The following is a 57,671-nucleotide window of genomic DNA, read 5'->3' on the forward strand; positions in this document are numbered from 1 at the left end:
GTCCATTGCCGATTCGTACTGCTGCACGTCATCCGACGATACTTGGATATCCCCTGTCAGGGCTTGCTCCAATCGATCAGCGCTTCCGGCCGCGACGATCACGTTCGGCGAACCGATTGACATCGCTTGATCGAAGGCCCGGATTCCGGCATTGGTGGACATCGGAATCAATCCGATCGCCTTTGCGAGCTCACGCTCCGCATGTTCGCCTGCCCGCATGCCGCCTTCTTGCCATAACGGCCAGTTAATGGAACAAGTATGGCCTTTTCTTTGGCCCTCCGCGGCAAGTCTGCTGCGGAAAGCGGCATATGCGTCCATAAACGCGTTCGCCGTGCTATAGTCCGCCTGCCCGGGATTGCCGAGCCAAGCAACCACAGATGAAAACAAGACGAATACATCCAAAGGGATATGCTTCGTTGCTTGATCCAGGTGGACGAGCCCCGAAACCTTAGGAGCCAATACCGCATTCCATTCGTCCTTGCTTTTGTGAAGTAAATAATTATCCGCATGCACGCCGGCGCTGTGAAGGACCCCGTTCAATCCGCCGTATTCCGTCTCAATAGCGTGAACCAGCCGCTTTACTTCCTCCATCCGTGTCATATCGGCTTGCTTGTATACAATGTCGACGTTTCCCGAAACTGAATTTTTGATCTCGTACAGCTTATATGGATCGTACTGTGCTCGGCCGGTCAGAATGATCGTCGCTCCGCGTACGGCTCGGGCGATTTCCTTCGCAAAAATGATACCCAAGCCACCTGCTCCGCCCGTAATGAGATAAACGCCATCGTCCTTCCATAACCGGGAGTTCGTTCCCTCTCCAGGAGCCCGCCTCTTGAGTGTCATCACCATACGACGGGAACCTTGATAGCCGATATGCGTATCCTCGGGATGATCGAGATTATCGCGAAGCTTTTGCACGATTGCGCACTCTGTATCGTCTTGCGATATTTCGATCAGTTGCCCTGACATATGCGGGTTTTCCAGACGCATCGTTTTTAGCAGCCCGCGCAGTCCCGCTAGCAGCTCGCGTCCGCTACCGGGGGTATAAACGATCTGTATGACGCCTCTCCCTGTTACTTGGCGCAGTAAGCGCTGGGTCTCTTCGAAGATCCGCTGCGCGAAGCGGCTGAATCTCTGCTCCATGACAGCCTCTTCAGCCGTCAGCACCAAGCAACGGACGCCGGGAAACGCGCTTTCCACCGATGCTTGCAGCATGGGAGCGGGCTCGCACAGGATCACGGTATGCTCGGTTACCGGCGAATTCGCAATTCCAGGCTGCGGAGCTTTGTCACTCCATTCCGGAACCATAAAGAGGACATCCTCTTGCCTGGTACCCGCCTCCATCGCTCTGGCGCAATATCCCTTCATTCGCACGCAAATATTCCCTTGCTCGTCCAGCAGATCGATGTCAAGACTTGGAAGCTGATTGTGCCGACCGCTGCCACTGCTGAAGCGGGCGAAAGCCCACATAACAGGCAGACATTCATTCAGCAGCTCCATCTCCTGCAGCGCAAAAGGAAGCGGCGGAGAGGTACCTGGTTGGTAGCCGGCTTCCGTATCGAGTCCGAGCAGCAGGCATGAAGCGGCCTGCAGCGCGCCGTCCAGCAAGCTCGGGTGCAGCGCAAAACTCTGCACAGACGCAGCTAAGGATTCGGGAAGCACCAGCTTCGCAAGCGCCTTGCCTTGTCCGGTGAGCAGAATGTCCATGACCTGATGAGCAGGACCATAATTGACACCGATCCTATTAAATGTCTCGTAGCATTCCATCCGGCTGATCGAACGTGCAGCACATTCCTTCAGCAGCCGATCGATCGGAATGCGCGGCTGCTCACCCGGCTCCTCCAGGCATACGGATCCTTCACTGCATAAGACGGTTTCGGCTTCTGCCGGACCGTATACCCGAAAAGCAATATCGCCGTCGGGTGACGGTGTCAGCGTAATTTCGGCCGAAACGGCTTCAGCCCCTGCCGTGATGGGCTTAGCCCATATCACATTTTTGAGCCGGATCTTCTTCCCGCTGTATTCCCCATCGCTTACGGCCGACTGAATGGCCGCCCTTGCCATCTCTAAATATGCAGCTCCCGGCAGCACCCGCTGCCCGTGCACCACATGGTCTTCCAAGAAAAACTCTTTGCCGGTAAAGATCGACTTAAACCGTTGTTCGGCAAACGTAGAGACATTCCGATGCAGCAACGGATGAAAAGCCTCCGAAGATTGCAAAGCTTCCTGTGCCCCTGCACGCGGACTGCTCTCGCCCTCGTTTACCCAATACCGCTCATCGGCAAAGGGGTAGGTCGGAAGAGACACTCTGTTATAACTGCACCCCTCGAACAATTGTTCATAGTTCAAGGAATAGCCTTGGCTGTATAAGTCTGCCACGGCAGTCAGACTCTCGATAAACTTGGCATCTTGGTCGGCCGCTGCGCAAATGGCTATACATTCATTGCCATATTGTTTCAGGCCTGGCTTCTCCCGTTGCTCTTTCGTAAGGGCATCAGATCCATAGATACCCGGACCTTCCCCATTCATCAGCCAAGTTTCAAGCCGGAGAAGAAGCTCCTCCGTATCCCTGACCAAGAAGGCGAGCCGGTCGGCAAAATGTCTCCGTCCGAGAAGAAGCGTTAAGCTCATATCCCCGATGAATATACTGCCGTTCTCCCTCCTGCAAAACGCAGCGAGCCGTTCCGCTTGCCTGCGCAGCTGCTCACCTGTCCGGGCGGACAGTACAATCAAGTAGAGAGGACGACGACGCTTACCTCGTCCGATATGCGGCGGCGCCTCCTCAATGACCGCATGGGCGTTCGTGCCGCTGAAGCCAAACGAGCTGACAGCAGCGCGGCGCGGCGTGCCGGACTCCGTCTCCCAAGCCCGAATGGACTTGTTGATGAAAAACGGACTGCCTTCCAGGCGGATATTCGAATTGATGCGCTCTGCGTGCAGCGACGGCGGTAGCTGCTTATGCTTCAAAGCAAGCAATATTTTCATAACGCCGGCTACTCCGGCAGCGCCGACCGAATGGCCGATATTCGTTTTGATTGAACCAAGAGCGCAATAATGCTCCTTATCCGTATAATGCCGGAACGCACGCGTTAAGGCCTGGAACTCGATCGGATCGCCCAGTCTTGTTCCCGTTCCATGCGCCTCCATCATTTGGATCCCCTGCGGATCGAGCTGGAAGCGGTCATACACTTGGCGCTCCAGTCGTTCCTGGGATTTGGCGCTTGGCGCTGTAATGCCGTTGGTCGTCCCATCCTGATTAATTCCGGAGCCCCGGATGACACCATAAATATGGTCGCCGTCTGCCAATGCGTCCTTAAGCCGCTTCAGCATCACGACACCAACCCCTTCGCCGGGTACAAAGCCGTCCGCCCGTTCATCGAACGTATAGCAGCGGCCGCTCGGCGAGAGCATGCCGGCTCGAATGGCGTTTTCATAAAATCGAGTCGTCGCTTGCACGAAAACACCGCCTGCCAATGCCATTTCGACCTCATTGGACATAAGCGCTTGGCAAGCCAAATGAATAGCCGTCAGCGAGCTGGAGCAGGCCGTGTCAATCGTAACCGCTGGCCCCTGCAAATTAAGAAAGTACGCGATACGGGATGGGATTACGGATAGGGCGTTCCCCCAAAACGATTGAGCCGGTGGATGATTGCCGAATAATTCATTGTAATCGCTTCCGCAGCATCCGACATAGACCCCGCATTGCCGGCTTGAAGCTGCCGATCCCGCGTAGCCCGCATCCTCAAGCGTCTTCCACGCTTCTTCGAGAAACAGCCTTTGCTGGGGATCCATATACGATGCTTCGAGTCCCGAAATATTGAAGAACATCGGATCAAACCGGTCGATCTGGTCCAAAAAGCTGCCGTCGCGGCAAGCATCCGAACCGCTCCAGGCCAAATGGGAAGAAATATCCCAGCGGGTGATCGGGCCCACCAAATCATGGCCGCTTGCGATATGCTGCCACAGCTCGTCCGTCGTTTCCGAGCCGGCAAACCGTCCGCTCATCCCGATAATCGCAATGCCCTCCGCCGTCATCGGGTCACGAGCAATCTCCTTTTCTTGCTCCGCAGTATCGATTACGACGCTGCCGGCTGCAGCAGTAGCTGCTTCTGCTTTTGGTTCAAGCACATCTTTTTGTATAAAAACGTCCATATAAGTCGACTGGATATATGCAGTCAATTCGTTCACGGAGGAGTAGTCGAACAGACTCGTTGTTTCCAGCTCCACCTTTAGCGCCTCGTTCAATATACGCACCAGATGAATGCCAAGGATGGAGTCAACGCCGTAATCGGCAAACGATTCATCGTCTTGGATAATCTCGGCACTCACCTTCAACGATTCGGCCAGCTTCTCTCGAATAACCGCTCGAATCGTTTCCGATATCGCGTGTCGGTCGATGTCCTGAACGTTCGCCGCTTCTACCTTGGCAGGCGGCGCTGGGTAACCATGCTGCGTTTCGATCCGATCCAAGCGTTCCGAAGACGAAGCCCGGGATCTCGCAGGCTCTGCAACACCGGCAGAGGCCGGACGTTTTTCAAGCTGTCGAACGATGCCGTCGCTCTCTGCAATGACAATTTGCTGCCCCCATTCATGTCTGCCTTCAGCAGGGAAAAATACGTGCCGAAAGCCCTCCTCCTCCAGCACCCGCTTCCATGTCTCGGGGTACAAGCCGGGACAGCCGGGTATTCGGAGCTCTGCATCCTCATACCTCCACCAGCCATCCAGAAATCCGAAGGTAAGATGGGAGAACAGGAAGTTGTCATTTAATTCATTGAGAAGAAGCAGCCCATTCTTTTTAAGCGCGGCCTTGGCATTGCGCAGCGTTTGCCTGATCTGCTTTGTAGCATGAAGAACATTCGTCGCAATCACCAGCTCATAAGCTCCCGGCTCTATGCGCTGCTCCGCTAGAGGTTTCTCCAGATCGAATATTTGACAGGCCAAATACGGATTGTCAGACCGGTATTCTTTCTCGGCGTGCATAAAAAAAGCACGGGACAGATCCGTGTAGCAGTACTCCTCAATATTCGCCTGGTGCGGTTTCAGCTTGCGAAAAACCATCGCGCTCGTTCCGCCCGTGCCGGCGCCGATCTCTAAAATCCGGATGCGTACCGATGCGTCCTGACGCTTTCGTTCTTGTACATAATCGACCACGAGGTCAGCGATCACTTCATTGAAGTAATCCGCAGCCAGATTGTTCTTGTAAATCCCCTCCGTCAGCGCCATGGAGGCTTGAGGGAATATAACGTCGGTTGCAGGAATTTTGCCCGTAATGATCTCCGGCAGCGCCTTAAGCGCGGCTTCGACCAAGATGACCTGCGATTTAAGATTCGGGTCGGCGAGCCACTCCATTTTCTGTCGGTCCCATTCTGCCCAGATGGGCTCGATATGGACAAGCGATGGATCGTAAACATCGATATTGCCGCCGTTAACCTCGAGATAACCGTGCCGCGTAAGTGCGGCGACACTTTCTTCCAGCCATCTATCGTATATCCCGCGCAAGCCGGCAGCTGCTTTTAGCGCATCCAGTGTCGTATTTCGTTCCCTAAACATGCCAATAGATTGCAGTTGACCCCAGAGCAACCGGCAAAGAAGCGGATCGTTCCACTTCATTTGCAGACTTCCAACCTTAAATCCGGACATTAGCAGGCCATCCTTTCTTTTATTATGCATCGCCTTCTGATATTGGGTATCAGCACTTGTCAGCGCCGATTCCGATTGCCTCGCGCACACATGAACCGATCTGACGCAGCGATGCTTGAGCAGACAGCTCTGACGGCTGCAAATCGATATGATACTGCTGGTTTACGGACACGAGCATTTCGTTGAGAACGACCGCATCGATCCCGTATTCCTCCAGCCGAGTATCCACACAAATTTCACCGAAATCCACTTGAAGCCATTCAGCGGCTAAACTGGATATATACGTCAGCACAGGATCGGCTGTCTCATCGGCCGATACTGAAGAAGCTGCGACAGGATACTGCTGCTCCGATGCACTGCGCCTCTTTCGCTCTATTATCAGCCGTTGGATATTGGACGAGAGCTGTTCCGGATAGTTTGCAATCCATTCATCATGCTTCATATCAATTAGCGGATAAGGCTTTGTTGTTTTGATTAGCATCATTTGGTCAAACGGCCCGGCAAGGAGCGTCTCCAGTGCGTCCATCGCTTCTTCCGGCTCGATGGAGCCAACCCCTGCTTGTGCCATGCGCTTTCGGTAATGTTCCGAGGAAACGATGCCTGTGCCTCCCCAGTAGCCCCAGTTTATGACCTTCACTTTGCATGGCCATTCCATCGCCAGACGCTGTGCGAATGCATCTTTGAAGGTGCACCCTGCCGCGTAATTGCTCTGACCTCCGGGTTTTGCAAAAGAGTTCATGGAAGAGAAGAACAGGACGAAATCCAATTGTTCCCTTCCAAATACCTGTACGATCCTTACGCTCACGTCCACCTTTGCCGTCAATCCCGCTGCGAACCGTTCCTCCGACATATTCGCCAAACTTTGATCCAAAAGCACAATTGCCGAGTGTATGACGCCATGGATCCGTCCGTAGCTGGATTTTATACTCTCGTACGCCAGTTCCAGCGCCTTCCCGTCCTTTGCGTCTGCTTGGATGTAGCACGGAGACGGCCCCAGTTTTGACAACCGATCGATCTTCTCCTGAATACCGGCGTCAATCTCCCGTCGGCCAATCCAGACGATATTCGCCTGATACCGGCGAATCATATATTCGCTCCATGCTTCTCCGATTCCGCCGGTTCCACCGATTACCGCATAGACCCCTCCCATCCGGTATGCTGTACCTTCAGGTTTGGGGATCCGCGCCGGGATCATTTTCTGCCGGTACCACTTCCTGGACCGGTATGCCCATACGTCGCCCCGCTCATCAGGCGGCAATGCGATCAACTCTTCGATCGGCCAAGCATCTTCCCGCTCCAAATCGGCAAAGCTAACCGACCAGTTCGGATATTCCTTGGCCATCGAGCCGATTAGCCCATGCAGGCTTGCATGGGCCGGCCGAATCGTTTCCTGCTGGAATACCTGCACCGTTTGGAATGTGATGACGCTCCACTTTAACGGCTTTGCGCCATATCCAAGCATAAGCAGCACTTTGATGATCCGAAACAGGAAAAGCACGCCTTCATGCTGCGCCGCAAGCATCGCATCCGATTCCGCTGACTCTATCGAATCGTCAGGCGCAATCCAAACAAAATGGCCGATCTCGCCGTACTGCTCCAGCTTTCGTGCCAATACTTCCAGGTCATCCTCCACCTGTAGCTGTACATCCTGCGCATTCGGAATAACCCGCCATATCTTGTCACGGCTCGCTGCCGAACCTCCGGCTATTACGGTTCGTATGTTCGGAGCATCCGTTTTACGTGCAGCCGGTGTGATCGGGTCCCATAGCGGCACCATTAATCCCGCATATACCTTTGACGCCGCCGGTTTTGCAGGATCTGAGACGCCGCCGGCGAACCCGCCCTCCAGCGGCCTTAGGACGAAGCCCTTGATGCTCACACAGACGCTGCCGTCCTCATCGCATACATCAATACGGAGACGTTTAGCCATTTTGCTGTCTCCCGCTTCTTCCTGGCTTACAATCGCCCAAGCAGCAGAAGCGCACGGACGTATAATTTCGAGCTCCCGCAGCGTAAAAGGCAGCAAAGGCTTGCCGCTTTCACCAACGGTCGTTTCTCCGGCATTTGAATAACTGTAAACCGCCGTCTGCAGAGCGGCGTCCATCAAGCTCGGATGAAGAACAAAGTGATTTCGTGTATCGAAAATGGGTTCCGGCAGCAACAGCTTAGCGGCAATAAAGCCGTCCATTTGATATAGTTGCTCAATTCCTTGATGAGCCGGACCATAATGAAGACCCATCCCCCCCATACGTTCATAACAGACGAGCGATGGGACGGGGGTTCGCCCGGAGTTTAAGAAATCTGGAATTTGCAGTTTCCTGGAAGCCGGATCAGCCGAACGAAACGAGACATGACCTTCGCAATGAAGAACACGATCTTGCTCTGATTCACCAGATACGCTGTACACTTGAAAGCTGCAGCTATCGTCATTTTGAACCGAAAGCGACACATGAACCTCAACGGAGCTATCCGTCACAATAACAGGCTGCGACCACACCACCCGATTTAGCACGATACGCTTACGCTCGCCTAACCATTTCCTGCCGGCCTGTTCAGCCGCCTCGCGGACCATTTCCAAGTAAACGACACCCGGCAATACACGCTTCCCGGCGACGATATGATGAGCGAGAAAAAATTCCTCTCCTGTGAAAACCGAACTGTAGCGAACCCCGGCAAAGTCTGATGTGTTCCGATGCAGTACAGGATGAAGCTCACCTACACCTCCGCTGCCTGACGTCGGCACAAAGGCGGATTCCGGAGTACTGCCTGTAATCCAGTATCGGTCTTTGGTAAAAGCATAGGCAGGCAGTCGAAGTCTGTTCAGGTCCATTCCTTCAAAGAGTGCCAATGCATCGAAGTCATAGCCCTTTACGTACAGCTCTGCCAAAGCCGATATTTTCTCCCGATACTTTTGCGTATCATTCACACATTCGCGGAGCTCCCGGATCAGTAGGCCAGCCAGCTCTTGAAAAAGCGCAGTTTTGGTCTTTTCTATTTTTGAAGCTTCCTGCTTCAAAAATTGCTGTGCTTCTTCCCGGTCGGACAACAGCTCCTTTAAACGACCTTTAAGCTCTTCCACGCTTTGAGCCGCGATAGCGGTACGAATGCCAAAATGCTGCTTGCGCAGTAGCAAGGCGGCACTTAGGTCCGCGGCTTCACACTCGCTTCCTTCGCTGTCCAACCATGCGACTAACGTCTCTAGCGATAGAAGAAGCGATTTTTCAGACTTTGCGGAAAAACAAAATAGATGGCACGGCAATCCATGCTGCGCCATCTCGCGAGACGGCCTCTGCGGCGCTTCCTCGATCAGCACATGCCCATTCGTCCCTCCGAAGCCAAACGAGCTTACGCCGGCTCTTCTCGGAAGCGACTGTTGATTATGATCCAGAAGCGGCTCCCATTCCCGCGGTTGGTCCACCATATAGAAAGGAGTCCCGGCTAATTCAACCCGATGGTTCAACGTTTTGAAATTTTGTAATCCGGGGAGTGTTCGGTGCTTCATGGAAAGCAGCACTTTAATCACGCCCGCGATGCCTGCGGCGGATTCGGCATGCCCGATATTTGTTTTGGCTGAACCGATGCCGCAATAACGATGACTAAGCGGCTTATCCATCTCTGCTTCGAGTTTTTGAAACGCAAGCGTAAGGCCCTGAAACTCAATCGGATCGCCTTTAGGCGTTCCGGTGCCGTGTGCCTCCATATAATTCACCTGATCCGGCGTTAGACCCGCTTTGCTGAACGCCTCCTCGATGACTTCAGCCTGCGCCTGTGCATTCGGATAAGTTAAGGTGTGTGTCTTGCCGACATGATTCACAGCGCTTCCTTTAATGACGCCATAGATTAAATCGCCGTCCTTTTCCGCCTGTGCCAAGGGCTTAAGCAAAATAAGACCGGCGCCTTCACTGCGGACATAGCCATCCGCGTTATCATCAAACGTTTTACAGGAGCCCGTAGGTGACAGCATGCCTGTTCTGGAAAATGAAATATGGCGGGTCGGAGTCAGGATCAGACTGACGCCACCCGCCAAAGCCATGCTGCATTCACCGGTCTGCAGCGATTGGACCGCTAAATGAATCGCTTGCAGCGAACTTGAGCATGAGCTGTCCAATGAAAGGCTGGGCCCTCTCAGATTCATAAAATGAGATATTCGATTCGCGATAACAGCAGCTGCGGTTCCCGTCGAATAATGAGCTTCAATAAGGCTGGAGGGCCTTTCCTGCAGTTCCTTGTAATCCAAGTTGAACACGCCGATATAGACCCCTGTCTTGCTACCCGATAACGCTGACGGGACGATCCCGGCATCTTCAAGACATGACCAGGAAAGCTCAAGCATCATCCGCTGCTGCGGGTCCATCACCTCCGCCTCTCTGGCCGATATGCCGAAGAACGCGGCATCAAAAGCGTCTACATCGTCAATAAAGCCGCCCCATTTGCTGTTGGTCTTCGCATATTCAACTTTCGGATCTCCCCAATAGTCTCTCCAGTCCCACCGCTCCTTGGGAATTTCCCGGATGGATGAACGGCCCTCTATCAGATTGGACCAGTATTCATGATAATTCCGCGCCCCAGGTAGTCTGCAGGACATCCCGATGATTGCTATATCAACCATAACGTTCTCCTTCTCAGTTAATTGCCAACCAATTCGGAAATTCGGCGGTTCAACAGGGCTGCCGTTTCATTCAGCAGCATCTCTCCAATCTGATCGATATGACGGTTTCTCCAATGCTCCTGCTCCGTGCCCAGCACCCACTGGTTGAATGCTCCGAGCGCAGGACCGCAATGAATTTGGTAATCTACCTTATGTTCCTTGCTGCCCGTCATCGCCAACCGCGTCGAATAGGAGAAATACCACTTGAATATAAGGGCCATTTTATGCTTCGGATTACGTTCCGCCTTCTCGATTTCGGCAGGAGCTTTGTGTGCTATGACTTCCTGATAGATTTCTTCAAAGGAGCGATGGAAATACTTATCCTGAAGACGCTCCCTTGTCGGCTCGTCTAATTCTTCCAAGGCGTTGAAATGCCGGTACAGATCATACAATTTATTCGCTCTTGCGGGGAAAAACAGGCCCTTCTTTAAAACCTGTATCTTGGCGCCAATTTCAAACATATCGCCCGCCGGCGCATAATCGGTATCCTGCACATTCGCCTGCTGCAGAAGGTCTTTAGCGGCATCACTAGTCGCAGCCTCCACCGTGCATTGGTTAATAGAACCGGTCACAAGGAAATCCGCACCTAGCAATATCGCGGCAGCCGCAGCCTCAGGAGTTCCGATCCCCCCGGCAGCACCTACGGAAATCTCGCTCGTATAACCATGTTCGCGTACCATATCGTCACGCAGCCTGATCATTGTCGGCATGAGCACATACGCGCTGCCTTGATCGGTATGTCCGCCCGAATCCGCTTCGACGCACAGATCGTCGGCAACCGGCACCATTTGCAGCAAGCGGCCTTCTTCTTGCGTGATTTTACCTTCTTGAACAAGCCTCTCGATGATCCGATCCGGTGCCGGCCTTAGGAAGTTGGATGCGACCTCGGGTCTGGAAACCTTGGCGATAATTTTGTTTCGAATCTCCACCGTTCCGTCCGCTCTTCTTGTCAGTCCCTTCGCCCGATATTTAATTAGCGCGGGAGTCATCGTAATGAAGGAAGAAGCCTCTATTACGGTTATGCCGTACTTCAAGTAAAGATCGGCAACCGCTTCTTCGAGAGCCTGGTTATCCGGATGGTGAAGAAAATTCATTCCATAGGGCTCGCCGCCGCGTAATTGGCGCTGAATGTCCCGAATCGCTTCCTCAATTTGCGTAATCCTTAGTCCTCCGGAGCCAAAGAAACAGAGCATGCCGGCCTTTCCGGCTTTCACAACCATTTCGGCCGAGGAAATCCCCTTGTACATGGCGCCCAAAACATAGGCATATTTCAGACCATACCGTTCCTTGAACGCCGGGCTGCCAAGCAAAGCTGCAGTGATCGTCTTCCGGGCGCTGGGCATGGAGGCCGATTCCCTGTCAACGAACGGCAGGTCGTTCATTTGTTCGTTTGTGCTCGGCTCCTCCGGCGTTTCTTCCTCTACGAATAACGGAGAGCTCGACTGCCGGATCTTCTCCGTCAGTTTTGTAAGCACGTCCTTCGGCCCAACCTCCTCGAACAGCTCTACCTCTTTTCCCATTAAATAACGAATGGTGTCCGTCCAATTGACGGAGCTTGTGATTTGCTCAGTCAAGTTGCGTTTGATTTCGTTGAACGGATAGGGACGGGCAGACACGTTTGCGATGACAGGGATAACAGGCTCGTTGAAGATAAAGTTATTCAGAAATTGCTCGAATTCTTTCTTCGCTTCATTCATATACCGGGAATGGAATGCGCCGCTGACATTAAGCGGAATGTACATCCCTGCCCCGGCCTGTTCAAAAATGCGCTGCGCCTCCATTATATGGTCTTTACGCCCCGACAAGACGGTTTGCACGGGCGAATTATAATTGGCAACGTCGATTTCCAAGTGTCCATTCCGACGAATAATGTCTTCAACCTCTTGCGCTTGCATGCCGATGACTGCCGCCATTCCTCCGCCTGTAGCCAGGGCCATCAGCTCGCCCCGCTTCTTAACGAGACGCAGTCCGGTTTCGAAATCGAAAACCTCTGCCGCAAACAGGGCGTTATACTCGCCCAAGCTATGACCGGCTACAAAGTCGGGACGTCTGCCTGTTTCCTTTCTTTCCTTCATATACATTAGAGCATTGACCGTGTATAAAAGCGGTTGGGTAAAAGCGGTGTTGCCCAGCTGATGCTTCGGATCGTTCAGGCATAGCTCCTTTACCGAATAACCAAGAATGGCATCCGCCTTTGCAGTCAAATCCGGAAATTCATCAAAAAGTCCCTCCCCCATACCAACGTGCTGCGAGCCTTGTCCTGGAAAAAGATATGCGATCATGCTTTCATCGTTCCCTCCCGTAATCGAGTCAATTGGTCGTGCGATCGTTCGCTTGAGCTCATTCATTTTCTCAAAGTCAAAACCGTATACCGTCAGAAGCCCGGCGCTTTCAGAGCTTGAATCGTCCTTAAAGAGCCGTTTCGTGAAATTTGCGAGCACCCCTGAAGGGCTCAAATCCAAATAAACGGCCGGCTGTTCCCGCTCCATAGCAGTTACTGCTTCCCGAAACCTCATCGGCTGCCTGACCACATCCCAGAAGTATTCGTGCCTCAAAGCTTCAATCATTTCTCCATACATGCCGGACAAAAAAGGAACGGCCGGTTTCTGAAGCGATAAAGTACGAAGATGACTGATAAACGCGTTTTCGGCAGGTTCAATTTCCCTAGAATGGAACGCGTAGGAGACAGGAAGCCGAATGGAAGCAATACCTTTATCCCTCAAATGAGTATGAATGCCGTCCAAGCCCACATTACCGCCTGCGATTACGAAATGCCCATCGTAGTTAACTCCTGCCAGCTCGGTGTTGTTATATAAGAACGTGTTCTCCCGAAAGGTGCGCGGATCATCCAATACGGCCAGCATCCCCCCGCTTTCACAACTCATCTCAAAGATTTGAGCCTGTTTGATGACAGCAATGAGGGCCTGCTCCGGGTCCAGAATATTGGAGACAGCGGCCGCGACAAATTCCCCGAGACTGCTACCTAATACATAATCAGGAAAGATCCCGTGATGAAGCATCTCTTGTGCCAAGGCGTACTGCACCATAAAAAGAGCCGGATGAGTAAAAAGCGTTCTATCGAAAGATTCTGCTTTCGAATGTCGAGGGTCATAGAGTAGCTGCATGATGGATCGGCCAACTAACGGTTCGGCAATTTGATCCAGCCGAGTCATCCATTTTTCGAATACATCTCCCTCGGCCAGGAGCCTCTCACCCATGTGATAATATTGGGAGCCTTGACCCGAGAACATAAACACGACTTTTTTCTCCATTGTCCCCTCCATTTTACTTTCGTCTCTCTCTCGCATCCGAGCCATAGCCTTGAGCATGACGCATTCGGAACGAAATGAATTGCGCGCGATTCACAAGGTGAAAATAGATGTTGTTCTCTAATAAATACCAAAGCGGATATCCAGGCTCTTTCCCGTATGAATGTCCAGGATAGACTCTCGCGTAGATCGGCACGGTGTCTCGTATTTTTTGCAAGCTGTCGAACATATCATCCGGATTTCCGCCGGTTGTATCGCATCTGCCGCAGCCTTCGATAAATAGCGTATCTCCTGTTATCAAACAACCGGATAATAGATAACAGGCGCTTCCGGCTGTATGGCCCGGCGTAAGCATACAGGTAATCGTGGTGTTGCCCAACGAAATGGTATCCAGATCGTTAAACGTCTGTAAATTGGGCGCAGAAAACGCGTAATACCGCGCTTCCTTCGCTGATATGTACACATTGGGCGCATACCGTACACTTAGCAATTCCACAAGATTGACGTGATCAAAATGGGAATGAGTTAACAAAATGGCATGCAGCTTCACGTCCAGCCCCTCGATCACCGTCAAAATTCGATCGAGCTCCCAAGAAGGATCTACAAGAGCCGCCAGTTTTGTCGCTTTATCGATGATTAAATAATTGTAATTGGACAATTCATTGAGATAGCTAGTACAAATGGTATGGATCTGATAGGATTCGCTCATCGCAGCTAACTCTCCCTTCAGGAGCAAAACCCAAAACAAATAAGCCCCACTAAGTGGAGCTCATCCTTCGAAGCATAATTTTTTCTATAAACACGGCTTTTATTTTATAGTTGCACTTCGTTTACGGCAGCCGCAATCGAATGCCAGAAAATGATTTTGCATTTGCAAGGGATCTAAATGCCACTCGCTTTTGCGAGGGGCTACGATTGACCAGACGTAGCCGCAAGTCAGGTATGTTTTGGCGCTGTACTGCGGAAAATGCGTGAACGTACTCACATAAAACCCGCCGTAAGTCTGAATCGTTTCGATCTCTAGCAATTCGAACGGGATGGTAAGTCCCGTTCGAAGCACCTTTGACAGCGCCTCTTTGCTGGACCACAACAACGTTAACAAGAATGCTCTGCTGCTAATAACAGTTGCGCCTCTCTCCATCTCCGCCATTGTCATTTGACTGGCCATTGTTTCGTTTCTTGACGGATTGATGGCTTCCACATCGATTCCCATTGGGCTCCCTTCGGGGAAAACAATAGCAGCTCCCATGCATTGGCAATGAGAAATGCTGACCGCTAATTTATCCGGGCTGCCGGTTTGAAGAACTGGCTGTCCGAAGACTCCCCTGCTAATGGTTATCTTTGTTAAATCAGACCAGCTCATCATTGTCGAAACCGCTCGTTTGGCAGCCATTCTGCCTAGCACATAATTTCTCTTTCCGACATCAAATTTCAATTTTCGATAATCTTCTATTTCGTCGAGGCCGAATATAAGCGGATCTATCCCAGGTTCCTTATCCTCGCCGATATGAACGAAGCTTAGCCCGGCGTTCATGGTTAGATCGGCCCTATTCAACACGATGCAGTTCTCGAACGAACGCCACTGCAAAGATGACCACCACCCAAAAATGGACATGACGAGACATTTCGCGGCTATATAGCAGCAAAAAAATGTATACAATATTCAGAATCCAAAGCGAACTAACGTGCCGCAACAACGATTAGTTCGTGCCGTTTTGGACTATGTACAAAGATTGTTTAGTTAATTATAATAGTAACATCTGTCTCTTATTGTACCACAATTTCAAAATAATGTCGAATTTTAAAGATTATGTCTATGTCGAAAAAATGTGGTATTTTAAACTTACACCCCATGAGGAGGCAATTGATGAATTGGTATGCCCTTTATGTAGAGACCGGATACGAAGAACGAGTGGCCAAATTTCTTTCGGATAAATTCTCTTCTCGCGAATTAAGGGCCGTTGTACCGAAAAGAAGGCTTCCTGAACGAAAACAGGGTCTTATTACCCACCCTTTAAAAATTATGTTTCCGGGTTATCTACTCATCCAAACGAATATGGACACGAAGACATACTACGACATTAAAGAAACCCCTAGAACTTTCAGACTCGTAAATAACAATAAGCAGATAAGACAACGATCAGATGGTTTACTACAAGTATCCGAAATCGAAGAAGCAGAAATCCGTCCGATTTTAAAAATGCTGGACACAGACGGGGTACTCGGATATTCAACCTTAATGATTACCGACTCCAAAATTACCGTCAAAAAAGGTCCCCTTGCTGGAAAAGAAGGAATAATAAAAAAAGTGGATCGGCGAAAGAAAAGAGCCAAAATTGTAATTGACTTTCTAGGAGACGAGAGAATGATTGACGTTGGAATTGAAATATTGGAATAAATATTCATATAGCGCTGAAAGGCTGCCGAATCAATTATCTGGCAGCCTCGCGGTGTGTTTTATGTAACTATCGTTCTCCGTTAGCGGAATGTATCATACTCATACTTCGAAATATAATAAAAACCCGACCTGAAGGTCGGGTTTTTTCTTAAATCGCAATAATTTTAGTATACTATTATCAATTACTTCTTCTTTTGCAATATCTTGTAACTGCCGATACGTGCTTTTGACTCGCTTACCAAGAGTTTTTACACTCATTATGAACACCTTGCTTCTAAAAGGCCCTTATACCCAAATATAAATAAAAAACTTTGAAGCAAAAGTTTGCCTAAAGTTTTTTGAAGCATTAGCTTGCCGTTGCGGCAAATATATGGTTTAAGTCACACCTCATCAGGTGGCTTCACTTTATGTATTTGGTGGAGGCGGGGGGATTCGAACCCCCGTCCGAAAACAGCGATACATGAGCATCTCCGAGCGCAGTCACTCATTTAAATTTCGGTACCGGATTCGCGGAGTGACGCGCTGACCCGTTACCTAGCCTGATTGATCTTCTTCCTTCGGCTCCAGGCGGAAGCCTCCGGCGTATCCCACTAAAGTTGAGCGCTAGTCATGCCACATGGGCGATGGAATGGTAGCGCCTCACTGGTTATTAAGCAGCGAGAGAAAGTTGTTTGTTGCCAGTTAATGGCGTTCCGCGTTGTTGACGAGGTCCGCAGCCCCCCGGCTCGCTTCTCATGCTCTACCATCCCCGTCGAATCCAGAACGCCCCCAGGTAGGTAAGAAAAAGTCTAGGTGAAGAGCCATTAAATCCACACCTAGACTATATTGTTTCAAACAGTGTATTGGCTTGTTGTTGCTTATTAAATATAGCACAAGCGACAACCAAAACTCAACGTTGATTGCTGCCAAGCCTGCCAGTGCAATCCAATCAATCTTTTTGACGTTCGCGCAGAGCACGCTCGATATCACGCGCAGACTCTTTTTTCTTGAGGTCTTCGCGCTTGTCGTAGTTCTTTTTCCCTTTGACAAGTGCGAGCTCGACCTTGGCCCAGCCACCCTTCAAATAGATGCTGAGCGGGACCAGCGAGTACCCTCTTTCGCGAATCAGACCATTGAGCTTGAGGATTTCCAAACGACGCATCAGCAGCTTGCGAGTCCGCTCTGGCTCATGGTTAAAACGATTGCCCTGCTCGTACGGACTGATGTGCACATTGTACAGAAGCAATTCGCCATCCTGTACACGGGCGAAGCTGTCCTTGAGCTGGACACGCGCCGCACGCACGGACTTGATCTCCGTACCGGTCAGCTCAATGCCTGCCTCGTATACTTGCTCGATGTGGTAATCGTGGCGCGCTTTTCGGTTTTGGGCGATTGTCTTGGTTCCGGCCTTATCTTTTGACATGGAGATCACCTCACTTGTACGTACTGCGTTTCGTACCAGTTAGTCTAGCAAATTTTGCCCATTGTGGCAAGTCATTTACCGGGTAAATAGCCATCCCCGAAAAGGGAACCGGATCGTTCCAAGTACTTTTCGGGGATTAAACAACTGTTTAACGGCGTTTCCGTTTCACCTGACTGGCTACATTTTTATTGCGATTCTTTTTCTTGGACTTGACGAGATCTTCCCAGAATCCCTTCTGGCGTTTCGTTGGGGTATCCCCTTCTCCTGCACTGATTGGCAGCACCTCTTCACTGCTCGATGCCTGGGCCTTTCCAGCACGGCGAGGAGGTTTGTTCCCTTCCGCTTTACGGCGATCCTTGTATTTTTGACGAATTTCTGCCGGATGCTTTTTGTCCTTTTGGCGATCTGGTCGACCGGTACGATCTGAACGGCCTGTACGTGAACGTTCTTCTTGTTTGCCACGTGTAGGCTTACGATCCCCGCCGCGACCATCTATTACGCGAGGCGTGCGCTCACGGCTGCCACGGAAACCAGCCTTTGGCATCCCGACGATTTCGAAGTCGATGGTGCGTTCGTCCACGTTGACATTCGCTACACGTACCTCGACAACATCCCCGATCCGATACTGCTTACCTGTTCGCTCACCGACCAGCGCAAACATTTTCTCATGGAAATGATAGTAGTCGTCTGTCAAAAAGCTGACGTGCACCAAGCCTTCAATCGTATTCGGTAGCTCGACGAAAATCCCAAATGAAGTGACGCTGGAGATGACGCCTTCGAATTCTTCTCCCACTCGCTCCAGCATGAATTCCGCTTTTTTCAGATCGTCTGTTTCACGCTCGGCATCGACAGCCAGACGTTCACGTTGTGATGCATGCTCTGCGATTACGGGCATTTGCTCTGCCCAGTACCCCAGACGTTTTTCTGATATTTGATTCCCCAGCTCGATCCATTCGCGAATACGGCGGTGGACGATCAGGTCAGGATAACGGCGAATCGGTGAAGTAAAATGGGTATAAAATTCCGTAGACAAGCCGTAATGCCCTAGACTTTCCGCCTCGTAGCGAGCTTGCTTCATCGAACGTAGCATGACGGTGCTAATAATAATTTCTTCCGGCGTTCCTTTTACCTCTTCCAGCAACTGCTGCAGCGCACGAGGGTGAACAGAGTTACCCTTCCCGCGGATCGAGTAGCCAAAATTCGTGATGAACTCCATGAAGGCCATGAGCTTTTCAGCGTTTGGATCTTCGTGAATTCGGTACATAAACGGTTGCTTCATCCAGTGGAAGTGCTCCGCCACTGTTTCGTTGGCAGCCAGCATGAACTCCTCGATGATCTGCTCCGCAATCGATCGCGTACGGAAGCCGATTTCCGTAGGGGCTCCCTCTTCATCGACGTAAATTTTCGCTTCCCGGAAGTCGAAGTCAATCGCACCGCGCTGCATCCGTTTCTTACGTAGTATCAGGGCCAGGTTTTTCATTTCCTCGAACATCGGGACGAGCTGACTGTACTTCTCGATCAGCGCTTCGTCCTTTTCGTCCAAAATACTGCGTACATCCGCATACGTCATGCGCTCATCTGTACGAATCACGCTCAAAAAGATGTCGTACTTCACGGTGTTCCCGCCTGCATCCATCTCCATATCACAAGAAATCGTCAAGCGATCCACCTGCGGATTGAGACTGCATATGCCGTTGGACAAGCGATGTGGCAGCATCGGGATGACACGGTCAACTAAGTAGACGCTGGTACCACGACGATACGCCTCATTGTCCAGCTGGGACTTTTCACGAACATAATAGCTGACGTCAGCGATATGCACGCCGAGTCTTACGTTTCCATTTGGCAGCTTCTCAAGAGACACAGCATCATCCAAGTCTTTGGCATCTGCTCCATCAATGGTGACCATCATCCGATCACGCAAGTCACGACGGCCCTTGATCTCTTCCTCGGAAATCTCATCTGGTGCTGCCTCAGCCTCTTCAAACACGTCTTCTGGAAAAGCCTCAGGCAAGTTAAACTTGCGGATGATCGACAGAATATCGACGCCCGGATCGTTCTTATGGCCGAGAATCTCGACGACTTCACCCTCTGGATTCACACGCCCCTCTGGATAGCGAACGATGTTCACGACTACCTTGTGACCATCTACTGCTCCGTTGAAGGAGTCTTTCGGGATGAAAATATCTTTGCCGATTCGCTTTTCGTCGGGGATGACAAACGCGTAATGCCTCTCATCCTTGAATGTCCCTACGACCTGCTTGATTCCGCGCTCGACAATGCGAATGATCTGCCCTTCCAGACGATTTCCGCCCGCTTCTTTTTCCACGCGGACAAAAACCGTATCGCCATGGAGCGCTCCATTCATATCATTCGCATGTACGTATACATCATCCGAGTCAGTTGTCTCCGGGATCACAAATCCGAATCCCTTCGGATGACTTTGCAGGCGTCCACGTACCAGATTCATCTTCTCAGGCACGCCATACCGATTTGCTCTCGTACGGATTACCTCACCGTTCGCTTCCAATGCATTCAATGTCTTCACAAGTTCCTTGAATGTAGTGGAATCCTTGATCCCAAATGCTTCTTCCAGCTCCCTCACCGTCATCGGGTGATACGCTTGCTCTCGCATGAACGAGAGGATTTTTTCTTGATCTTCCATTCACAAACCTCCTTTTTCGCGTGGCATTCCCGCGTTTCTCCATGACCATCCTATTATGTAGTATTCACCGTTCCCGCATATCGCAATCGGAATAGAGAAAAAGACAGCAAGTTGCACTCGCTGTCTTTCGGCCATTCGTCTATTACGCTCCTGATTTCAAGAAATACCCGAGCAAAATCGCAAAAATCATGAAGCTAACCGCAAATACAACGGTCAGTTTCCCTAAAAGTGCGTCAATCCCGCGGGCTTTTTGTTTGCCCATCAGTTGCTCTGCGCCGCCACCAATCGCTCCGGAAAGGCCGGCACTTTTTCCCGATTGCAGCAACACGACGATAATTAAGCCAATACTTGCGATCACAAGTAAAATTTTCGCAGCCAATGCCATTTTCATTCACCTCAAAACGTATTTCCAAGGCGGTAAAAAACCAATACAACAACTTTATCACACTTGTCTGGTAACAGCAACCCGCTATCCCTTCCATTATAAGAGAAATTCTTTCAAATAATATTGACCGTTATAAGGTAGAATAAGAGCAACGTGTTTTTACGAAAAAATGGCAAATTGTGTACTTTCTTTGTCTTGTTTGGTAGTCGCCTTGATATTGTCAAACTTTTGCCGTAAAATTACCATGAAACTTTATAATTTGCTTTGGGAGGTCTTTGTCAGATGGCTGGGTCCAACAAAAAAGACATGAATCAAAACGATGTAATTGATTCCGCGAAGGCCTTTTTCACTTCGTTTGGTATCTTGTTTCTAGTTTTTCTCATTGCACTTGTAGGATCAATTATTTTTCCACCAAAACATGGGGAAGAGGCCAATGGTGGCGGCGCACCAACTGCACAAATTGACGCTGCTGCTGTATTTAAACAAAATTGCGCTTCCTGTCACGGTCAAAATCTCGAAGGCATTGCAGGTCCAAACCTGACGAAAATTGGAGCGACGCTCAGCGCTGACGACATTGCTAAAATCATCAAAGACGGTAAGGGCGGCATGCCTCCTGGAATGCTGAAGAAACAACCAGAAATTCAAGCGGTTTCACAGTGGCTGTCGGAGAAAAAATAAGTACATAGATAGCCTGTAAGAAAGAAACACCGAAGACTCGTCCTCTTCGGTGTTTTCCGCGTTAATGGGGAGGCTTTTACATATGACTATCAAGATCGAAGCTTTGGGGAAACAAATCCACTCTCCCACGAGTACATGGTTGTTCCGTGACGTAAACGCTAGTATGAAAGAGCCTACGATCATTGGCATTCTGGGAAAATCAGGCCAAGGAAAAAGCACCTTGCTCCGTATTTTGGGTCGTCTCTTGCAGCCTGACGCAGGTACGGTTCACTTAGAAAATAAAGAAATGTCACTGTGGGACTCAACAGCTTGGCGAATGAAAATCAGTTATGTGGCACAGCAGGCCGTTATGCTGCCTGGTAGCGTGGAAGACAACCTGCGGACAGTGAGCAACCTGCATCAACGTCCTTTTGATAAGAAGCTCGCCTCTGACTTGATGGACCAGTTATATATGGAAGAGATCGATTGGTCAAAACCAGCCGCTCAACTGTCCGGCGGTGAAAAGCAACGGCTCGCTCTCGTGCGCAGCTTATTGCTTCAGCCACCTGTCCTACTGCTGGATGAGGTCACCGCTTCACTCGATACGAAAAGCAAGCAGGCTGCAGAGCGGCTCCTCGTCGATTTGCACCACCAAACAGGTACGACCTTAATTTGGGTCACGCATGATTTAGAAGAAGCGCGAGTCGCTTGCAAGCGCATCTGGTTTATGGCCAACCACCAGCTCGCAGAGGACGCGGAATGTAAAGCGTTTTTCCACTCGCCCCAATCCGTTGAAGCTCGTGAATTTTTGCAAGATGGAAATGTCCATGCTGCCCTAAGTGAGGTGCAGCAATGACCCATACTTATACATTTTCATACATGTGGCTGCTTTTTGCCTATGCCTTTGTTTTCATTGCCCTCCTGCTCTCTGTTTGGCAGAAGCTCGGTTTGGAAAAGGACATTTTAATTGGCACCATCCGCTCTACCGTTCAATTGCTCGCGATCGGTTACGTCCTTCATTTTGTCTTTGCTGCCGATAGTGTCTGGTTTATTTTATTGATCATTCTCATGATGATCCTGGTCGCTTCGTCGAACGCTGCCAGCAGAGCGAAGCATTTATCGGGGATCTTTTGGCGGATCGCCATTTCACTTGCGATAACAGAAATCGTCACCATGGGACTGTTGGTTGTACTTGGACTTGTCTCTCCTACGCCGCAGTACCTCATCCCAATGAGCGGCATGATTATTGGCAGCTCCATGATTGTCACGAGTCTTTTTCTCACGCATATGAACCGAGAAGTAGAAGCCTCTCGTGGGGAAATCGAAACACTGCTTTGTCTGGGAGCCACTACACGCCAAGCCGTGCATGTAGTGCTGAAGCGCGCTGTCAAAGCGAGCATGATCCCTACCTTTGACACGATGAAAACAATCGGACTCGTCCAATTGCCAGGGATGATGACCGGAATGATCGTCGCTGGTGCTAGTCCCATCGAGGCCGTGCGCTACCAAATCCTCATTATGCTCAGCTTCAGCTCCTCCGCTGCCATTTCGGCGGTTCTGGTCAGCATGCTTAGCTATCAGCTCTGGTTTACACGGGACTCCATGCTCCACTCTTAAATACACGCACTGTCGGACCTTTGCTTCCGGCAGTTTTTTTGTTTTTGTAATGAAATGCACCCTGAGTCGTCAAATTACAAGTAGAACGTACAAAAGGTGGTTCAGCTATGGACAAAAACGGATTAATGGAGCAATGGTTCCTGCGCTATGGCGATGATATTTACAAATTTCTTATTTACTACACAGGAACCCGCGATGTAGAAGACCTTGTTCAGGATGTCTTTTTAAAAGCGCTTCGGTCTCTGGATGCATTCGAAGGCAGATCCCAACCAAAAACATGGTTATTGACGATCGCGAGGAATACCGCCATCGATCATAGACGAAAACAACGCCTTCGTAATTGGCTACCAGATAAATGGCTGGCGAACGTAGAGACTGAAGAAAAAACGCCGGAAGAAATTGTGTATGGACATGAGGAGCAGCAAGCACTTTACCATGCAATCCGTGAAGTAAAACCCGCGTTTCGCGAGGTAATCATTTTGCGTGGAATCAAGGGACTGTCCTCCAAGGAGACAGCTGAAATACTTGGGTGGTCCGAAAACAAAGTAAACGTGACACTGCACCGTGCCATGAAAGCCGTCAGGGAAATACTTGAGCGTGAGAAAAAGGAGATGATTGGCGATGCGATCTAATTCAGACCATGACTTACTAGCTAAATTGGAAGGGATGCCGGATATGAAAATAAGCGGAGAAAAAAAGCAAGAGATCGCTTCTGCTATTCGCAAAACAAATGTGAGCAAATCTGGAGGGACTGCTTCTTTTCGTGGTTTCTCTGCGCTTGGCAAGGGATTGGCCCTCTGCTCCGTACTCGCTGCGACCCTCTGGCTGGGAGCCGCGCTCCTTACGAACCAACAGCAGAGCGCATTACCGGAATCCATTGCGCCTATCAATCCTGGCTCACCTACCGCTTCTCCAGGACCGGGTCCAAACAACAGCGTAACAACACAGCCTATTCCGCAGACAGAGGAGCTATTGTCACAAATTCGCTCAAATGCGAAAGAAGGCAGGGTCATCTCCCTCCCATTCGTTCTGGAAAAAACGGTAGAAAAGGGCTGGGGAAAACCAGAGAAAACCTACACAGCAAATGGACTGACCTACTCTGCCTATCCGAAAAAAGAAGTCGTGTTTGGCTACAACAAGGGCATGCAGCTCGTGGACATGCACAGTACAGATCCTCGTTTGCAGCAAGTCAACCTGTCTGCCGTTGAAAAGATCTGGGGAAAGCCGGGGCGTATCAGCGAGTTTGGCGATCATACGATTTATACCTATGATGTGACGAGCAAATATCAGGTCAAGCTGATCTTCCAAGGAACAAAAAGCACGAGCAAGGAAGACCTGATTCTTGTTGAATACCATCTGTATTACCCACAAGGAAACAAAAATCTCATGCTGTATGCGAACAATGCCGAGATTTTGCAAAGCGTGCGTGATCTCGCCAAAAAAGGCCAAACCTTTGGCAGTCAGTATCGTGTAGAAAATGATGTGTTCGATGACGTAGAAAAACAGTTGGGCAAACCGGATGTCGTCTCCTTCATCAATGGCATCACATACAATACGTACCGGGATCTCAATCTTGTCTTCGCCTTTAACAAAGGAATGCAGCTCGTGGATATTCGCTCCTATGACCCACGCCTACAAGCAATCACGCTTGCCGAGGTGCTAGAAACACTTGGGAAACCAGCTAGCCAAGCCACAACGGGCGGCCAAACCATTTACACCTACAAGGTAACTCCTGATTACGAGCTGAAAATCATCTTCTCAGGCATCCTGACCGATGACACAAACACCCTCTACATCGATCACGTAAACATTTACTACCCACGAGGTACATTCAACAACATGGCCGGATAAACCGCATTCGAACGAAAAAAAGACGGGAGCACCAGTCCCGTCTTTTCTCATTATTTACCGATGATGTGGCCTTCCAGCTCATCCAGTACTTTATTGGCTGCGATTACGCCACCGGAAGTATTCCAAATGGTGTCATCCACTTTGATTGCTTTGCCCGCTTTCACGACGTTCAGGTTTTTCCAGAGCGGATCGTTTGTCCACTCTTGCTCCAGCTTGGAAGCCTCGCCTTTGCCTGTTTCGTACGTGAAGTAGAACATGATGTCGCCGTCCATTTCTGGAATGCGCTCTTTCGTTACTTCTGCTGCGAAATCGTCTTTATCTTGGGAAGCTGGACGTGCCAGGCCAAGGTCTTTGAAGATCGCGCCAGTGAAGGTGTTTTTATAGTAGATGCGAACTTTACCTGGCATAAAGCGCACAACGGATGCTTTCGTGTTCAGCTTGTCGCCAGCTTTTGTTTTGAATTCTTCTACGCGCTTGTTCCAGTCAGCGATGACTTTTTCGCCTTCAGCTTTTTTGTTTACAGCTTCTGCGAACAAGGAGAAGTTTTCTTTCCAGTCGCCGCGTGGCTCTTCAACGAATACGGTTGGAGCGATCGCAGACAATTGTTGATATATTTTTTCATGACGGAATTTCATACCCAGAATCAAGTCAGGCTTCAGTGCTGCAATTGCTTCCAGGTTAGGTTGGCCTTCTGTACCAACGGATTTTGTACCCTCAAGGAAAGACTTGGTGAAATCGTAGAATTGAGTAGGATCATGAGCAGCACCTACTGCACCTACTGGCTTCACACCGAGAGCCATCAGAGTTTCAGTACCTTGGTTAGTCAACATGACGATGCGTTCTGGTGTACCTTTAATGGTAGTTTCGCCCATCGCGTGTTTTACTGTATAGCTTTGGCCGGAACCCTCAGAATTGCCAGTTGCTTGATCAGCAGGCTTTTGTTCTGCCGGCTTTTGTTCGCTTGCTTGCGGAGCGCCACAACCTGTAACGACCAGCAAGAGTGCCATTAAGACAGCAAAGAAAGCTTTACCGCCTGCGGTCCGATATGTACGAGAAAACATGATGAAAGGACCCCTTTCCCTTTTCTATAATGAGAATCCATATCAATGACAGAGTCTATCCTACTCCCCTGCTTGTCAAAAGTCAATGACAAAATGATAATGACTATCAACGTCATTGACACTTCCTTTATGTAGCTCTACACTTAACTATGAAACCATCTAAGAAATAAGGATGTAGCCATCATGAGCTCTTTATTAGCTAGCAACTTTCGTAAAATTCTGGGAGTGGCGTTCGCCATTCTCCTTCTGACTTACCTCAGTTATGCCAGCCTCATCTTTGGCGTCATTGACACGAGTTGGCAAACTGCGATTGATGCCTATACGAATTTTAACGGCTCCAATGAACACATCGTCATTAAAGAAGTGCGAGTACCACGTGTGCTCAATGCGCTTACGGTCGGTTTTTGCCTCGGCCTGGCCGGAACTCTGCTCCAATCCTTGACGAGAAACCCTGTTGCAGACGTTGAACTGTTCGGTCTTAATGCAGGTGCTTCTCTTTTTGTTGTGTTCGCTGTTACATTTGTCGGGATCAGCTCCTTGACCCAGTTTACATGGATTTCCTTTTTAGGAGCCGCTGTAGCAGGTTTGATCGTCTACTTACTCGGATCATTCGGCAGAGATGGGCTTTCGCCTGTGAAGCTGGTTCTAGCGGGTGCAGCTATCACCGCTTTGGCTTCCTCGATACGACATGGCATGATGGTCCTTAATGAAAAGGCAACAGACGAGGTGCTTTTCTGGCTGGCGGGTTCCGTCGGCGGAAGAAAGCTGGAGTATCTAGCGACTATCTTTCCTTATATGATCGTCGCCTGGATCGCTGCTTTTGTCCTCGCACGTCCGATTCAAACGTTGTTGATGGGTGATGACGTAGCAAAAGGTCTTGGACAGCGCACCTTATTGGTCAAATTCAGTGTCGGTATCGTCATTGTTCTCTTATCCGGTTGTGCGGTTGCTGTTGCTGGACCCATTGGTTTTGTCGGATTGGTCACTCCGCATCTGGCCCGCTATCTCGTCGGAATCGACACGCGCTGGGTGCTTTTGTACAGCGGTCTGCTTGGTTCCATCCTGCTGCTTCTCGCAGACATCGGAGCACGATATATCGCGATGCCTGCTGAAGTTCCTATTGGAGTAATGACAGCCCTGATCGGGATTCCGTTCTTCATCTATGTCGCACGCCAGGGGCTGGATAAATAATGAAAGACTACCTGTCTCTTCGCATCGGCAAGCGCTTTTCCTCGTTTCAGCTACATAAAAAAACGATCTGGTTTTCGCTACTCGCCCTCTTGATCGTCATCGCAGTAGCGATTGTCAGTCTCGGAATGGGTGAAATGAAAATCGCCCCGCTCGATGTGTTAAAAGTATTGTTGGGAATAGGTTCAGAAGAGAATGCTTTAATTGTAGAGCAATTTCGCTTGCCGCGTATCGTCATTGCCATTCTGGTAGGTGCCGCACTCGCAGTTGCTGGTGCCATCATGCAGGGCCTCGTCCGCAATCCATTGGCTTCCCCGGATGTTCTTGGGGTATCGGGTGGAGCATCTGTTTTTGCAGTCGGCTTCTTAATCCTATTTGAAACAGCGAGCATTAAGTGGCTTCCCCCCATCGCTTTCTTGGGGGCAACATTGACGACATTCCTGCTGTACGCCCTCTCTTGGAAAAAAGGCGTCACGCCGCTTCGTCTCGTCATGATCGGTGTTGGAATCAAAATTGCAGCGGGTGCCATTGTCACCATGCTGATCATGTTCAGTCCGTTTTTGCTGCAAAACAAAGCATTGCTCTGGCTGACGGGAAGCATCTACGGCGTCGACTGGAACGACGTATTCATGATAGTGCCGTGGGTCATCAGTCTGATTCTCGTAGCCGGCTTACTTGCTAGACGAGTAAACATTCAACAGCTCGGTGATGATCTGGCGACGAGTCTCGGTAGTTCCTTGCAATTGGATCGCTTCTTCCTGCTCATGATTTGCGCGGCTTTGACGGGAACGGCCGTCTCTGTTGGAGGAGATATCAGCTTTGTGGCTTTGCTGGCCCCACACATTGCCAAGCAATTGATTGGTCCGTCCTTTGGCGGTGCCATGACACTCTCGGCTTTTTTGGGTGCCATTATCGTATTGCTTGCGGATTTGATTGCACGCATGGCTTTTTCACCAATCGAGGTGCCTGTAGGGGTATTCACCTCTGCCATCGGCGCTCCGTTTTTCATCTACTTGCTGTACAAAAACCGAAATCGCTAGCGAAAGGAGTCCAGACCATATGCAAGCTTTGGAAACCCAACGGCTTACGTTATCGTACGGAGAACGCAATATCATTGAAGCGTTAGATTTGAACATCCCGCGTGGAAAAATTACGGTTTTCATTGGCAGTAATGGCAGTGGCAAATCGACGTTGCTGCGCTCACTGGCACGTTTACTCAAACCAAAGGAAGGCGCCATCCTGCTTGAAGGGGAATCGATCGCCAAACGCTCTACCAAAGAAGTAGCAAAACGTCTTGCCATCCTTCCTCAAGGCCCATCCGCACCAGAAGGGTTGACGATTCTGCAATTGGTCAAGCAAGGACGCTATCCTTATCAAAACTGGTTACAGCAATGGTCAGAAGAAGACGAGCAGATGGTCAACAAAGCATTGGCAGCTACTCAACTCACGGATATGGCTAACCGTGCCGTCGACAGTCTCTCTGGCGGCCAACGTCAGCGCGCCTGGATTGCGATGACGCTCGCACAAGGAACCGAAACGATTTTGTTGGATGAGCCTACGACTTATCTGGATATGTCCCATCAGATTGAAATTTTGGACCTGTTGTTTGAACTGAATCAAACGGAACAGCGCACTATCGTCATGGTTCTCCACGATCTGAATCTCGCTTGCCGCTATGCCCATCATATTGTTGCCGTTCACAATCAGACCGTAGTGGCAGAGGGCAATCCAAACGAAGTACTGACGACAGACCTTGTCCGTACGGTTTTCGATATGGATTGCCAGATTACGCAAGACCCGCTGTACGGAACTCCTATGTGCATCCCGTACAGTAAAAGCCGCCTAGGCATTGTGCAGGCTGAACCAAAAGCGTTCGTCGTGTCATAAGCTCCAAACAACAAAAAGACTGTCCAGCGAGTAGTATGGACAGTCTTTTTTTCGTATGCAAAAACTTGAACGCGCAACGAATTGAGGCTTCCAGTGGCATGTTTCTTTCCTCCTATAAAAAACAGCGGCAGTCCCGGACTTTTTTTGTGTCCTAGACTACCGCGTGCTCTTTTTATCTATCCATCATGCAAGCTTACTTCTTCAGGTTGTAGAATGCAGAACGACCGCCAAAACGAGCTGTATCAGCGAGTTCGTCTTCAATACGCAGCAATTGGTTGTACTTCGCTACGCGGTCAGTGCGGGAAGGCGCACCTGTCTTGATTTGCCCTGCATTTGTAGCGACTGCGATATCAGCGATCGTAGAGTCTTCGGTTTCACCGGAACGGTGGGAAATGACCGCCGTATAGCCAGCCAGCTTCGCCATTTCGATTGCTTCGAAGGTTTCTGTCAGCGTACCGATTTGGTTTACTTTTACCAGAATCGAGTTACCTGTAGAGGTCTCGATTCCACGAGCCAGACGCTCTGTGTTCGTTACGAACAAATCGTCCCCTACCAGCTGAACTTTGCTGCCCAACTTGTCAGTCAGCGCTTTCCAGCCATCCCAGTCGTCTTCAGACAGACCGTCTTCGATGGAGATGATTGGATATTTGTTTACCAGATCTTCGTAGAACGCGATCATTTCTTCTGTTGTTTTCACAACGCCTTCGCCTTCGAAGTGGTATTTGCCGTCTTTGAACATTTCTGTAGCTGCTACGTCCAACGCGAGGAACACGTCTTTGCCTGGCTCATAGCCTGCTGCCTTGATCGCATCCAAAATAGTTGTGATCGCTTCTTCGTTAGATTTCAGGTTTGGAGCGAAGCCGCCCTCATCCCCTACTGCTGTGCTCAGGCCTTTTTCACCCAATACTTTCTTCAGGGAGTGGAAAATTTCCGCGCCTGTACGCAGCGCTTCCTTGAAGGATTCAGCACCTACTGGCATTACCATGAATTCCTGGATATCTACGGTGTTGTCTGCGTGCTTACCACCGTTCAGGATGTTCATCATAGGAACTGGCAACATTCTCGCGTTGAAGCCGCCGAGGTAGTTGTAGAGAGGAACGCCCAGTGACTCTGCAGCCGCACGTGCTACTGCCATAGACACGCCGAGAATCGCGTTTGCACCCAGTTTGCCTTTGTTGTCTGTACCGTCGAGCTGAATCATCGCCATATCGATGCCTACTTGATCCAAAGCATCCATGCCGATCAATTCAGGAGCAATGATTTCATTCACGTTCTCTACTGCTTTCAGAACGCCTTTGCCCAAGTAACGGGATTTGTCGCCGTCACGGAGCTCAACTGCTTCATAAGCACCTGTAGACGCTCCAGATGGAACATCTGCACGGCCCATAGAGCCATCTTCGAGATACACTTCTACTTCCACAGTTGGATTACCGCGAGAGTCCATAATTTCGCGTGCATAAATGTCAGTAATCATTGCCATTTCTCGTCCATCTCCTTTTTATTACGTAGTTGCCCTACATGTATTTCGTTACCACCTAGCCACCTTTTCAGTGTGTCCCAGTGAAGCCTATTTTGCAAGTAACGATTTGCCTGTCATTTCAACCGGCAGTGGTACGTTCAAAAGCTCCAGAAGCGTTGGCGACAAGTCGGCCAAAATACCGTCTTCGCGCAAAGCAGCCCCGTCTTTGGTCACGATTACCGGCACTGGATACGTGCTGTGTGAAGTAATCGGGCGGCCCGCTTCATCCAGCATCAAGTCGGCATTGCCGTGGTCAGCCGTGATGATGGCTACGCCACCTTTTGCCACGATCGCATCCACCACTCTGCCCAGGCATGCATCAACCGTCTCGACTGCTTTGATCGTTGGCTCCATCATACCGGAATGACCAACCATGTCGCAGTTGGCAAAGTTCAAGATGATCGCGTCAAAATTGTCTGCCTCGATCTCAGCCACTACTGCGTCCGTCAGCTCTGTTGCACTCATCTCCGGCTGCAGATCGTACGTCGCCACTTTTGGCGAAGGAATCAGGATACGTGCCTCACCCGGAAACTCCTTCTCACGCCCTCCGCTGAAAAAGAAAGTCACGTGCGGATATTTCTCCGTCTCTGCAATACGCAACTGTTTCAAACCGTGCTGGGAAAGCACCTCTCCCAACGTGTTATCCAGATTGGAAGGCTTGTAAGCGACAAACCCGTCAACTGTCTCGGAAAAATGCGTCAGGCATACAAAATGCAGATCGCGCGGACGCTCATCGCCGCGGTCAAAGCCACGGAAATCTTCATTCGTAAATGCTTGCGACATTTGAATTGCACGATCCGGGCGGAAATTATAGAAAATAATCGAATCGCCGCTTTGAACGGTCGTCACTGGTTTTCCTGCCTCATCGAGAATCACGGTTGGCATGACGAACTCATCCATAATGGACTTTTCGTAGGATTCCTTTACCGCTTCAACCGGATCACGATAAGCCGGAGCATCTGCGTACACCATGGCACGGTACGCTTTCTCTACGCGCTCCCAGCGTTTATCACGATCCATCGCATAGTAGCGGCCTTGTACGGTGGCAATGCGACCAACACCGATCTCTGCAATTTTAGCTTGCAACTGTTCGATATAGCCCACTGCACTGTCAGGCGATACATCGCGACCATCGAGGAAACCGTGAATGAACACATCGGCAAAGTCCTGCTTTTTCGCCAATTCGAGCATCGCAAACAAGTGGTCAATATGACTGTGTACACCACCATCGGACAAAAGTCCAAACAGATGGAGCTGCTTGCCGTTTTGCTTCGCGTGCTGGAAAGCAGCGATCAGTGTTTCGTTCTCAAAAAAAGCGCCTTCTTTAATCGACTTGGTAATGCGCGTCAAATCCTGATAAACGACACGCCCTGCTCCGATATTGAGATGGCCTACCTCGGAGTTCCCCATCTGTCCTTCTGGCAGCCCAACAGCCAACCCACTTGCCTCTAATGTCGCGTGAGGGTATTGATTCCAGTAACGGTCAAAATTTGGCTTGTTGGCTTGAGCTACTGCGTTTCCATGCGTTTCGTTACGCAGAGCAAAACCATCCACAACCAAAAGGGCAACCGGTTTTGGTCTTTGTGCCATTGCTTTCTCCTCCTATCGCGACGTAGCTCCTGCCACAAGCTGCAAGTAGCTATCCGCTACGAGACTCGCTCCACCGACCAACGCTCCGTCGATATCCGGCTGTGCCATGTAGCTTGCGATGTTTTCCGGCTTTACACTTCCGCCGTATTGAATACGCACTTTCTCAGCTGTCGCTTGTCCGAAGCGTTCGCCTATTACGTTTCGAATAATAGCAATCGTTTCATTCGCATCCTCTGCCGTGGAAGACTTGCCTGTACCAATCGCCCAAATCGGCTCGTATGCAATAACGGTATCCGCCACTTGTGCAGCGTCTACTCCAGCAAAGGCACCTTCTGTCTGCGTACGAACTACGTCAGCTGTCTCTCCCGCTTCCCGCTGCTCCAGACTCTCGCCTACGCACACAATCGGTACGAGACCTGTTGCTAACGCGGCTACCACCTTTTTATTCACGGTCTCATCTGTTTCATTGAAATATTGACGGCGCTCGGAGTGACCGAGGATCACGTACTCCACACCGATTTCTTTCAGCATGGTCGCGCTGATTTCACCTGTATAAGCACCTTGCTCTTCAAAATGCATGTTTTGCGCGCCGATGGCAATATCCGTGCCCGCCAGCTCTTCCTTAAGTGCAGCCAGCGCTGTAAAAGGTGCGCAAATGACCTTTTGTACCCCGGAAGTATTGTTGCCTCCCTTGGCGTCCTGCGCAAACGTTCTTGCCTCGGCCATCGTCTTGAACATCTTCCAGTTCCCCGCGATAATTGGTGTTCGCATGCAAACTCCCCCTCTTCGCTCTTATTCGTTATCTGCCAACACAGCTACGCCTGGCAGTTCCTTACCTTCCATGAATTCCAGAGACGCTCCGCCGCCTGTAGAAATATGTGTCATCTGCTCGGCTACGCCTGCTTTTTCCACAGCTGCTACGGAATCACCGCCACCAATGATGGTCGTACCATTGCATACTGCCATGGCCTTGGCTACGCCAATCGTGCCACCTGCAAAAGCATCCATTTCAAATACACCCATTGGACCGTTCCATACAACTGTTTTGGAATCTACGATGACGCTGTGGTACTGTTCTACTGTTTTCGGTCCGATATCGAGTGCCATCCAGCCCTCTGGAATCGAATCGATTGCCACGACCTGCTTTTCTGCGTCTGCCGCAAAACGGTCAGCTACCACAACATCAACAGGCATCAGCAATTGAACGCCGCGCTCTTTTGCCTGACCCATCAACGTACGTGCGAGATCGAGCTTGTCGTCTTCACACAGGGATGCACCGATGCCATACCCCTGTGCTTTGAGGAATGTATTCGCCATACCGCCACCGATAATCAGATGATCGACCTTGGTCAACAAATTTTCAATGACAGCAATCTTATCTTTAACTTTTGCACCACCGACAATAGCTGTAAACGGACGCTCCGGATTGGACAACGCTCCGCCCATGAAGCGAATTTCCTTTTCCATCAAAAGGCCCGCAACTGCTGGTATGTATTCAGCGATTCCCGCTGTAGAAGCATGTGCCCGGTGAGCTGTACCGAATGCATCATTCACAAACAGATCAGCCAAGGCCGCAAAGCTTTTTGCCAGTTCTGGATCGTTCTTTTCTTCTCCCGCATGGAAGCGTACGTTTTCCAACAGGATCACATCGCCAGACTCCATCCGTTCCACTACCGCTTCTACAGCCGCACCATGGCAATCCTCCAGCTTGCGAACGTCCTTGCCCAACAACGAGGATAGATGGGCTGCAACAGGAGTAAGACGCATCTCTTCCACTACTTGGCCTTTAGGACGACCAAAATGGCTCGCCAGGATTACTTTGGCCCCTGCCTCCATCATGAAACGGATGGTTGGTACAGCAGCACGAATGCGTGTATCGTCGGTGATTACCCCGTCCTGCATTGGCACGTTAAAGTCGACACGGCAGAATACGCGCTTGCCTGCCAGCTCAACATCGCGGATAGATTTCTTGTTCATGAACGATCCTCCCAAATCATTGGCTTTTTATTCGGAAAACAGATATGGGAAAAGGGAGATTGCTCTCCCTTTTTTCCACAACAGTTCTATTTTACGTGTTAGAAGCCGCGCTGTGCAACATAATGACACAAGTCTACGACACGATTGGAGTAACCCCACTCGTTATCGTACCAGGAAACGACTTTCACCATGTTTCCTTCCAGTACCATAGTGGACAAAGCATCGATTGTGGAGGATGCAGGGTTTCCATTGTAATCAGACGATACAAGCGGCTCTTCGGAGTAGCCCAGAATGCCTTTGAGTGGGCCTTCTGCTGCTTCTTTCAGTGCGTTGTTGATTTCTTCCACTGTTGCGTCTGTCTTCAACTCAACTACCAGGTCCACTACGGATACGTTTGGAGTTGGAACGCGCATCGCGAAACCATTCAGTTTGCCTTTCAACTCAGGCAGTACGAGTGCTACCGCTTTTGCTGCCCCTGTAGAAGTTGGAATGATGTTTTCCGCAGCTGCACGGGCACGGCGCAAATCTTTGTGCGGCAGGTCGAGAATTTGTTGGTCATTGGTGTAAGAGTGAACAGTTGTCATCAATCCGCGTACGATGCCGAATTTTTCATTGAGAACCTTCGCGTATGGCGCCAAGCAGTTCGTTGTGCAGGACGCGTTGGAGATCACAGTGTGTTGAGCTGGATCGTACTTGTCTTCGTTTACACCGATTACAACTGTAATGTCTTCGTTTGTTGCTGGAGCGGAGATGATGACTTTTTTCGCGCCACCTTCCAAGTGTTTCGCTGCATCTTCGCGCTTCGTAAAGCGTCCAGTCGATTCTACAACGATTTCAACACCGTAATCTGCCCACTTGAGTTGAGCTGGGTCGCGCTCTGCCAACACCTTGATTTCTTTGCCGTCAACGATGAGCGTGTTTTCGGAAGCTTCAACGCTCACGTTCAGAACACCATGAACCGTGTCATATTTCAAAAGGTGCGCCAGTGTGTGCGCATCTGTCAGGTCATTGACCGCCACGATTTCTACATTTGGATTGTTCAATGCTGCACGAAATACGTTACGACCGATACGACCAAATCCGTTAATACCTACTTTTACCATAATGTATACCTCCTGCTTCTTAGCTAGCTTTATTCTTCAACGCGAGAAACCTGCCCTCTGGCGAAAACCAGCGGGTCGATAATATCGTAACAATCGGTAATAAGATTGGAAAAAACACAAAGGGCAATGTCTGGATCGTCGAAACACCTAACGTGAGCGCCATCATCATGGATAGTCCGTTCCACGGGATCAGTACAGGCATGACCACTGTGGAGTCCAGCATCGTCTTGCCCAACAACTCGCGCCCTCCCTCCCATTGGGAGAAACGCCCGAAAAGAGTAGAGCCGAGAACCAGTATTGGAATGGTTTGATTACAGCTGATGATGACCACTAACAACGACAATGCCGTTGCCTTCGCTACCAAGACCGTCTTATTTTTTGTATGGCCCATCATTTTGTCTACGATGGGGGTTAATAAATTGGCTCTGTTCAAAATGCCGTTTAAAAAGCCTGCGAGAATGATTAACGCCAGTACATTGAAGATGGCGAACATCCCGCCCCCATGGACCAGTTGATCCAGCGGCGTTCCTGAATGAAGCTCAAATCCAACTAACATCGATGTAAAAAAAGTCTTCACATCCATATTCCCATTGATCCCGACTAGAATCGCACTGGCTCCGATACCGTAAAACAATGCCTTGACCGCCTTGACTCTCAGTGCAAAAGAAGCAATTAATACGACGAGCGGCAGCATCAAGCTCCAATGTACCGAAAAATAACTGACTAACAGCTCTTGGTACGTTTGAATGGTATCCGTTGAGTTCGCTTGCGGTCGAAAAAGATCGAGGATCAGGAAAAGTAACGCGCATATCGCTACCGCAAGCAAAGCAGGACGCCTTGTTCTTCTTTCTTGTTCTTCTGTCATCCCAACATTGGAAAGCACCAGTAATCGACTGCTGGAAATCGGCGAGAAACGTTCCCCCACCATCGCTCCAGAGATGAGCGCACCTCCTACAATCGCAGGTGATATCCCTGCTGCGTGTGCAATGCCCATCAGAGACAGCCCAATCGTACTCAGCGTACCGATTGACGTACCCAACAAATAACTGACGCCTGCGGTCAACAGAAAAGAGAGAACGAACAAATACTCGACATTCACAATCGACAATCCGTAGTAAATGATGGCGGGAATGGTTCCTCCCATCATTAATAGCGGAATCAAGAGTCCTACTAAAAACAGAATCGTAAGGACGGGCTTTGCCTTTTGGACACCTTCCCAGCCAAACACGAACTGCTGCTTCCACGGATAACCCAATCTTTTTACACTAACCAGTGTGACCAAGATCGCAAAAACAATCCCCCATGCGATCGGAAATCCGAGCGATAGGCTCAAAATGATGCCAGCGATCATTGCCAAGATGGGTGTTACCGATGTGATAGACATGCGACCGACTTCCTTCCGTTACAATCGTGTGGACAACAGCGTGTGAGCTGCTCCTTCGTCCGTAATGAGTACATTCTGACACGATTGCTTAGCAAAGGAAAGAATCGCTTTTGCCTTGCTTTCGCCCCCCGCAATGGAGAGCACCTTTTCTGCCTTGTGCACTTCCTCTAGCTGCAAACCAATGGTCGGCATTCTGTGAACCGTTTCTCCCGCTTCATTAAAGTAGTAGCCGAATGCTTCTGATACAGCACCCGCCTCCACTAATTCTGCGAGTTCTTCCTCCGAATAATTCCGCCTTACAGCCATCGTGACGGCATCCCCGATTCCATGCAAAACGATTCGGGTCTCGCCCAAGAGCGACAGCACATCTTGCACTTGCGGCTCTTTAACCAATGTCTGCAAGGCTTCCGGATGGAGACGATCCGGTACGTGAAGAAGCCGATAAGAAGCACCTGTTTTCGCTGCCATAGCGGAAGCGAGCGTATTCGCTTGTAGCTCTACGCGTTCTCCCAACCCACCGCGTGCAGGGACAAACTGAACGTTTTTGAACGAAGCGGAAGGCGTCAAATGACTTGCTACGCTGGCGATAGATGATCCACCTGTTACCGCTACAATGTCTCCTTCTTGCACGACCTGTCTGAGTACCCTTGCTCCTACCCGTCCCAGCTCTTCCTTTACCCAAGGCGATTGGTCTGCATTGCCCTGCACCACAATGACTTCTAGTATGCCTAGCTTTTTTTGCAGGCGCTCCGCCAAGTCAGTAAGGCCGAATAACTCTCCGACGAGAGGCTCCATGTCGTCCAAGACTTGTTGTCCTTCTTCACTCAGGCTCATTCCCGCAGCCGTTACATGAAGGAGCCCCGTCTCTTTTAGCAGTTCCACTTCTGCCCGCAAAATACGCTCAGTGGTGTCCATGGCTTGAGCTAGACCTCTTCTGCCAATCGGCTGCAAATGATAGATGGATCGAAGCAACATGTACCGCTGACGCAAAACCTGAATCAAGTCAGGCAACAATTTTTGTTGCAGTTCCAGTAAACGTCGCATTTTGCCTTCTTCCTTGGTTACAAATTGTTGATCGGGACTTTTTTTGTCCCTGTATATACATTTTTTGTCCCGCTTGGTGCAAAAAAAAGATCACTTGCTACAATTTGAATGTATCATATTTAACAATATCTTGCAAGTTACCCTCGCCCATATAAAAAAGTGCCACTCATGACCGAGTGGCACGTCTATGTAATTCGTTTCGTAGCTCCTCTAGCGTCACCACATGTGTAATGGAACGAAACACAATCTCTCCATTTATCTCGACTACTGGAATGACAAACATCATTTCCTCATGCAAGACCGGATCACTTTCAATATCAACCATGCGCATACGAAGGGGGAACTCCTCCGCCAAACCGCGAATATAGAGCTCCACCTCATCGCATAAGTGACATTTTTTTCGTCCGTACACAACAATTTCAAACATTTCTTCATTCATTCCCATTAAAACCTCTTTCGTTTGGCCGACGATGGGATCAGCATTTCTTCCCGGTACTTGGCAACCGTGCGGCGGGAGATTTCAATCCCTTCTGTCAGCAGCATCTCACCCAGCTTCTGATCAGATAACGGGGACTTCCGATCTTCTTGCTCGATCAGCACTTTGATTCTGCGCTTCACACTCTCAGAAGAAGTCGCTTCCCCGCTGGAAGTTGAGAGTGCTGACGTGAAGAAATACTTCAGCTCAAAGATCCCGCGCGGTGTCTGGACGTATTTGTTGCTGGTTGCCCGACTGATCGTTGATTCGTGCAGGCCGACCCGCTCTGCTATTTCCTTTTGTGTCATGGGCTTTAAATAATGAATCCCCCGATCAAAAAACTCCCGTTGCATATCGAGGATGGCCTGCGTTACGCGCATGAGAGTCAGGCGGCGCTGCTCCAGGCTTTTTGCCAACCACATAGCGGCATTCAGCTTATCATGAATGAACTGTTTGGCTTCATCCTGACTTTTTTGCTGGCTCAGCATTTTTTCATAGAAGCTGTTGATTTTCAGCCGCGGTGCAGCGACATCATTGACCAATACCACATAATCATTCCCGACTTTCTCTACGGTCACATCTGGAATGACATATCTTGTCTCTACTGTAGAAAAGGCCGCTCCTGGACGCGGATTCAGCGTACGGATCAGGTCTGCCATCGCCTGTACCTCTTGCGGCGTGCAGCCGATTTTGTCTGCGATCCGCTGGTAGCGATTGTCCGCTAAATCTTGCAGGTGGTTGCGAACGACCTGAACGATCTTTTCGTCATCGAGGGCCAAATGCCCGAGCTGCAGCAAAAGACATTCTTCCAGGCTGCGTGAAGCTACTCCTACAGGATCAAAATGCTGCAAAACGGACAATACGTCCTCAATCTCGAGCACTTCAGCACCTAGGCGCGAACTCGCTTCCTCCAGTGTAATCTCCAAATATCCTTTCTCATCCAGATTCCCGATCAAAAAGAGAGCGATCTGTTTTTGCAGCGACGAGAATCCTTTTACATAGCCGAGTTGACGCTCCAGATGTTCGTACAACGTCTCCGCACCTTGCTGGACGTAATCCAGTGGATTGTAAGTGCTTTCATTTTTCGACGAAGGGTACTCACCTGTCGCACGATTGCCCACAATTTCTTTCCAGTCAATCTCAGGAGCTGGTTTCTCTGCTTTTGCAGAAGCGACTTCTCCAGCCACTTCAAGGTCGAAAACAGGATTTTCATTTGCCTGATCCTGCAAATAGGAGATGAGATCAATGGCTGAATACTGCAATATGGTAATCGCTTGGCGTAGTTCCGGCGTCATCACTAATTTCAGTGTTTGTTCTTGAAATAACCCCAATCCCATGTTCATGAAGCTCGCCTCCTTCGCACTTGCTCTTGCTGCTCGATGACTCTTTATTTTCATTATATTCGTTCTCTCATGCAATTTTCCTGCCAAATTGATGAAGCAGAACACAAAATATGTCGAAAGATCTTCTCCAATGGCTTTTTCACTCTCGCTTACCTTATCGCTAGTTTTTTCTGTTGAACTACTTTTTTCGTTTGCATTGAGATTCCCGATGTTTTATAATAAAAGTTGTCGTCACAATATACGCCTGTAGCTCAGTGGATAGAGCAATGGTCTCCGGAACCATGTGCGGGGGTTCGATTCCCTTCAGGCGTACCATACGTGCAAACAATAAGCGATCTCTTGGATTCAAGAGGTCGCTTTTTTATGTTGAATCCAGATGGAAACAAAAAAACAGCCCGATTATGAAGTGACCCCGAAAAGTTAGACACGAAATGTAGTTAAGCGGCATGTAAGGTTTGAGTTCGGTACTGTACCGGACTCAAGCCTTTTAATTTTGTCTTAATTCGTTTGCGGTTATAGTAGTCGATGTAGTTTGCTAACTCCTTCTTAAAATGTTCAATACTCTCAAATTCCTGCGTATAAAAAATTTCCGATTTGAGGATGCCAAAGAAGTTCTCCATGACGGCATTATCATAACAATTTCCTTTTCTAGACATACTCTGCGTGATGTTCTTTTCTTTTAATGCATGCTGGTACTTACTCATCTGATAATGCCAACCTTGATCCGTTATTTGAAAAATGGCGGCAGTTTCATTCGGAGACGTCCCGTGGGTAATCATATAATTGAGTACGTCCAGTTTAAAGCGTGCCGTGTAGCTTGTATAGGATTTTCCGAAGGCTTCCACGCCATTTTGCTCGTATTGTGTCACCCAAACGCCGATCATACTTTTGTGTGCACCAATAGATGTAGCAATAGAGGCATGTGTTTCTTTGCCGTCTAAACAGCGTAAAACCGCTGATAATTTATCTTCTGGAGAAAATTTAGCCATAAAAAAACTGCACCTCCAATTGTTAGGTGTGTCTAACAATTGGGGTGCAGTTCAATTAAGGACTGTTTTTCGTGCGTTACAATTATTGGTTAAAAATCGCTTTGAAAGAATAAGGGATTGGTTCTATTGGTCTATTATCTAATATTGCATTTGGCGTCCCCAGATAAATGCTGTACTGGCCTTCTTCCGGGATATCTACTGAAAAAGATGTATTACCTTTGGTAACAACTCTATGTAGAAACGCTCCTGTTGGCTTCCTCACCAAGATTGTAATCGGCTCAGTACTTGATGACAGGCTGCTGAATGCAAAATTAAACGTTCCTGGTTTTGCGTAAAAATTAAAATAATCAGAATCTCTATAGTGATTAATTGCAGCTGTGTATGAAACGTTCGAATTAATATATGGAGCGAATGCAACACTATCATTTGGTTCGTATGGATCAGTCACTGAAGCAGCAGCTTTTTGGGAAGACTTCATATTTTTAGCCGGTTCTGCTGCAAATGCTGAAGCAGATGCTGATAATGCTACTGCGAGGGTCAACAAGCTAACTACGACTTTTTTCATGTATGTTACCTCCTAATAACTTGGTACGGAATTGTGAGTATTTGTAAGTGATCTTATTGATTAAAAATTGCTTTAAATGAATAAGGCATAGGAGTTATTGGGGTCGAATCGAAAGCTGCATCTGCAGATACAATATAGATGTAATAACTCCCTTCTTCTGGGATATTTACTGATAAAGTTGTATTGCCCTTAATACGAAATTGGCTTTTTATTGTCTCTCCGCCTTGCTTTCTCACCAAGATGTCAAACGTGTGGTTGCTTGCAGATAATCTACTGAATGCCAATGTAAAATCTCCAGGTTTCGCATAAAAATTAAAATAGTCAGCATCTCTATTGTGATTAATCGCTGCTGTATATGAGGTATTCGAATTAATATAAGGAGCAAATGCAGGACTGTCATTTGGCTCATAAGGATCGTTTGCTGATGCAGCTTTTTGAGATGCTTTCGAGCTTTTTACAGGTTCTGCAGCCAGTGCAGATACAGAGGCAGATAAAACGAGTGACAGGCTCAATAGACTTGCTACGACTTTTTTCACGAATAAACCCCTCCAAAAGCTGTAATAGTAGGTACTATTATTATTTACCATTTTATAGCTCAATTGTAAATAATAGTTTTGTAAATTTTTGCAATAATTTGGTGATTAAGCAAGAATAAACTCGATATTTATCGATTTTTGCTATTCCTCATATTTTTGGGGGACCATGCACAAAAAAGCCTTTCACGATTAATTCCATCGATTATCATAAATGTAAACCCTACTAATCTTTACCGTATTTAAACCGTTTTGTAAATTCGATATTTGTAATATTTTGTAATAAATTGCAGAATGGTGAATACAAAAAAGCCCTGGAATCTTACTTTCCTCCAGGGCTTTCCCTCGTCTATAGATAAACACACTGATATTACCTACTGATAATTCCTCGTTTTATACAACAGATAAACAAAAAACGGCGCTCCAATTGCTGCGGTAAAAATACCTGCTGGCAAATCATGTGGTAAGAACACTGTTCTCCCAATCAAATCAGCCAAGACGACGAGCATCCCGCCCAAAACGGCGGAAGCCGGCAGCAAGTAGCCGTACGCAGAGCCTACTAGCCTGCGCGCGATATGTGGAGCCATCAAACCGATAAAACTGATTCCTCCCGCCACGCCGACCGCAGCACCTGCTAGTGCCACACTGATTGCAATCAAGAGCAACCGTTTCTTATCAATTGCTACGCCGATGCCTTTGGCGATATCATCACCGAGCTCCTGCGCATTCAAATAACGGATTTGGAAAATCGTAGCCACGAGAAACAAAACAGTCCACGGAAGCAACGTCATGACATTTACCCAAGACATTCCGTACACCGTTCCAGTCATCCACCCGAGTGCGTTTGAGGCTTTGTGGGTTTGAGTGATCACCAGAAAAAAGATGGTCAATGCCCCCATGCCTGCTGAGATACATACACCGACAAGCGCGAGGCGAAAAGGAGAGACTCCCTCTTTCCACGCAGTTAAATACGTAAGCGTAGCGGTTAACAATCCACCGATCAAGGCCACTAATGGCATCCATTGGACACTTACATCTTTTGCAAATGTGATAAATGCCACTGCTGCTGCCGTCGCTCCTGCTGTAGTCCCGATCAAATCAGGCGAAGCTAACGGATTTCGCACCAAGGACTGCAGGATGGCCCCCGATACTGCCAGGGAAGCCCCCACCATGACCGAAACGACAACGCGAGGCAACCGCCAATCGAGCACGATCAATTCATTCTGTTCACTGCCCGCTCCCACAAAAGCTTTAATGACTTCCCACACAGGAATATGCAAGCTTCCTAAGCCAATACTCAATACAATCACAACAGATAACAGCAAAAATAGGATGAAATTAATTCCTAACGCCCGCTTATTTACATGAAACGAGAGCGCCGGCTTTTTGGTCCGAATGACTACATGTCTATGCATACGCCCTCCCCCTGACCAGCGGAATGATAAAAGCCACTCCAATCATGGCGGTTGCGACTCCTACAGGTACTTCTAAACGCATAGGCATCAATACAAGACGAGAAAGCAAATCAGCGCAAACCAGAAAAGCTCCGCCGAAGACAATCGAATATGGAATCAACCATCGGTGATCAAGGCCGACTAAAAAACGACAAAGATGCGGTATGATGATGCCAACAAATGCAATCGGTCCGGCGAGCGCGACACTCCCACCTGCCAAGAGCACCACGATCAATATCGCTGTAGCTTTTACCAAGATAATTTTTTGGCCCAGGCCAGTTGCTACATCATCACCGAGTACCATCAAGTTTAATGAACCGGTCAGTATCATAGCGCCTAACCAGCCTACAATCAGATAAGGAATAATCATGAAAAGATGATCGAGCTGTCTTCCCTCCACGGAACCAATTAACCAGTAAAAGGCCTCGGTCATCGTCTTTTCTTGCAGCAGCATGAACAGAGAAGTCACAGACGAAGCAAAAGCGGCAACCGCTGCACCCGAAAGTGTCAGCTTGATCGGAGTCATGCCTCCCCGCCCAGCGGAAGCCAACCCGTATACAAGTAGAGCAGTTACACCCGCTCCGATAAACCCTGCCCACATCATTTGCGACACTGGGAATTGCGAGCCAAAAACAGCAATCGTCGTCACAATAGCTGCTGCAGCTCCAGCGTTCACACCGATAAGAGACGGGGAAGCCAAAGGGTTGCGAGTTAACGCCTGCAACAAAACACCTGCTACAGCAAGGCTGCTTCCCACCGCTACCGCTGTCAGTGTACGCGGCATTCGGGAAGTCGTAATAATCAAATGCTCCTCCGAACCGGAAAATTGGGTGTATGCCTCTATTGCGGTCGTGAGCGAATACCGATTGATTCCGAAAAGAATGCTAGCTACCATCACGACAACCAAGACGACTATTCCTATAAAGAGTACAGTAGTCTTTTGCAGACGACTGGACAAAATCACATTCACGCCTGTCCCCTTCTTTCAGTTGCATTCTACCTATTCTGTCTATTTCATATATGGTAAGGAACGGTGTTAATTTCTCCCACAAATCAGTGTAAGCTTGGAAATAAGGCAAGTCAATGATATTGATTTTTATTATCATACTTGGAAAAATATGTTGACACATCGTCATATAAGCATATACAGTAGTGAAGAAAAATGATAATCATTATCAGTTAAAAGGGGGATTTTCCATCATGCGCAAAACTTCCTTGCGTTTGATGCTGGGGGCAATGCTGTCCGTTGTGATGCTCGTAACAGGTTGCGGAGGACAAGCAACGCCTTCATCCAGCTCGTCTTCTTCTACTCCAGCGGCATCATCAACTACACCAGCACCTACACCGGCAGCGACTGAAGAGAGAGAAGTAAAACACTTCATGGGGTCAACAAAAATAAAAGGGACTCCTCAGCGTGTCGTCGCTCTCACCAGTGAAAGCACAGAAGCCGTTCTCGCATTAGGGATTACGCCAGTTGGGGCTGTCATGAGTGGTCTGGGTAAACCTGGTGACCCATGGCATCCACATATTAAAGAAAAAATGAAGGACGCCGTTGAATTGGGTGACGAGAACCAGCCAAACGTTGAGCTGATCGCCAGCCTGAAGCCAGATCTGATCCTGGGAACAAAAGGACGCCAAGGCCAAGAAAAAGTATACGCTCAGCTTTCCGCGATTGCCCCAACCGTCTTCTCTGAAGATCTCGTAGGCAGATGGAAAATCAACTTTGCCCTATACTCCGAAGCTCTGAACAAAAAAGCTGAAGGCGACAAGCTGATGGCTGATTTTGATAAGAAGATTGAAGATGCGAAAGGAAAACTTGGTGACAAGACGAAGTCAAAAGTCTCTGTCGTTCGTTTCGTAGCAGGCAAAACTCGTCTTTACCTGAAAGATACTTTCTCTGGCGTGGTTCTGAGTCAGCTCGGCTTTGCTCGACCAGCCTCCCAAGACATCGATGAGTTTAAAAAAGACATTCCAAAAGAGCTCATGGCTGAAATGGATGGCGACGTCATGTTTTACTGGATCGGCGATTATTCCGGTGATGGATCTGCCAATAAATACACCGAGGAATGGATGAAAGATCCGCTCTATCAAAAGCTGAATGTCGCGAAGAACAACAAAGCATTCCAAGTTGACGAAGTGATCTGGAACGTAGGCGGCGGTATTCTTTCTGCTGAACTGCTTGTTGATGACATCGTAGAACGCTTCTCCAAACTGTAGGCTTTATACTTTCCGATACCGTCAATAAAGAAGGAGTGGTTGAGATAACCACTCCTTTTCTTTTGCCTGATGGCATTATTGATCGAGTTCCTTATTCCCCGTATCCTTACTAGGCAGAATCGGATCTATTTGTTCAGGTTTACGCGAATAAGCTTTGTTTGTAACCAATATCGTCGCACCGATGATGACGAGAAAAATAAGCACCAACGCAACGATAAAACCCGTTGTCATGCATACACCCCCGATTTTTTTCTAACTCTCATTATAGCTGATTTCCATGCGAGTCAGAACCTACATACATAATCAATTCATATGCAATAACAAACTATTCCAAATTAATTGATAGGAAAATGGCTCCTATATCTCGAATAGTTACGACAACGTTATCTCATTCAAATACTTGATAGACTATGCGGGGGAAATCTGATGAACAAGCTTAATACCCCTTTCTTATGGAAAAAGAAACGATCGAAAAAGGAACTCACACAAGTGTTGTTCCCAGATCAAATATTAAAAGCATTTTTTCACTTTACGACGGATGCTATCTCGATTAGTGATCTCGATAACAATATCGTCTTGGTAAATCATGCTTTTGAGCAATACTACGGTTGGTCCATGGAGGAGATTTACGCTTCACCGCTTTGCTTTATTCCAGACGAGTACAGGAGTGAGACCAAACAGTTATTTGATGCGGTCAGGAGCATGGGTGTATTACTAACCAATTACGAAACGATCAGGCAGCGAAAAGATGGCAGTAAGATGGATGTCATTCTATCTGCAGCTCCGATTAAAGACGAAACGGGAAAAATTATTGGAGCTTCCTGTATCACCCGTGACATTTCCGACCGCAAAAAAATTGAAGAGGCCTTGCGCCAAACCGAAGCCAGATATCGTCTCCTCATCGATCATACCCAGGATATCGTGACGATTTATGATTTATCCATGCGACGCATCTATGCATCCCCATCAATCGAGCAATTGGGATTTGTTCCAGCCGAGGTTACCTCCCCTAACAATCTGCAACTCACACATCCAGAAGATATCCCTCTGTTCCAGGACAAATTTCAAGAGATCGTGGCAACGAAACAACCCGTCCATTTCGAGACGCGCTCTATGGATAAGAATGGAAGTGAGGCCTCCTTCGAAACACGCGGTATCCCCATTCTAAGCGCGGAAGGGGACGTCCAAAACATTATGTTAGTCTCGCGTAATGTCACGGAACGCAAATACTCTGAGGCTGCCTTGTTCAAAAGCGAGAAAACAAACAAAATCATCTCGGAATACACAGATGATCTCATTCTAATTACAGACAAACACGGAGATATCCTCTATCTCTCCCCTTCTCATTCACGCGTAATGGAAACGAAAGAGAATTGCCGTCAGCTCACCTTTGCCGACATTCATCCTGAAGATCGCCAGACGGTCATTGACCACTTTCATTATTTACTGGGGACCCAAGAACCAAAGATATGCGAGTTCCGTTTCCAAACCAAAAATAACAAATGGATCGTTCTCGAATCAAAGGGTGCCCCCATCCTGACGAAAACGGGAGACTGTGATGGCTTTATCATCGTATCGCGGGATATTACAGAACGCCGAAATAACGAGGAGTTATTGCGGAAGGCTGAGAAGCTGTCCGTGATTGGGGAGCTGGCTGCTGGAATCGCCCATGAGATTCGCAATCCGCTAACATCTTTAAGAGGCTTTATACAGTTTCTTTATCCGAGCATGAATGATAATCAGCAGTACGCCGACATCATGCTCTCTGAACTGGACCGAATCAATTTCATTGTGAGTGAATTGCTAGTCTTAGCAAAGCCACATAGCATTCAAATCAAGCCTCTTCCGCTCATCCCTTTGCTGGAAAACGTCTTGGCACTATTGAGCTCGGAAGCAAATCTGAAAAACATCGATTTCCGTACCGCATTTGATTACCATCCGATCATTGAAGGAGAAGAGAACCAGCTCAAGCAGGTCTTTATCAACATCATTAAAAATGCGATCGAAGCGATAGAAGGACATGGTGAGGTTCATCTTGCCACCTCTTTAAAAGACAATCATCAGGTGCTCATTTCGCTCACAGATACTGGCTGTGGAATCTCCGAAGAAATGATTCACAAGCTGGGTGCCCCCTTTTTCACAACAAAAGAAAACGGAACAGGTCTTGGTCTCATGATCAGCAGCAAAATCATGAAAGACCATAACGGCAGCCTGGAAATTAAAAGCAGGGAGCACGAAGGTACAGTGGTAGAGATCACATTGCCGATTGTACAGGACCAAATTGGGTCATCCTAGAAAGGTCTACATCCCATCATCAGCGGAGGTGCCCTATGGATTTCACCAAAATGAGCACGAGTGAGTTCGTGGCCAAAATTCGCGAATCCCAAGCGAAAAACCTGCGAAACAGACAACATCAGGGCTATGGTCATCCGGAACAGCGTCTGCCCAGCAAGCAACGAGTATAACCAAGCAAAAACCCACCTGCGGGCTCAACGCCGGGCCAGGTGGGTTTTTTGCTTATTATTGTGGATCTTGCTTATTCAGGTTACGATCTCTTTCGGACTTTTGCTTCTGGGTGCCTTGCGTCTTGCTGCTGTGTCCTTGGTTGCCGCCATTCTTCGTATTTCGATTGTTTGACATTAGAATCCCTTCCTTTTCATTCTGGTCTTCATGCCAAACGTAGTATGTCCCAAACGGCTCATTCATAATGAAGAATTACTTTGCTTCACCCATGAATACTTTCTTTCCGTCCTCATACTTGTACACGTATACGGAAGCAAAGTCGTTGTCGCCTTTATCATTGAACGTTACGTTGACGAATTTGCCTTTATAATCTTTGGTTTTGTGAACAGCTTCCAGCACTTGTTCACGAGTTGGCTTTTTGCCGCCGTTTGCTTTGATCGCTTCTTCCAGACCGTTCAGCATAACACCCATGGAGTCATAACCAAACGAAGTGAAGATCCCTACCTTGTTGCCAGTTGCGCTCTCGAAGTCAGTGATCCATTTCTTACCTTCTTCGGTAGCACCAATATCGCCAACAGTAGAAGTAAAGACTACGTTATTGGCATTTTCCGCACCAGCAATTTTCACCATGTCAGCGGAGTCGTAGCCATCGCCACCCATGAAGACACCTTTGAAGCCTTTTTCACGTGCTTGTTTCACGATGATCCCTGCATCAGAGTAATATCCACCGAAGTAGATCATCTCTGGATTTTTCGCAAGGATTTGAGTGATGATCGCACTATAATCCTTCTCGCCTGCTGTTACCCCTTCAAAGCCGAGAACTTGTACACCGTCTTTTTCAAATTGCTTTTTCACTTCTTTCGCAAGTCCTTGCCCATAAGCAGCCTTGTCATGCATGACGAAAGCCGTTTTTACATTCAACTGATTTTTGGCAAAAACAGCGGCCTTGGAGCCTTGTTGATCATCACGCGCACAAATGCGGTGTACGATCTTCTTGCCTTGCTCAGTCAAATCTGATCCCGTTGCGGAAGGAGATACCATCACGAGCTTCTCTTGCTCGTATTGCGCTGCTGCCGTAATCGAAGCACCTGTTGTAGCATGGCCTACTACCCCGACTACATCAGGGTTCGAAATCAACATTTGCGCGACTGCTACCCCTTGTTTTGGGTCAGCTTGATCGTCTTGAGCGGACAATTGAACGTCAAAGCCAAGTGCCTTGAATGCCTCCAACTTTTCTTTCAACGCATATTCCGCACCAGCTTTTGCTGTGCTTCCGTAATCGGAGTACTGTCCAGACATCGGACCAACTACAGCAATCACGAGCTTTTCAGTAGCTCCGCCCGTGCTTCCTCCGCTATTGTTACTCGGCTGTGGTGTCGCGCTCTGTCCGCCCGTACCTCCACCGCAGCCCGCGAGCAATGTGCTCAGAGCAAATGTCGCAGCCAGTATCGACAATGATTTCTGTTTTTTCATAGCAAAACTTCCCCCTCTTTATTTATGAGCAAACTATGAATCACAATCTTATTGTAGGATATTTTAGAAAATTTGCAATAGAAATCATTGAAAGAAGAATCAATCAAAAAACCTCTAACGCTGTCTGCTAATAGAGGCGTAACACGAGTTGCATGAAGCAAATAGCCACTTCTACGCATAGAAGTGGCTATCTTGTTGAGAAGAATCCCATTCATTTTAGGAATTAATTGGAAGGCTTTTGCACCCAATTCTTGGGCGATGAATACGAGAGGAACGAGTACTGCTCCGGTCATTGGACGTGGCGGATTTGCTACACTGGTTTCTTTGCCGTTTTTTATAAGCAAGTTTTTGTTTTCGTACATACGCAACACCATTCTCAGTAACGATTTCTTGTGGGAATGGGAACTCCTTGCCGTTTAGCTGAACCTTGATTTTTTGTTGCTGTACAGGTGCAGGAGCAGTTTGGGCAAACGCAGCCGTTGCCGCTGCACTTCCTGTTAGAAGAGCTGATGTCAGCATCATTGTCGAAAACTTGCGAAGCATAATAGACACCCTAAAAAACGAATTCCAATTTTTCTTCCTTCTTTTACATTCCATACATTTCCTATGTAATACTCTTCCCAAACATGACCAGACTAAGGTAAAAATATATCCCACGAACAAATGTTTTTGTGCACAACCTGTGCATAACATTGTGGATAACTTTCGAAAGTGAGGCTTGCCATGGCAGGGGAACGTTTTTTTCTCATTTATCAAGAGGCTAGTGACGAAGAATGCTTATTGACCATTGAACCATACAAAGACCAGCAGGAGCTGGCGGAAGCCATTAATCAGCTGCAAGCCAAGCAAGTCGATGAGTATACAATCATCAAGGGGAGAAAGATGAAGGCCACGCTGAAACTCGCCGTCGATTTGACCGAAGCTGACGAGAATTCCAAGGAATGAATGTTTTCTTTTTAGCGTAGGTTTAGACAGAGGGAAATTGGCAAACATGGTAGTGAGGGCGCGCACTTATGTGTTTGACCTTCATTGACCTTTTGTGTATGATATTGTTACAAAGAGAGGAGGAAGACTAGATGCATATGAATTTAATTCCAACCGTCATTGAACAGACCAACCGCGGGGAACGTGCCTACGACATTTATTCCCGCCTGCTCAAAGACCGCATCATCTTTCTGGGAACCCCAATCAACGACACCGTAGCCAATATCGTTGTGGCACAGTTGTTGTTCCTTCAGGCGGAAGATCCGGAGAAAGACATTCACTTGTACATAAACAGCCCAGGCGGTTCTATTACTGCTGGTATGGCGATTTACGATACTATGCACTTCATCAAGCCTGATGTGTCCACCATTTGTATCGGAATGGCTGCTTCTATGGGAGCATTCCTGCTGGCTGCTGGGGCAAAAGGCAAGCGCTTTGCTCTGCCAAACAGTGAAGTCATGATCCACCAACCATTGGGTGGCGCACAAGGTCAAGCGAGCGACATTGAGATTGCCGCAAAACGTATTTTGAAGATGCGTGATCATCTGAATACCATCTTGGCTGAACGCACTGGACAGCCTTTGGAGCGCATCCAAAAGGATACCGATCGCGACAACTTCCTCTCTGCCGCAGAAGCAGTAGAGTACGGATTGATTGACAAAGTAATCACTTCCGAATCGTCTTCCAAAAAATAAGAGATACGTCGTAAAAAAGAAGCACTCGTGCCAAAGCTACTGGCCGAGTGTTTTTTGTATGCCGAGCAAACACCAAGAGGCATCCCTTGGTTTGCTCGGCCTTTTCCATGGGTCATTGTGATACTTCCATTAACTGACTGACATAGACTGTCCGGCTATGCCCTGGATTTTTTTCCTCATGCACACGTGCTGTTGACGTTTTTTCATCTACAGCATCGATCCAAACGGCTTGTCCTTCGTACTCTACCTTGATATGTTCGTCGGAGCTCATAATGGCTTGTGCTCTCGTTACATTCATAAGCGGCTCCCTATTGCTCATCTTCAAGGGCCTGCTTGGCTGACGATGCCCCTGTCATCGTGTCTACACTCGTCTCTTCAATCAGGCCGTTCTGATCAGAAACGATTCCGCCCCCTAGTCCCTCGTTAATCATCCGGTCAATGTCCATATCAAAGCAATCGCGGCCTTCGTGACACGAATCACGGTTACTCATGTCTGATTCCTCCTTCACGCAATTTACATGGTTAGAAATGCCCTGCACGAAGTGAATTGATACATGGACATCAACAAAAAAAGACACCTCCCTAAAGGGAAAAGTGTCTCTCGTGACTCTATTCTTCCTTGCTTACCAGATTCGTAAGGCTAGTGACTGCCTGGGAGGCATCCGGCCCTTCTGCCAAAATGGTAATTTCCGTTCCAGAGCTGATTGCGAGGCTCATGATACCCATGATGCTTTTCGCATTGACCTTTTTGTTGCCTTTTTCTACGAATACTTCGGATGCAAAACGGTTAGCCTCTTGTACGAAAAAAGCTGCTGGACGAGCCTGCAAACCGGTCTTTAACTGAACCACAACCTGCTGTTGAACCATGAATGGACCTCCTTACTTATAGACTATTATCCTTTAGTATATCATGCATCTACATCGAAATATTTTGTTTTTCTCGTATTTTGTCAGCGATTTCGTTAATTTTTCGCAAGCGGTGGTTAATACCCGATTTGCTCACTATTCCGCTCGGCACCATCTCGCCCAATTCTTTTAAATTGATGTCAGGATGAGCCACTCGAAGCTCCGCGACCTCGCGCAGACGCCTTGGCAAATTCTCCAATCCCATCTCTTGATCGATGAGCTGAATATTTTCCATTTGTCTGGTGGCTGCATTCACCGTTTTGTTTATGTTGGCGATTTCACAATTGTGTAAACGGTTTACTGAGTTCCGCATGTCCTTTACGATTCGGACGTCCTCGAAATACAGAAGCGCCTGATGAGCCCCAATCAAGCTCAAAAACTCTGTAATCTTCTCGCCTTCCTTAATATAGAGAACATACCCTTTTTTCCGCTCGATGCACTTGGCATTTAGTTTATACCGATTGGCGATCTTGGTCAATGCTTCGCAAAAATCCTGATAGGAAGTGAAAATCTCCAGATGATAGCTGGATGCCTCTGGATGATTAACAGATCCCCCCGCCAAAAAAGCCCCCCGCAAATAAGCAGCGCGGCAACAGGACTTTTTCACGATCTCAGGAGCGATTCCTGGGATAAATGACAGGCTTTGATCCATGATGCCCAAGTCTTGCAAGATCTCATTAGCCTTATTCGGAATACGCACAATGTAGACGTTGTTCTTTTTCAGACGCATTTTTTTGCGAACCAGCAGTTCAGCGTGTATCTGAAACAGCCTCTTGATTAACGTGTAAATGCGTCGGGCAATCGCCGCGTTCTCTGTTGTCACATCCAGCACCAGTCGTCCGGCTCCAAACTGCAGACTTCCATTCATCCGAATCAAGGCTGAGAGCTCTGCCTTGCTGCAGCAATCGGCACCCTCCGTCATGGTAAGTTCTTTTTTGGTATGCGCGGCGAATGACATCGACTTCACTACTCCTTCTCTATCTTCAGCACCTTCCGTCTTCGTTTGACGAGTGACACAACCTGCTTGCTGACAGCATGTGCATCATGGCGTAGGTAACCATCCTCAAATGTGACTAACGGCTTCGCCACCACATGCAAACCGAGTTGGCGCAATTTCTTTAAGTCACATCGGACAGGAGCTGCTCCTTTTTCCGCATATTTGTCCAATACATGGGCAGGCAGCTCGGCTGAATTGACAATGATCGTATCCAGAAATGGTCTATCTACATGTTCATACATGACATTCACGTGTCTGGATGCAGAAAAACCATCTGTCTCCCCCGGTTGTGTCATGACATTACAAATGTAGATCTTCGGGGCTTGTGCGCGTGTAATCGCTTCAAATAACCCACGTACTAATAAATTGGGCAGGATGCTCGTGTACAAGCTGCCAGGCCCAATCAAAATGGCATCCGCCTCGGCAATGGCCATCAGGGCTTCTCTCAGAGGAACAGCGTCCTCCGGATCGAGGAACACCCGTTTGATTTCTTTGCCCGTCAACGGTATTTGGGATTCTCCGATTACGAGAGATCCATCTGTCATTTCCGCTTTCAACTGAATTGATTGCGTGGAAGCAGGCAATACATCTCCACGCACTGCCAAAACCCCGCTTAATGTTTTGACTGCGGTGACAAAATCTCCAGTGATTTCGTTCATCGCTGCAAGTAATAGATTTCCCAAATTATGCCCTGCTAATCCCGTGCCTGTGGAAAAACGATATTGCATGACTTTTTCCATCAACGGCTCTGTATCGGCCAGAGCAGTCAAAACGTTTCGAATGTCGCCAGGTGGAAGCATATCCATTTCTTCTCGCAAACGTCCAGAGCTTCCCCCATCGTCTGCTACCGTAACAATCGCTGTGATATGCACCGGCTCATGCTTCAAACCCCGTAGAAGGACGGACAGACCCGTTCCTCCACCAATGACGACTACCCGTAATGGCCTTGACTGTAGCCTCCCGACTTCCTTAGTAGGCATATGTCACCTCATTATTTCTAATACACATACCACAGGTGGCTTGTTATGCACGCTTCAGTCTTTCCTGCCATCTTATGCTCATTTGTTCTTTTCCATGTCTCGATGACTGACACGGACAGAAAAATCTTTACCAAAGGTTTCTCCCAAATGTTCTGCAATAGCGACCGAGCGATGCTTGCCACCGGTGCATCCAATTCCTATCACAAGTTGACTTTTTCCTTCTCGCTGGTAATGCGGTAGGGTGTACCCCAAAAAGTCTGTAAGCTTTTCTAAAAATTCCTTTGTGTCCTTGTGTTGCATCACATACTCTGCCACTTCTGGATCACATCCTGTTTTCGGACGCAAATCCTCCACATAATGCGGGTTAGGCAAAAAACGGACATCGAACATCAAGTCAGCGTCTATCGGTGCGCCGTATTTGAAACCAAACGACAATACATTAATCGTAAGTGGTGATCCTTGTTGACCGTATTGGCTGATGATCTTTTCTCGAAGCTGAACTGGCTTCATTTGACTCGTATCGATAATCTGATGCGCCCAGCCCTTCATTTCCTCCAACAAGCGGCGCTCAGCGTGAATTCCTTCCAAAGGGGAACCGTTCGGGGAAAGCGGATGTCTGCGACGTGTTTCCTTATAGCGGGAAACCAATGTCTGATCGTTCGCATCCAGATAAAGGATGTGGTACGATAATCCATTCATCTGATTGAGGCTCTCCATGGTTACGGCTAGATTCTCAAAAAACTCACGCCCTCGCAAGTCAATCACCAATGCGACTCGCTCAATACTCCCACCAGACTGTTTGACCAACTCAGCAAATTTGGGAATCAGTACAGGGGGTAGGTTGTCTACACAAAAAAAGCCCAGATCCTCCAAGCTTTGTACAGCAACTGTCTTTCCCGCACCTGACATTCCGGTAATAATCAGGAGATTCATGGCCTTGTCGTTTTCCAATTCCGTCACGCAACTCGCCTCCTACGATTCTGACAATAGCATACCATATTGTCCACCTTATTCGCACCTTTTTGAACCGCTTCCCCTGTTTTTCCAATGACGTCTTCAACAGGCGTACAAGCGTTTTTAGAAAAAAAGATGCGTGACTGAATGCCAGCCACGCAACAATTGTTTATATAGATAAGGGGGTCAATTCATTGTCTATAGATTACTCTTGAATTATTTCACCCATGTTACAAGCAGATTAAGAGATTGTGACATTTTGTTCCTTCAGCTTTTCATTCAGCTCTTCTACATAGTGCTGAGCAGATTGAGCAGCGATAGAACCGTCTCCAGTAGCTGTCACGACTTGACGCAGCATTTTTTCGCGTACATCTCCTGCTGCAAAAACACCTTTGACTTTGGTGTTCATTTTTTCGTCTGTCAGTACGTAGCCTGCATCGTTGGTGATACCCAGTGGTCGTACACTTGCAGTCAATGGGTCCATACCTACGTAGATGAATACCCCATCCGCTGAGAATTCTTTTTGTTCACCTGTTTTAGCGTTTTCCAAGAGAACCGCTTGTACTTTGCCTTCACCACGGATCTCTCTCAGTTCTGTATCCCAGATCACTTCGATTTTTTCGTTATCGAAAGCGCGTTTTTGTAGGATTTTCTGTGCACGGAACTGATCACGACGGTGTACGATCGTCACTTTGGAAGCGAAGCGAGTAAGGAATACAGCCTCTTCCACCGCGGAGTCTCCTCCACCCACAACCACCAGTTCTTTATTGCGGAAAAATGCACCGTCGCAAACCGCGCAGTAAGAAACGCCACGACCGGACAATTCTTTTTCGCCTTGTACACCGAGCAAACGATGCTCTGCCCCAGTCGCCACAATGACAGATTTAGTCAAGTATTCCTTGTCGCTTGTGATAACGCGCTTGTACGGCTCTTCATCGCGGATTTCCTTGATTTCGCCATATGCATACTCCGCACCGAATTGCTGTGCATGTTCAAACATTTTTGTAGAGAGATCAGGGCCCAGAATGGAAGTGAAGCCAGGGTAGTTCTCGATATCTTCCGTGTTCGCCATTTGACCGCCTGGGATTCCTCTCTCCAGCATCAATGTGCTCATGTTCGCACGGGATGTATATACAGCAGCCGTCATTCCGGCAGGGCCAGCTCCGGCGATAATGACATCATAAATTTTTTGATCGCTCATGCTTGTTGCCTCCTCATCTCACACAGTTTTGTTTCCTTATTTAAATTAATTATAATGTAATAATCTATTTAAAATCAAGTGTGGACAAAACTTTGACGCACTTTGCCAAGGTAGTGGCAGAAATGCCGTATTTTTGAGCCAGAAGGGCTTGCGACTGTTTTTCGTTCATGATCGTTCCGTATACATATTCCAATGCTGCGACCCACGCTACTTCTTTTCGCACTTGTACACGGCTTTGGGCATATTCATGATGCTTGTGCCATACATCCAGGCACCATTCTCCGGCCTCTTGTTTGCCTTGCGAGAGCAAATAATGACGTATGCCTTCTTCTACACTGCTTTCCAGCTCTTCCGACTTAGGGACGCCATTTGTGCCTGCTGGTGTTTCTTCCGGCATCTCTGCACCCATATCAGCCAAAGCCAGCAAGGCTAGCTTTTGTAGCTGTTCATTGTCCGTCTGGTAATAAAATTGACGGACCGCGGTTTCAGCTTCGTCGTCTCCAATCAGAGATAATGTTTGCAGCACCGCGAATTTTACTTCATCGCGTCCATGCTGCAATGCCCAAAGCAGGGAAGCGCGGATCATCGGGTCTGTTTTAAAATCTTCCACTCCCGTGAATGAAGCCTTTTCCCAAGAAACATCACGTTGGGTCGTATTGTATTGGTAGGGGATCGGTTTTATAGTCTCCCCTTCTTGTTCGTTTTTTACCATTTGAATGTATTGATCTGCGATTCCTGCTTCTGGATCTAACTGCTTGGCTTTTTGCCACCAGCGCAGTGACTGATCCTTTTTCCCGCTCAAATAAGCTGAGATCGCAGCATAGTGGTACGTGCACGCTTCATGCGGCCGTCCATTTCGCAGCATGCGTTGGTAATGGAAATACGCTTCGTCATGCTGGCCAAGCACTCCCATTGTTGTTGCGAGCTTATAGGTATTTTCCGGATGGAACGGAACGACCTTTTTCAGCACATCAATCAAGCTCAACAGCTCTGTCGTTTGATTGTGATGGGAGAGTAAAACCGCCAAATTGCACAGTGCATGCAGGTTTCCTTCTTCTTTATCCAGCGTCTGTTCGATTGTCTCCATCGCCTTCTGGAATTCTCCAGCATAATAGTAGGCGAGAGACAAATTGTTCCACGCCGGCAAAAAGTCAGGATCGGCCTCGACGATTTCTTTTAAGGTATCCAGAGCCTCCAGGAAACGGCCCTCTTCCAGACTACGACGAGCTCGTTCATGTTTGCTGTATACGTCCTCTTTTTCACTTGGGAGGAAATGTCTTGGTGGCATGTCCAGTTCAAAGTAAATATAGTCGAGGAGCTCTTCGGCATCCTCCCGATACGGTCCGGTGCTGTCTTCTTGTAAATAACGAACAGCCATTTCTTCTGCCATATGGTAATCTTCCAAGTTGGCATAGTTGTTCGCCATGTAGAAATACACTTCTGTCATGGATGAATCCCATTTTTCTATCACTTCATAAAGGACTTCATTCGACGCTTCAAACTGTCCGGTTTCAGCTAAGGCACTTGCCAAATGGCAGTGGCATTCTGCATTCGTCGGCTCCATTTCAACTGCTCGGCGAAATGAGCGCAATGCTTTATCATAGTCGTACCGATTTAAACAACGCATTCCCCGGTCAACAAAAAAAGCGGCATCTTGCTTAAAGTCAACGACGGTCGTTCTCTTCAAAATACTTTTGTTATGTTTCATAAAACCTCCAACATCGTAGGAGCTTACACTCCAAGTATCGTACCAGAAGCATCGGCACCCTACAAGCTGACTCGTCTTTTAAAGTGTTCGATCACATGAGTGTTCAAAAAGTCAACTTTTTGAACCACTCTATAAATAAAGCAAGAAACACCACTGGCCCATAGCAAGTGGTGTTTACGAACAAAAATGGAGCGGACGAAGGGTCTCGAACCCTCGACCTTCGCCTTGGCAAGGCGACGCTCTACCAATTGAGCTACGTCCGCATATCTATCAACTATTCATATTTTGTCCGATTGAAAAAACTGGTGAGCCATGAAGGACTCGAACCTTCGACCCTCTGATTAAAAGTCAGATGCTCTACCAACTGAGCTAATGGCTCGTACATGGTGGCTCGGGACGGAATCGAACCGCCGACACGAGGATTTTCAGTCCTCTGCTCTACCGACTGA

General features: G+C 48.4%; 47 protein-coding genes, 4 tRNA genes, 1 other RNA gene and 2 pseudogenes (2 of these 54 running past the window's edge). 15 read left to right on the forward strand and 39 right to left on the reverse strand.

Going from position 1 to position 57,671, the window contains the following annotated elements; translation table 11 throughout:
* The 5 genes from ACFYU8_RS17390 to ACFYU8_RS17410 all read right to left on the reverse strand — a co-directional run.
* On the reverse strand, positions 1-5,640 hold the 5' portion of the coding sequence (locus tag ACFYU8_RS17390) for an SDR family NAD(P)-dependent oxidoreductase (protein ID WP_390301165.1). 4,092 nt of this gene lie to the left of the window's left edge; the window shows 5,640 of its 9,732 coding nt (coding positions 1-5,640); the start codon lies at positions 5,638-5,640; the stop codon falls past the left edge of the window.
* Positions 5,641-5,689: 49 nt separating this feature from the next.
* A complete protein-coding gene (locus tag ACFYU8_RS17395; protein ID WP_390301162.1) occupies positions 5,690-10,249 on the reverse strand; it encodes an SDR family NAD(P)-dependent oxidoreductase in 4,560 nt (1,519 codons plus the stop codon).
* A gap of 17 nt (positions 10,250-10,266) precedes the next feature.
* Positions 10,267-13,560, reverse strand: a complete 3,294-nt coding sequence (gene fabD / locus ACFYU8_RS17400) for an ACP S-malonyltransferase (protein ID WP_390301159.1) — start codon at positions 13,558-13,560, stop codon at positions 10,267-10,269.
* A gap of 13 nt (positions 13,561-13,573) precedes the next feature.
* Positions 13,574-14,266, reverse strand: a complete 693-nt coding sequence (locus ACFYU8_RS17405; protein ID WP_390301156.1) for an MBL fold metallo-hydrolase — start codon at positions 14,264-14,266, stop codon at positions 13,574-13,576.
* Between the two features lie 99 nt (positions 14,267-14,365).
* Positions 14,366-15,145, reverse strand: coding sequence for a 4'-phosphopantetheinyl transferase family protein (locus ACFYU8_RS17410; protein WP_390301153.1), 780 nt, complete (start codon positions 15,143-15,145; stop codon positions 14,366-14,368).
* 279 nt (positions 15,146-15,424) lie between these two features.
* Between ACFYU8_RS17410 and loaP the strand changes: the two genes are divergently transcribed.
* Positions 15,425-15,955, forward strand: a complete 531-nt coding sequence (gene loaP, locus ACFYU8_RS17415; RefSeq protein WP_390301150.1) for an antiterminator LoaP — start codon at positions 15,425-15,427, stop codon at positions 15,953-15,955.
* Between the two features lie 414 nt (positions 15,956-16,369).
* Here loaP and ssrA read toward each other — a convergent pair.
* From ssrA to secG, 4 genes are all read right to left on the reverse strand, one after another.
* Positions 16,370-16,725, reverse strand: a transfer-messenger RNA (tmRNA) gene (ssrA, locus tag ACFYU8_RS17420).
* Positions 16,726-16,883: 158 nt separating this feature from the next.
* Positions 16,884-17,357, reverse strand: a complete 474-nt coding sequence (gene smpB, locus ACFYU8_RS17425; protein WP_390301147.1) for an SsrA-binding protein SmpB — start codon at positions 17,355-17,357, stop codon at positions 16,884-16,886.
* 148 nt (positions 17,358-17,505) lie between these two features.
* Positions 17,506-20,022, reverse strand: a complete 2,517-nt coding sequence (rnr, locus tag ACFYU8_RS17430) for a ribonuclease R (protein ID WP_390301144.1) — start codon at positions 20,020-20,022, stop codon at positions 17,506-17,508.
* 142 nt (positions 20,023-20,164) lie between these two features.
* Positions 20,165-20,407, reverse strand: coding sequence for a preprotein translocase subunit SecG (secG, locus tag ACFYU8_RS17435; protein WP_390301141.1), 243 nt, complete (start codon positions 20,405-20,407; stop codon positions 20,165-20,167).
* Between the two features lie 282 nt (positions 20,408-20,689).
* On the opposite strand from secG, the gene ACFYU8_RS17440 reads away from it, so the two are divergent.
* The 5 genes from ACFYU8_RS17440 (at position 20,690) to ACFYU8_RS17460 (ending at position 24,532) form a co-directional block, all read left to right on the forward strand.
* Complete coding sequence (locus ACFYU8_RS17440) at positions 20,690-21,085, forward strand: YqzM family protein (protein WP_007728788.1); 396 nt, start codon at positions 20,690-20,692, stop codon at positions 21,083-21,085.
* A gap of 82 nt (positions 21,086-21,167) precedes the next feature.
* Entirely contained in the window at positions 21,168-21,920 is a 753-nt protein-coding gene (locus ACFYU8_RS17445; RefSeq protein ID WP_390301138.1) for an ABC transporter ATP-binding protein, read from the forward strand.
* Entirely contained in the window at positions 21,917-22,681 is a 765-nt protein-coding gene (locus ACFYU8_RS17450) for an ABC transporter permease (protein WP_390301135.1), read from the forward strand. The genes ACFYU8_RS17445 and ACFYU8_RS17450 overlap by 4 nt, the downstream gene beginning before the upstream one ends.
* 107 nt (positions 22,682-22,788) lie before the next feature.
* Positions 22,789-23,313, forward strand: a complete 525-nt coding sequence (locus ACFYU8_RS17455) for an RNA polymerase sigma factor (RefSeq protein WP_390301132.1) — start codon at positions 22,789-22,791, stop codon at positions 23,311-23,313.
* Positions 23,303-24,532, forward strand: a complete 1,230-nt coding sequence (locus ACFYU8_RS17460) for a YjgB family protein (protein ID WP_390301129.1) — start codon at positions 23,303-23,305, stop codon at positions 24,530-24,532. Before ACFYU8_RS17455 ends, ACFYU8_RS17460 begins: the two co-directional genes overlap by 11 nt.
* Before the next feature lie 50 nt (positions 24,533-24,582).
* Here ACFYU8_RS17460 and ACFYU8_RS17465 read toward each other — a convergent pair whose 3' ends face one another.
* The gene (locus ACFYU8_RS17465) at positions 24,583-25,593 is read right to left on the reverse strand and encodes an ABC transporter substrate-binding protein (RefSeq protein WP_390301126.1); all 1,011 of its coding nucleotides are present in this window, start codon (positions 25,591-25,593) and stop codon (positions 24,583-24,585) included.
* Positions 25,594-25,776: 183 nt separating this feature from the next.
* On the opposite strand from ACFYU8_RS17465, the gene ACFYU8_RS17470 reads away from it, so the two are divergent.
* Genes ACFYU8_RS17470 through ACFYU8_RS17480 form a run of 3 tightly spaced genes read left to right on the forward strand, consistent with a single transcriptional unit; the run spans position 25,777 to position 28,668 of the window.
* A complete protein-coding gene (locus ACFYU8_RS17470; protein ID WP_390301123.1) occupies positions 25,777-26,784 on the forward strand; it encodes a FecCD family ABC transporter permease in 1,008 nt (335 codons plus the stop codon).
* Positions 26,784-27,821, forward strand: a complete 1,038-nt coding sequence (locus ACFYU8_RS17475; protein ID WP_390301120.1) for a FecCD family ABC transporter permease — start codon at positions 26,784-26,786, stop codon at positions 27,819-27,821. Before ACFYU8_RS17470 ends, ACFYU8_RS17475 begins: the two co-directional genes overlap by 1 nt.
* Positions 27,822-27,840: 19 nt before the next feature.
* The gene (locus tag ACFYU8_RS17480; protein WP_390301117.1) at positions 27,841-28,668 is read left to right on the forward strand and encodes an ABC transporter ATP-binding protein; all 828 of its coding nucleotides are present in this window, start codon (positions 27,841-27,843) and stop codon (positions 28,666-28,668) included.
* A gap of 193 nt (positions 28,669-28,861) precedes the next feature.
* Here the strand turns inward: ACFYU8_RS17480 and eno are convergent, their stop codons facing one another.
* The 9 genes from eno to rpoN all read right to left on the reverse strand — a co-directional run bounded on the left by eno (position 28,862) and on the right by rpoN (position 39,103).
* The gene (gene eno, locus ACFYU8_RS17485) at positions 28,862-30,148 is read right to left on the reverse strand and encodes a phosphopyruvate hydratase (RefSeq protein WP_390301114.1); all 1,287 of its coding nucleotides are present in this window, start codon (positions 30,146-30,148) and stop codon (positions 28,862-28,864) included.
* An 87-nt stretch (positions 30,149-30,235) separates the two neighbouring features.
* Positions 30,236-31,777: a 2,3-bisphosphoglycerate-independent phosphoglycerate mutase gene (gene gpmI / locus ACFYU8_RS17490; RefSeq protein WP_390301111.1), complete on the reverse strand. Its 1,542-nt coding sequence runs from the start codon at positions 31,775-31,777 to the stop codon at positions 30,236-30,238.
* Positions 31,778-31,789: 12 nt separating this feature from the next.
* Complete coding sequence (gene tpiA, locus ACFYU8_RS17495) at positions 31,790-32,548, reverse strand: triose-phosphate isomerase (protein WP_390301108.1); 759 nt, start codon at positions 32,546-32,548, stop codon at positions 31,790-31,792.
* Positions 32,549-32,569: 21 nt separating this feature from the next.
* On the reverse strand, positions 32,570-33,754 hold the full coding sequence (locus tag ACFYU8_RS17500; RefSeq protein ID WP_390301105.1) for a phosphoglycerate kinase: 1,185 nt from the start codon (positions 33,752-33,754) through the stop codon (positions 32,570-32,572).
* Positions 33,755-33,852: 98 nt separating this feature from the next.
* Positions 33,853-34,857, reverse strand: a complete 1,005-nt coding sequence (gene gap / locus ACFYU8_RS17505; protein WP_007720484.1) for a type I glyceraldehyde-3-phosphate dehydrogenase — start codon at positions 34,855-34,857, stop codon at positions 33,853-33,855.
* A gap of 19 nt (positions 34,858-34,876) precedes the next feature.
* Complete coding sequence (locus ACFYU8_RS17510) at positions 34,877-36,241, reverse strand: Na+/H+ antiporter NhaC family protein (protein WP_390301102.1); 1,365 nt, start codon at positions 36,239-36,241, stop codon at positions 34,877-34,879.
* An 18-nt stretch (positions 36,242-36,259) separates the two neighbouring features.
* A complete protein-coding gene (locus tag ACFYU8_RS17515; protein WP_390301099.1) occupies positions 36,260-37,285 on the reverse strand; it encodes a sugar-binding transcriptional regulator in 1,026 nt (341 codons plus the stop codon).
* A 166-nt stretch (positions 37,286-37,451) separates the two neighbouring features.
* Positions 37,452-37,730 (reverse strand): glutaredoxin family protein, encoded by a 279-nt coding sequence (locus ACFYU8_RS17520; protein WP_390301096.1) that lies wholly within the window; start codon positions 37,728-37,730, stop codon positions 37,452-37,454.
* Entirely contained in the window at positions 37,730-39,103 is a 1,374-nt protein-coding gene (gene rpoN / locus ACFYU8_RS17525; protein ID WP_390301093.1) for an RNA polymerase factor sigma-54, read from the reverse strand. The genes ACFYU8_RS17520 and rpoN overlap by 1 nt, the downstream gene beginning before the upstream one ends.
* A 240-nt stretch (positions 39,104-39,343) precedes the next feature.
* On the opposite strand from rpoN, the gene ACFYU8_RS17530 reads away from it, so the two are divergent.
* A tRNA-Arg gene (locus ACFYU8_RS17530) sits at positions 39,344-39,418 on the forward strand.
* Positions 39,419-39,540: 122 nt separating this feature from the next.
* Here ACFYU8_RS17530 and ACFYU8_RS17535 read toward each other — a convergent pair.
* From ACFYU8_RS17535 to ACFYU8_RS17555, 6 genes and pseudogenes are all read right to left on the reverse strand, one after another.
* Positions 39,541-39,831: pseudogene (locus tag ACFYU8_RS17535) on the reverse strand (transposase); the annotation flags it as partial.
* A 111-nt stretch (positions 39,832-39,942) separates the two neighbouring features.
* A pseudogene (locus tag ACFYU8_RS31520) lies at positions 39,943-40,092 on the reverse strand (transposase); the annotation flags it as partial.
* Positions 40,093-40,174: 82 nt separating this feature from the next.
* Positions 40,175-40,657 carry a hypothetical protein gene (locus ACFYU8_RS17540; protein ID WP_390301090.1) on the reverse strand — a complete coding sequence of 161 codons (483 nt, stop codon included), beginning with the start codon at positions 40,655-40,657 and terminating at the stop codon, positions 40,175-40,177.
* Between the two features lie 53 nt (positions 40,658-40,710).
* A complete protein-coding gene (locus ACFYU8_RS17545) occupies positions 40,711-41,193 on the reverse strand; it encodes a hypothetical protein (RefSeq protein WP_390301087.1) in 483 nt (160 codons plus the stop codon).
* Between the two features lie 371 nt (positions 41,194-41,564).
* Positions 41,565-42,605, reverse strand: a complete 1,041-nt coding sequence (locus ACFYU8_RS17550; RefSeq protein WP_390301084.1) for a FecCD family ABC transporter permease — start codon at positions 42,603-42,605, stop codon at positions 41,565-41,567.
* On the reverse strand, positions 42,598-43,614 hold the full coding sequence (locus ACFYU8_RS17555; RefSeq protein ID WP_390301081.1) for a FecCD family ABC transporter permease: 1,017 nt from the start codon (positions 43,612-43,614) through the stop codon (positions 42,598-42,600). Before ACFYU8_RS17555 ends, ACFYU8_RS17550 begins: the two co-directional genes overlap by 8 nt.
* Before the next feature lie 230 nt (positions 43,615-43,844).
* Here ACFYU8_RS17555 and ACFYU8_RS17560 point away from each other — a divergent pair, with 230 nt between their 5' ends.
* Positions 43,845-44,861, forward strand: coding sequence for an ABC transporter substrate-binding protein (locus ACFYU8_RS17560; RefSeq protein ID WP_390301078.1), 1,017 nt, complete (start codon positions 43,845-43,847; stop codon positions 44,859-44,861).
* 75 nt (positions 44,862-44,936) lie between these two features.
* On the opposite strand, the gene ACFYU8_RS17565 is transcribed toward ACFYU8_RS17560, so the two are convergent.
* Complete coding sequence (locus ACFYU8_RS17565; RefSeq protein ID WP_390301075.1) at positions 44,937-45,092, reverse strand: hypothetical protein; 156 nt, start codon at positions 45,090-45,092, stop codon at positions 44,937-44,939.
* A gap of 195 nt (positions 45,093-45,287) precedes the next feature.
* Between ACFYU8_RS17565 and ACFYU8_RS17570 the strand changes: the two genes are divergently transcribed.
* A complete protein-coding gene (locus ACFYU8_RS17570; protein ID WP_390301072.1) occupies positions 45,288-47,156 on the forward strand; it encodes a PAS domain S-box protein in 1,869 nt (622 codons plus the stop codon).
* A 35-nt stretch (positions 47,157-47,191) separates the two neighbouring features.
* Entirely contained in the window at positions 47,192-47,326 is a 135-nt protein-coding gene (locus tag ACFYU8_RS17575; protein ID WP_106840960.1) for a DUF4023 domain-containing protein, read from the forward strand.
* 250 nt (positions 47,327-47,576) lie between these two features.
* Here the strand turns inward: ACFYU8_RS17575 and ACFYU8_RS17580 are convergent, their stop codons facing one another.
* Positions 47,577-48,797 carry a branched-chain amino acid ABC transporter substrate-binding protein gene (locus ACFYU8_RS17580; RefSeq protein ID WP_390301069.1) on the reverse strand — a complete coding sequence of 407 codons (1,221 nt, stop codon included), beginning with the start codon at positions 48,795-48,797 and terminating at the stop codon, positions 47,577-47,579.
* Positions 48,794-49,159, reverse strand: coding sequence for a stalk domain-containing protein (locus ACFYU8_RS17585; protein WP_390301066.1), 366 nt, complete (start codon positions 49,157-49,159; stop codon positions 48,794-48,796). The genes ACFYU8_RS17580 and ACFYU8_RS17585 overlap by 4 nt, the downstream gene beginning before the upstream one ends.
* A 361-nt stretch (positions 49,160-49,520) precedes the next feature.
* Here ACFYU8_RS17585 and ACFYU8_RS17590 point away from each other — a divergent pair, with 361 nt between their 5' ends.
* Both ACFYU8_RS17590 and clpP read left to right on the forward strand, forming a co-directional pair.
* Positions 49,521-49,742, forward strand: a complete 222-nt coding sequence (locus ACFYU8_RS17590; protein WP_390301063.1) for a hypothetical protein — start codon at positions 49,521-49,523, stop codon at positions 49,740-49,742.
* Positions 49,743-49,873: 131 nt separating this feature from the next.
* Positions 49,874-50,476 carry an ATP-dependent Clp endopeptidase proteolytic subunit ClpP gene (gene clpP, locus ACFYU8_RS17595; RefSeq protein ID WP_304502538.1) on the forward strand — a complete coding sequence of 201 codons (603 nt, stop codon included), beginning with the start codon at positions 49,874-49,876 and terminating at the stop codon, positions 50,474-50,476.
* A gap of 112 nt (positions 50,477-50,588) precedes the next feature.
* On the opposite strand, the gene ACFYU8_RS17600 is transcribed toward clpP, so the two are convergent.
* The 11 genes from ACFYU8_RS17600 to ACFYU8_RS17650 all read right to left on the reverse strand — a co-directional run.
* On the reverse strand, positions 50,589-50,774 hold the full coding sequence (locus tag ACFYU8_RS17600) for an H-type small acid-soluble spore protein (RefSeq protein ID WP_390301060.1): 186 nt from the start codon (positions 50,772-50,774) through the stop codon (positions 50,589-50,591).
* A gap of 10 nt (positions 50,775-50,784) precedes the next feature.
* On the reverse strand, positions 50,785-50,967 hold the full coding sequence (locus ACFYU8_RS17605) for a hypothetical protein (RefSeq protein WP_017251622.1): 183 nt from the start codon (positions 50,965-50,967) through the stop codon (positions 50,785-50,787).
* A gap of 118 nt (positions 50,968-51,085) precedes the next feature.
* A complete protein-coding gene (locus ACFYU8_RS17610) occupies positions 51,086-51,343 on the reverse strand; it encodes an HPr family phosphocarrier protein (protein ID WP_048034964.1) in 258 nt (85 codons plus the stop codon).
* A 49-nt stretch (positions 51,344-51,392) separates the two neighbouring features.
* Entirely contained in the window at positions 51,393-52,340 is a 948-nt protein-coding gene (gene whiA / locus ACFYU8_RS17615; protein ID WP_390301056.1) for a DNA-binding protein WhiA, read from the reverse strand.
* 8 nt (positions 52,341-52,348) lie between these two features.
* Positions 52,349-53,359 (reverse strand): gluconeogenesis factor YvcK family protein, encoded by a 1,011-nt coding sequence (locus tag ACFYU8_RS17620; protein ID WP_390301053.1) that lies wholly within the window; start codon positions 53,357-53,359, stop codon positions 52,349-52,351.
* 78 nt (positions 53,360-53,437) lie between these two features.
* The gene (gene rapZ / locus ACFYU8_RS17625) at positions 53,438-54,319 is read right to left on the reverse strand and encodes an RNase adapter RapZ (RefSeq protein ID WP_390301050.1); all 882 of its coding nucleotides are present in this window, start codon (positions 54,317-54,319) and stop codon (positions 53,438-53,440) included.
* Positions 54,320-54,554: 235 nt separating this feature from the next.
* A complete protein-coding gene (trxB, locus tag ACFYU8_RS17630) occupies positions 54,555-55,514 on the reverse strand; it encodes a thioredoxin-disulfide reductase (protein ID WP_390301047.1) in 960 nt (319 codons plus the stop codon).
* A 64-nt stretch (positions 55,515-55,578) separates the two neighbouring features.
* Positions 55,579-57,222 (reverse strand): tetratricopeptide repeat protein, encoded by a 1,644-nt coding sequence (locus ACFYU8_RS17635; protein ID WP_390301044.1) that lies wholly within the window; start codon positions 57,220-57,222, stop codon positions 55,579-55,581.
* Between the two features lie 187 nt (positions 57,223-57,409).
* Positions 57,410-57,485, reverse strand: a tRNA-Gly gene (locus tag ACFYU8_RS17640).
* Between the two features lie 40 nt (positions 57,486-57,525).
* Positions 57,526-57,601 (reverse strand) — tRNA-Lys (locus ACFYU8_RS17645).
* Between the two features lie 5 nt (positions 57,602-57,606).
* Positions 57,607-57,671 (reverse strand) — tRNA-Phe (locus tag ACFYU8_RS17650) (it continues 11 nt past the right edge of the window).

It is taken from the genome of Brevibacillus sp. NPDC003359, from assembly GCF_042878995.1.
Classification (GTDB): Bacteria; Bacillota; Bacilli; order Brevibacillales; family Brevibacillaceae; genus Brevibacillus.

What these genes read in the sequence shown, in the direction of transcription:
- ACFYU8_RS17395 (WP_390301162.1), bottom strand. Translation starts at nt 10,249, where the DNA reads ATGGTTGATATAGCAATCATCGGGATGTCCTGCAGACTACCTGGGGCG.
- fabD (WP_390301159.1), bottom strand. Translation starts at nt 13,560, where the DNA reads ATGGAGAAAAAAGTCGTGTTTATGTTCTCGGGTCAAGGCTCCCAATAT.
- ACFYU8_RS17405 (WP_390301156.1), bottom strand. Translation starts at nt 14,266, where the DNA reads ATGAGCGAATCCTATCAGATCCATACCATTTGTACTAGCTATCTCAAT.
- loaP (WP_390301150.1), top strand. Translation starts at nt 15,425, where the DNA reads ATGAATTGGTATGCCCTTTATGTAGAGACCGGATACGAAGAACGAGTG.
- smpB (WP_390301147.1), bottom strand. Translation starts at nt 17,357, where the DNA reads ATGTCAAAAGATAAGGCCGGAACCAAGACAATCGCCCAAAACCGAAAA.
- rnr (WP_390301144.1), bottom strand. Translation starts at nt 20,022, where the DNA reads ATGGAAGATCAAGAAAAAATCCTCTCGTTCATGCGAGAGCAAGCGTAT.
- secG (WP_390301141.1), bottom strand. Translation starts at nt 20,407, where the DNA reads ATGGCATTGGCTGCGAAAATTTTACTTGTGATCGCAAGTATTGGCTTA.
- ACFYU8_RS17440 (WP_007728788.1), top strand. Translation starts at nt 20,690, where the DNA reads ATGGCTGGGTCCAACAAAAAAGACATGAATCAAAACGATGTAATTGAT.
- ACFYU8_RS17445 (WP_390301138.1), top strand. Translation starts at nt 21,168, where the DNA reads ATGACTATCAAGATCGAAGCTTTGGGGAAACAAATCCACTCTCCCACG.
- ACFYU8_RS17450 (WP_390301135.1), top strand. Translation starts at nt 21,917, where the DNA reads ATGACCCATACTTATACATTTTCATACATGTGGCTGCTTTTTGCCTAT.
- ACFYU8_RS17455 (WP_390301132.1), top strand. Translation starts at nt 22,789, where the DNA reads ATGGACAAAAACGGATTAATGGAGCAATGGTTCCTGCGCTATGGCGAT.
- ACFYU8_RS17460 (WP_390301129.1), top strand. Translation starts at nt 23,303, where the DNA reads ATGCGATCTAATTCAGACCATGACTTACTAGCTAAATTGGAAGGGATG.
- ACFYU8_RS17465 (WP_390301126.1), bottom strand. Translation starts at nt 25,593, where the DNA reads ATGTTTTCTCGTACATATCGGACCGCAGGCGGTAAAGCTTTCTTTGCT.
- ACFYU8_RS17470 (WP_390301123.1), top strand. Translation starts at nt 25,777, where the DNA reads ATGAGCTCTTTATTAGCTAGCAACTTTCGTAAAATTCTGGGAGTGGCG.
- ACFYU8_RS17475 (WP_390301120.1), top strand. Translation starts at nt 26,784, where the DNA reads ATGAAAGACTACCTGTCTCTTCGCATCGGCAAGCGCTTTTCCTCGTTT.
- ACFYU8_RS17480 (WP_390301117.1), top strand. Translation starts at nt 27,841, where the DNA reads ATGCAAGCTTTGGAAACCCAACGGCTTACGTTATCGTACGGAGAACGC.
- eno (WP_390301114.1), bottom strand. Translation starts at nt 30,148, where the DNA reads ATGGCAATGATTACTGACATTTATGCACGCGAAATTATGGACTCTCGC.
- gpmI (WP_390301111.1), bottom strand. Translation starts at nt 31,777, where the DNA reads ATGGCACAAAGACCAAAACCGGTTGCCCTTTTGGTTGTGGATGGTTTT.
- tpiA (WP_390301108.1), bottom strand. Translation starts at nt 32,548, where the DNA reads ATGCGAACACCAATTATCGCGGGGAACTGGAAGATGTTCAAGACGATG.
- ACFYU8_RS17500 (WP_390301105.1), bottom strand. Translation starts at nt 33,754, where the DNA reads ATGAACAAGAAATCTATCCGCGATGTTGAGCTGGCAGGCAAGCGCGTA.
- gap (WP_007720484.1), bottom strand. Translation starts at nt 34,857, where the DNA reads ATGGTAAAAGTAGGTATTAACGGATTTGGTCGTATCGGTCGTAACGTA.
- ACFYU8_RS17510 (WP_390301102.1), bottom strand. Translation starts at nt 36,241, where the DNA reads ATGTCTATCACATCGGTAACACCCATCTTGGCAATGATCGCTGGCATC.
- ACFYU8_RS17515 (WP_390301099.1), bottom strand. Translation starts at nt 37,285, where the DNA reads ATGCGACGTTTACTGGAACTGCAACAAAAATTGTTGCCTGACTTGATT.
- ACFYU8_RS17520 (WP_390301096.1), bottom strand. Translation starts at nt 37,730, where the DNA reads ATGGGAATGAATGAAGAAATGTTTGAAATTGTTGTGTACGGACGAAAA.
- rpoN (WP_390301093.1), bottom strand. Translation starts at nt 39,103, where the DNA reads ATGAACATGGGATTGGGGTTATTTCAAGAACAAACACTGAAATTAGTG.
- ACFYU8_RS17540 (WP_390301090.1), bottom strand. Translation starts at nt 40,657, where the DNA reads ATGAAAAAAGTCGTAGTTAGCTTGTTGACCCTCGCAGTAGCATTATCA.
- ACFYU8_RS17550 (WP_390301084.1), bottom strand. Translation starts at nt 42,605, where the DNA reads ATGCATAGACATGTAGTCATTCGGACCAAAAAGCCGGCGCTCTCGTTT.
- ACFYU8_RS17560 (WP_390301078.1), top strand. Translation starts at nt 43,845, where the DNA reads ATGCGCAAAACTTCCTTGCGTTTGATGCTGGGGGCAATGCTGTCCGTT.
- ACFYU8_RS17565 (WP_390301075.1), bottom strand. Translation starts at nt 45,092, where the DNA reads ATGACAACGGGTTTTATCGTTGCGTTGGTGCTTATTTTTCTCGTCATC.
- ACFYU8_RS17570 (WP_390301072.1), top strand. Translation starts at nt 45,288, where the DNA reads ATGAACAAGCTTAATACCCCTTTCTTATGGAAAAAGAAACGATCGAAA.
- ACFYU8_RS17575 (WP_106840960.1), top strand. Translation starts at nt 47,192, where the DNA reads ATGGATTTCACCAAAATGAGCACGAGTGAGTTCGTGGCCAAAATTCGC.
- ACFYU8_RS17580 (WP_390301069.1), bottom strand. Translation starts at nt 48,797, where the DNA reads ATGAAAAAACAGAAATCATTGTCGATACTGGCTGCGACATTTGCTCTG.
- ACFYU8_RS17585 (WP_390301066.1), bottom strand. Translation starts at nt 49,159, where the DNA reads ATGTACGAAAACAAAAACTTGCTTATAAAAAACGGCAAAGAAACCAGT.
- ACFYU8_RS17590 (WP_390301063.1), top strand. Translation starts at nt 49,521, where the DNA reads ATGGCAGGGGAACGTTTTTTTCTCATTTATCAAGAGGCTAGTGACGAA.
- clpP (WP_304502538.1), top strand. Translation starts at nt 49,874, where the DNA reads ATGCATATGAATTTAATTCCAACCGTCATTGAACAGACCAACCGCGGG.
- ACFYU8_RS17600 (WP_390301060.1), bottom strand. Translation starts at nt 50,774, where the DNA reads ATGAATGTAACGAGAGCACAAGCCATTATGAGCTCCGACGAACATATC.
- ACFYU8_RS17605 (WP_017251622.1), bottom strand. Translation starts at nt 50,967, where the DNA reads ATGAGTAACCGTGATTCGTGTCACGAAGGCCGCGATTGCTTTGATATG.
- ACFYU8_RS17610 (WP_048034964.1), bottom strand. Translation starts at nt 51,343, where the DNA reads ATGGTTCAACAGCAGGTTGTGGTTCAGTTAAAGACCGGTTTGCAGGCT.
- whiA (WP_390301056.1), bottom strand. Translation starts at nt 52,340, where the DNA reads ATGTCATTCGCCGCGCATACCAAAAAAGAACTTACCATGACGGAGGGT.
- ACFYU8_RS17620 (WP_390301053.1), bottom strand. Translation starts at nt 53,359, where the DNA reads ATGCCTACTAAGGAAGTCGGGAGGCTACAGTCAAGGCCATTACGGGTA.
- trxB (WP_390301047.1), bottom strand. Translation starts at nt 55,514, where the DNA reads ATGAGCGATCAAAAAATTTATGATGTCATTATCGCCGGAGCTGGCCCT.
- ACFYU8_RS17635 (WP_390301044.1), bottom strand. Translation starts at nt 57,222, where the DNA reads ATGAAACATAACAAAAGTATTTTGAAGAGAACGACCGTCGTTGACTTT.